This is a genomic window from Microbacterium terrae, from assembly GCF_017831975.1.
Taxonomy (GTDB): Bacteria; Actinomycetota; Actinomycetes; order Actinomycetales; family Microbacteriaceae; genus Microbacterium; species Microbacterium terrae.
The window spans coordinates 454913-510955 of record NZ_JAFDSS010000001.1; the positions used below are offsets into that span (position 1 = coordinate 454913).

Annotated in this window: 52 protein-coding genes, 1 tRNA gene and 1 pseudogene (2 of these 54 only partly in view); 33 read left to right on the forward strand and 21 right to left on the reverse strand. The window is 69.9% G+C overall.

Annotated features, from left to right (window positions below; all coding sequences use genetic code 11):
* Nucleotides 1-623, forward strand: partial view of an acyltransferase family protein gene (locus JOD63_RS02000; RefSeq protein ID WP_045277226.1) — the final stretch only. It extends 1324 nt beyond the left edge of the window; the window shows 623 of its 1947 coding nt (coding positions 1325-1947); its start codon lies off the left edge, out of view; the stop codon is at nt 621-623.
* A gap of 304 nt (nt 624-927) precedes the next feature.
* Here the strand turns inward: JOD63_RS02000 and JOD63_RS02005 are convergent, their stop codons facing one another.
* From JOD63_RS02005 to JOD63_RS02015, 3 genes and pseudogenes are all read right to left on the reverse strand, one after another.
* A complete protein-coding gene (locus JOD63_RS02005; RefSeq protein ID WP_045277227.1) occupies nt 928-1338 on the reverse strand; it encodes an arsenate reductase ArsC in 411 nt (136 codons plus the stop codon).
* Nucleotides 1339-1363: 25 nt separating this feature from the next.
* Nucleotides 1364-1855, reverse strand: a pseudogene (locus JOD63_RS02010) (N-acetyltransferase family protein); the annotation flags it as partial.
* Complete coding sequence (locus tag JOD63_RS02015; RefSeq protein ID WP_045277228.1) at nt 1852-3171, reverse strand: NAD(P)-binding domain-containing protein; 1320 nt, start codon at nt 3169-3171, stop codon at nt 1852-1854. The gene JOD63_RS02015 and the pseudogene JOD63_RS02010, both read right to left, overlap by 4 nt.
* An 89-nt stretch (nt 3172-3260) precedes the next feature.
* Here JOD63_RS02015 and JOD63_RS02020 point away from each other — a divergent pair, with 89 nt between their 5' ends.
* A complete protein-coding gene (locus JOD63_RS02020) occupies nt 3261-3617 on the forward strand; it encodes an ArsR/SmtB family transcription factor (protein ID WP_045277229.1) in 357 nt (118 codons plus the stop codon).
* Nucleotides 3618-3721: 104 nt separating this feature from the next.
* Here JOD63_RS02020 and JOD63_RS02025 read toward each other — a convergent pair whose 3' ends face one another.
* The gene (locus JOD63_RS02025) at nt 3722-4897 is read right to left on the reverse strand and encodes an FAD-dependent oxidoreductase (RefSeq protein ID WP_045277230.1); all 1176 of its coding nucleotides are present in this window, start codon (nt 4895-4897) and stop codon (nt 3722-3724) included.
* Between the two features lie 60 nt (nt 4898-4957).
* Here JOD63_RS02025 and JOD63_RS02030 point away from each other — a divergent pair, with 60 nt between their 5' ends.
* From JOD63_RS02030 to JOD63_RS02040, 3 genes are all read left to right on the forward strand, one after another.
* Complete coding sequence (locus JOD63_RS02030; protein ID WP_045277231.1) at nt 4958-5470, forward strand: MarR family winged helix-turn-helix transcriptional regulator; 513 nt, start codon at nt 4958-4960, stop codon at nt 5468-5470.
* Nucleotides 5471-5607: 137 nt separating this feature from the next.
* Nucleotides 5608-6366, forward strand: a complete 759-nt coding sequence (locus JOD63_RS02035; RefSeq protein WP_045277232.1) for a ThuA domain-containing protein — start codon at nt 5608-5610, stop codon at nt 6364-6366.
* The gene (locus JOD63_RS02040; RefSeq protein ID WP_157004074.1) at nt 6363-7436 is read left to right on the forward strand and encodes a Gfo/Idh/MocA family protein; all 1074 of its coding nucleotides are present in this window, start codon (nt 6363-6365) and stop codon (nt 7434-7436) included. Before JOD63_RS02035 ends, JOD63_RS02040 begins: the two co-directional genes overlap by 4 nt.
* 27 nt (nt 7437-7463) lie before the next feature.
* On the opposite strand, the gene JOD63_RS02045 is transcribed toward JOD63_RS02040, so the two are convergent.
* On the reverse strand, nt 7464-8561 hold the full coding sequence (locus JOD63_RS02045; RefSeq protein ID WP_045277234.1) for a substrate-binding domain-containing protein: 1098 nt from the start codon (nt 8559-8561) through the stop codon (nt 7464-7466).
* 152 nt (nt 8562-8713) lie between these two features.
* Here JOD63_RS02045 and JOD63_RS02050 point away from each other — a divergent pair, with 152 nt between their 5' ends.
* From JOD63_RS02050 to JOD63_RS02075, 6 genes are all read left to right on the forward strand, one after another.
* Nucleotides 8714-11770, forward strand: coding sequence for a LamG-like jellyroll fold domain-containing protein (locus JOD63_RS02050; protein WP_169748432.1), 3057 nt, complete (start codon nt 8714-8716; stop codon nt 11768-11770).
* 192 nt (nt 11771-11962) lie between these two features.
* Nucleotides 11963-12292, forward strand: a complete 330-nt coding sequence (locus JOD63_RS02055; protein ID WP_045277236.1) for a PadR family transcriptional regulator — start codon at nt 11963-11965, stop codon at nt 12290-12292.
* A 2-nt stretch (nt 12293-12294) separates the two neighbouring features.
* On the forward strand, nt 12295-12666 hold the full coding sequence (locus JOD63_RS02060) for a DUF1048 domain-containing protein (RefSeq protein WP_045277237.1): 372 nt from the start codon (nt 12295-12297) through the stop codon (nt 12664-12666).
* On the forward strand, nt 12663-13481 hold the full coding sequence (locus JOD63_RS02065) for an ABC transporter ATP-binding protein (RefSeq protein WP_045277238.1): 819 nt from the start codon (nt 12663-12665) through the stop codon (nt 13479-13481). The genes JOD63_RS02060 and JOD63_RS02065 overlap by 4 nt, the downstream gene beginning before the upstream one ends.
* Nucleotides 13478-14245: an ABC transporter permease gene (locus tag JOD63_RS02070; RefSeq protein ID WP_045277239.1), complete on the forward strand. Its 768-nt coding sequence runs from the start codon at nt 13478-13480 to the stop codon at nt 14243-14245. Before JOD63_RS02065 ends, JOD63_RS02070 begins: the two co-directional genes overlap by 4 nt.
* 158 nt (nt 14246-14403) lie before the next feature.
* Nucleotides 14404-16512: a heavy metal translocating P-type ATPase gene (locus JOD63_RS02075; RefSeq protein WP_045277240.1), complete on the forward strand. Its 2109-nt coding sequence runs from the start codon at nt 14404-14406 to the stop codon at nt 16510-16512.
* Between the two features lie 26 nt (nt 16513-16538).
* Here the strand turns inward: JOD63_RS02075 and JOD63_RS02080 are convergent, their stop codons facing one another.
* The 3 genes from JOD63_RS02080 to JOD63_RS02090 form a co-directional block, all read right to left on the reverse strand.
* Nucleotides 16539-17717 (reverse strand): ROK family transcriptional regulator, encoded by a 1179-nt coding sequence (locus JOD63_RS02080; RefSeq protein WP_045277241.1) that lies wholly within the window; start codon nt 17715-17717, stop codon nt 16539-16541.
* Nucleotides 17718-17841: 124 nt separating this feature from the next.
* Nucleotides 17842-18903 (reverse strand): ABC transporter permease, encoded by a 1062-nt coding sequence (locus tag JOD63_RS02085; protein WP_045277242.1) that lies wholly within the window; start codon nt 18901-18903, stop codon nt 17842-17844.
* Nucleotides 18900-20375 carry a sugar ABC transporter ATP-binding protein gene (locus JOD63_RS02090; RefSeq protein ID WP_045277243.1) on the reverse strand — a complete coding sequence of 492 codons (1476 nt, stop codon included), beginning with the start codon at nt 20373-20375 and terminating at the stop codon, nt 18900-18902. Before JOD63_RS02090 ends, JOD63_RS02085 begins: the two co-directional genes overlap by 4 nt.
* Nucleotides 20376-20687: 312 nt before the next feature.
* Here JOD63_RS02090 and JOD63_RS02095 point away from each other — a divergent pair, with 312 nt between their 5' ends.
* The 8 genes from JOD63_RS02095 to JOD63_RS02130 all read left to right on the forward strand — a co-directional run bounded on the left by JOD63_RS02095 (nt 20688) and on the right by JOD63_RS02130 (nt 27806).
* Entirely contained in the window at nt 20688-21734 is a 1047-nt protein-coding gene (locus tag JOD63_RS02095; RefSeq protein ID WP_045277244.1) for a substrate-binding domain-containing protein, read from the forward strand.
* Between the two features lie 144 nt (nt 21735-21878).
* Complete coding sequence (locus JOD63_RS02100; protein WP_045277419.1) at nt 21879-23018, forward strand: Gfo/Idh/MocA family protein; 1140 nt, start codon at nt 21879-21881, stop codon at nt 23016-23018.
* 40 nt (nt 23019-23058) lie between these two features.
* Entirely contained in the window at nt 23059-24060 is a 1002-nt protein-coding gene (locus JOD63_RS02105) for a sugar phosphate isomerase/epimerase family protein (RefSeq protein ID WP_045277245.1), read from the forward strand.
* An 82-nt stretch (nt 24061-24142) separates the two neighbouring features.
* Nucleotides 24143-24958 carry a DUF2510 domain-containing protein gene (locus JOD63_RS02110; protein WP_045277246.1) on the forward strand — a complete coding sequence of 272 codons (816 nt, stop codon included), beginning with the start codon at nt 24143-24145 and terminating at the stop codon, nt 24956-24958.
* Nucleotides 24955-25749: a sulfite exporter TauE/SafE family protein gene (locus tag JOD63_RS02115; protein ID WP_045277247.1), complete on the forward strand. Its 795-nt coding sequence runs from the start codon at nt 24955-24957 to the stop codon at nt 25747-25749. Before JOD63_RS02110 ends, JOD63_RS02115 begins: the two co-directional genes overlap by 4 nt.
* A 61-nt stretch (nt 25750-25810) precedes the next feature.
* The gene (locus tag JOD63_RS02120; RefSeq protein WP_045277248.1) at nt 25811-26257 is read left to right on the forward strand and encodes an FAS1-like dehydratase domain-containing protein; all 447 of its coding nucleotides are present in this window, start codon (nt 25811-25813) and stop codon (nt 26255-26257) included.
* Nucleotides 26254-26667, forward strand: a complete 414-nt coding sequence (locus JOD63_RS02125; protein WP_045277249.1) for a MaoC/PaaZ C-terminal domain-containing protein — start codon at nt 26254-26256, stop codon at nt 26665-26667. The genes JOD63_RS02120 and JOD63_RS02125 overlap by 4 nt, the downstream gene beginning before the upstream one ends.
* A gap of 2 nt (nt 26668-26669) precedes the next feature.
* The gene (locus tag JOD63_RS02130; RefSeq protein ID WP_045277250.1) at nt 26670-27806 is read left to right on the forward strand and encodes a UDP-N-acetylmuramate dehydrogenase; all 1137 of its coding nucleotides are present in this window, start codon (nt 26670-26672) and stop codon (nt 27804-27806) included.
* Here the strand turns inward: JOD63_RS02130 and JOD63_RS17990 are convergent.
* From JOD63_RS17990 to JOD63_RS02150, 5 genes are all read right to left on the reverse strand, one after another.
* Nucleotides 27803-27931: a hypothetical protein gene (locus JOD63_RS17990; protein WP_271180704.1), complete on the reverse strand. Its 129-nt coding sequence runs from the start codon at nt 27929-27931 to the stop codon at nt 27803-27805. The genes JOD63_RS02130 and JOD63_RS17990 overlap by 4 nt on opposite strands.
* 60 nt (nt 27932-27991) lie before the next feature.
* Nucleotides 27992-29260 carry an RNA polymerase sigma factor gene (locus JOD63_RS02135; protein ID WP_045277251.1) on the reverse strand — a complete coding sequence of 423 codons (1269 nt, stop codon included), beginning with the start codon at nt 29258-29260 and terminating at the stop codon, nt 27992-27994.
* Complete coding sequence (locus tag JOD63_RS02140; protein ID WP_084613777.1) at nt 29257-29679, reverse strand: YciI family protein; 423 nt, start codon at nt 29677-29679, stop codon at nt 29257-29259. The genes JOD63_RS02135 and JOD63_RS02140 overlap by 4 nt, the downstream gene beginning before the upstream one ends.
* 127 nt (nt 29680-29806) lie before the next feature.
* The gene (locus JOD63_RS02145; RefSeq protein WP_045277252.1) at nt 29807-31006 is read right to left on the reverse strand and encodes a pyridoxal phosphate-dependent aminotransferase; all 1200 of its coding nucleotides are present in this window, start codon (nt 31004-31006) and stop codon (nt 29807-29809) included.
* 79 nt (nt 31007-31085) lie between these two features.
* A complete protein-coding gene (locus tag JOD63_RS02150) occupies nt 31086-31415 on the reverse strand; it encodes a hypothetical protein (protein WP_157004075.1) in 330 nt (109 codons plus the stop codon).
* 103 nt (nt 31416-31518) lie between these two features.
* Here JOD63_RS02150 and JOD63_RS02155 point away from each other — a divergent pair, with 103 nt between their 5' ends.
* Nucleotides 31519-33243 (forward strand): acyl-CoA dehydrogenase, encoded by a 1725-nt coding sequence (locus JOD63_RS02155; protein WP_045277254.1) that lies wholly within the window; start codon nt 31519-31521, stop codon nt 33241-33243.
* Nucleotides 33244-33338: 95 nt separating this feature from the next.
* Here the strand turns inward: JOD63_RS02155 and JOD63_RS02160 are convergent, their stop codons facing one another.
* The 3 genes from JOD63_RS02160 to aceB form a co-directional block, all read right to left on the reverse strand.
* Complete coding sequence (locus JOD63_RS02160; protein ID WP_084613779.1) at nt 33339-34631, reverse strand: lipase family protein; 1293 nt, start codon at nt 34629-34631, stop codon at nt 33339-33341.
* A 253-nt stretch (nt 34632-34884) separates the two neighbouring features.
* Nucleotides 34885-36480 carry an isocitrate lyase gene (locus JOD63_RS02165; protein ID WP_045277256.1) on the reverse strand — a complete coding sequence of 532 codons (1596 nt, stop codon included), beginning with the start codon at nt 36478-36480 and terminating at the stop codon, nt 34885-34887.
* A 71-nt stretch (nt 36481-36551) separates the two neighbouring features.
* Nucleotides 36552-38216, reverse strand: a complete 1665-nt coding sequence (aceB, locus tag JOD63_RS02170) for a malate synthase A (protein WP_407664960.1) — start codon at nt 38214-38216, stop codon at nt 36552-36554.
* A gap of 209 nt (nt 38217-38425) precedes the next feature.
* Between aceB and JOD63_RS02175 the strand changes: the two genes are divergently transcribed.
* Nucleotides 38426-39904, forward strand: coding sequence for a helix-turn-helix transcriptional regulator (locus JOD63_RS02175; RefSeq protein WP_045277257.1), 1479 nt, complete (start codon nt 38426-38428; stop codon nt 39902-39904).
* 138 nt (nt 39905-40042) lie between these two features.
* On the opposite strand, the gene JOD63_RS02180 is transcribed toward JOD63_RS02175, so the two are convergent.
* Both JOD63_RS02180 and JOD63_RS02185 read right to left on the reverse strand, forming a co-directional pair.
* A complete protein-coding gene (locus JOD63_RS02180; RefSeq protein WP_211088029.1) occupies nt 40043-41422 on the reverse strand; it encodes an NAD(P)/FAD-dependent oxidoreductase in 1380 nt (459 codons plus the stop codon).
* Between the two features lie 304 nt (nt 41423-41726).
* Nucleotides 41727-43262 (reverse strand): PucR family transcriptional regulator, encoded by a 1536-nt coding sequence (locus JOD63_RS02185; protein WP_045277258.1) that lies wholly within the window; start codon nt 43260-43262, stop codon nt 41727-41729.
* A 103-nt stretch (nt 43263-43365) separates the two neighbouring features.
* Between JOD63_RS02185 and gabT the strand changes: the two genes are divergently transcribed.
* The 5 genes from gabT (at nt 43366) to JOD63_RS02210 (ending at nt 50054) form a co-directional block, all read left to right on the forward strand.
* Nucleotides 43366-44721, forward strand: a complete 1356-nt coding sequence (gene gabT, locus JOD63_RS02190; protein WP_045277259.1) for a 4-aminobutyrate--2-oxoglutarate transaminase — start codon at nt 43366-43368, stop codon at nt 44719-44721.
* Between the two features lie 100 nt (nt 44722-44821).
* Complete coding sequence (locus tag JOD63_RS02195; RefSeq protein ID WP_045277260.1) at nt 44822-46201, forward strand: flavin monoamine oxidase family protein; 1380 nt, start codon at nt 44822-44824, stop codon at nt 46199-46201.
* Nucleotides 46198-47091 (forward strand): universal stress protein, encoded by an 894-nt coding sequence (locus tag JOD63_RS02200; RefSeq protein ID WP_045277261.1) that lies wholly within the window; start codon nt 46198-46200, stop codon nt 47089-47091. Before JOD63_RS02195 ends, JOD63_RS02200 begins: the two co-directional genes overlap by 4 nt.
* Nucleotides 47088-48653: an APC family permease gene (locus tag JOD63_RS02205; RefSeq protein ID WP_045277262.1), complete on the forward strand. Its 1566-nt coding sequence runs from the start codon at nt 47088-47090 to the stop codon at nt 48651-48653. The genes JOD63_RS02200 and JOD63_RS02205 overlap by 4 nt, the downstream gene beginning before the upstream one ends.
* 39 nt (nt 48654-48692) lie before the next feature.
* Nucleotides 48693-50054, forward strand: a complete 1362-nt coding sequence (locus JOD63_RS02210) for an NAD-dependent succinate-semialdehyde dehydrogenase (protein ID WP_045277263.1) — start codon at nt 48693-48695, stop codon at nt 50052-50054.
* Between the two features lie 47 nt (nt 50055-50101).
* On the opposite strand, the gene JOD63_RS02215 is transcribed toward JOD63_RS02210, so the two are convergent.
* Entirely contained in the window at nt 50102-50725 is a 624-nt protein-coding gene (locus tag JOD63_RS02215; protein ID WP_045277264.1) for a hypothetical protein, read from the reverse strand.
* Nucleotides 50726-50913: 188 nt separating this feature from the next.
* Here JOD63_RS02215 and JOD63_RS02220 point away from each other — a divergent pair.
* The 6 genes from JOD63_RS02220 to JOD63_RS02245 all read left to right on the forward strand — a co-directional run bounded on the left by JOD63_RS02220 (nt 50914) and on the right by JOD63_RS02245 (nt 54794).
* Nucleotides 50914-50986 (forward strand) — tRNA-Trp (locus tag JOD63_RS02220).
* A 45-nt stretch (nt 50987-51031) separates the two neighbouring features.
* Entirely contained in the window at nt 51032-51304 is a 273-nt protein-coding gene (gene secE, locus JOD63_RS02225; protein ID WP_045277423.1) for a preprotein translocase subunit SecE, read from the forward strand.
* 64 nt (nt 51305-51368) lie between these two features.
* A complete protein-coding gene (nusG, locus tag JOD63_RS02230) occupies nt 51369-52379 on the forward strand; it encodes a transcription termination/antitermination protein NusG (RefSeq protein WP_045277265.1) in 1011 nt (336 codons plus the stop codon).
* 104 nt (nt 52380-52483) lie between these two features.
* A complete protein-coding gene (gene rplK / locus JOD63_RS02235; protein WP_045277266.1) occupies nt 52484-52915 on the forward strand; it encodes a 50S ribosomal protein L11 in 432 nt (143 codons plus the stop codon).
* A gap of 14 nt (nt 52916-52929) precedes the next feature.
* A complete protein-coding gene (rplA, locus tag JOD63_RS02240) occupies nt 52930-53622 on the forward strand; it encodes a 50S ribosomal protein L1 (protein ID WP_045277267.1) in 693 nt (230 codons plus the stop codon).
* Between the two features lie 125 nt (nt 53623-53747).
* Nucleotides 53748-54794: an NAD(P)H-dependent flavin oxidoreductase gene (locus tag JOD63_RS02245; protein WP_045277268.1), complete on the forward strand. Its 1047-nt coding sequence runs from the start codon at nt 53748-53750 to the stop codon at nt 54792-54794.
* Between the two features lie 9 nt (nt 54795-54803).
* Here the strand turns inward: JOD63_RS02245 and JOD63_RS02250 are convergent, their stop codons facing one another.
* A complete protein-coding gene (locus JOD63_RS02250) occupies nt 54804-55079 on the reverse strand; it encodes an acylphosphatase (protein ID WP_045277269.1) in 276 nt (91 codons plus the stop codon).
* A 59-nt stretch (nt 55080-55138) separates the two neighbouring features.
* On the opposite strand from JOD63_RS02250, the gene JOD63_RS02255 reads away from it, so the two are divergent.
* Nucleotides 55139-55492: an iron chaperone gene (locus JOD63_RS02255; protein ID WP_045277270.1), complete on the forward strand. Its 354-nt coding sequence runs from the start codon at nt 55139-55141 to the stop codon at nt 55490-55492.
* A 10-nt stretch (nt 55493-55502) separates the two neighbouring features.
* Here JOD63_RS02255 and JOD63_RS02260 read toward each other — a convergent pair whose 3' ends face one another.
* Nucleotides 55503-56043, reverse strand: the 3' portion of a protein-coding gene (locus tag JOD63_RS02260; RefSeq protein ID WP_084613825.1) for a LysE/ArgO family amino acid transporter. It continues 170 nt past the right edge of the window; the window shows 541 of its 711 coding nt (coding positions 171-711); its start codon lies off the right edge, out of view; its stop codon occupies nt 55503-55505.

A 56043-nucleotide genomic window follows, 5' to 3' on the forward strand; every position in this document is an offset into this window, starting at 1 on the left:
CGGCAGCGTCCCCGTCACCGGGGGTCGCGGCGCCGTCCGCGCCGACGGACACGCCGGCACCGATTCTCGCGCCATCCGGACCCGCCCCGTCGCCGTCCCCGGTCGCCTCGCCTTCTGCTCCCGTGGCGCCGGTCATCACCGGTGATCAGGTCACTGCGGTCGGCGACTCCGTCATGCTGGCCTCGGCGCAGGCGCTGCTCAACCGATACCCCGGCATCCTGATCGATGCGCAGGTCTCGCGATCCGGGCGATCGGCGGCCGACGTGCTGCAGCAGCTCGCGGTGACCGGCCAGCTGCGCTCGTGCGTCGTCGTCGCACTGGGCACCAACGACTACTTCGGCCGTGGCACGCTCGACCGGGTCGTCGAGATCGTCGGGCCGGAGCGTCATCTCATCCTCATCACGGCATTCGCGCCGAGATCCTGGATCGGCGGGGTCAACCACGACATCCGCGCCTTCGCCGCGGCGCATCCGGGCGTCGTGGTCGGCGCGTGGGACGAAGCGATCGCGACCCGGACCGAACTGCTGGCAGCCGACGGCATCCACCCGACCGCAGCGGGAGCCGAGGTGTTCGCCGATGTCATCGCCGACGCCCTCGCCCGGGCGGCCTCCGCTGGGCCGTGACGTTGCGACCGCCGAGCGTGCTCGGCGCCCGGCCTCGTCAGGCCATCACGAACGAACCTCTGCCGAGGCCATGAGCCGCCCCGCATCGGCAGTGGCGTCACCGCGATCGAACTCCAGGCTTGGCAGCGGTGGGTGTTTCTCGATCCATGTTCTGAACCACTGCAGCTCTTCGGGGGATATCGTCTCCGTCACTCCGACTCTCCTCGAATGGGCTGAACACGAACGGCGAGGAGACCGGTGCCGAGAAACTCGGCCAGCGCCCGCCGCCAGAGCGGCTGCCTCGTGAGGGCGGGTGTGCCGCCGGTCACGCGGTCGGGGCGAGTTCGGTGATGAGGGCTTCTACGCGGGCGCGGATCTCGTCGCGGATGCGGCGGACAGCCTCCGCGTTCTGCCCAGCGGGGTCGTCGAGCTGCCAGTCCTCGTAACGCTTGCCGGGGAAGATCGGGCAGGCGTCGCCACACCCCATCGTGATCACGACGTCGGATTCCTTCACTGCGTCGACGGTGAGCAGTTTCGGGGTGTTGTTCGCGATGTCGATGCCTTCTTCGGCCATGGCGTCGACGGCGATCGGGTTGATCTGGTCTTTGGGTTCGGAGCCGGCGGAGAGCACATCGACGCGGTCACCGGCGAGGGCTTGCAGATAGCCGGCGGCCATCTGGGATCGACCGGCATTGTGGACGCAGACGAACAGGACGGTCGGCTTGCTGTCGCTCATGCGGGAGGCTCGTTTCCGTTCGGGTGGAACGTCGTTCGACGACGATGGTGTCGCGCCAGATGCCGGCGTGCGGGCCGAGCTGGGAGCGGGCGATGCGTTCCCGCCGGCCGACGATGCGGAATCCGGCGCGTTCGTGCAGGCGCAGGCTGGTGGTGTTCTCGGGGAAGATGCTGGACTGGATGGTCCAGTACCCGGCTTCCTCGGCGGCGTCGATGAACGCCTCGAGCAGCAGCCGGCCGACGCCCTTCCCGTGGTGGGCTGGGTGGATGTAGACGGAGTGCTCGATCACACCCCGGTAGACCGCGCGGGTCGAAACGGGGGAGGCGGCCGCCCAGCCGACGACGGCGCCGGTGTCGGCGACGGCGACGAGTCGGGCGTCGGGGATCTTGCCGGCGTCGAATTGCTCCCAGCTGGGCGTGGTGGTCTCGAAGGTGGCTTCACCGCCCGCGATTCCGGCGGCGAAGATCGCCTCGATCTGCGGCCAGTCTGCCGCGGTCATCTCGCGGACCCGTGTCATGAGCAGCACGAGCTTTCACTGCCGGGGTCGGTGGAGCAGACCCCGGTGGCGGGCAGGGTGAGCTGCACGTCGACCGCGGCGCGCATGTCGCCGTCCAGCCAGGCGACCACGGAGCGCACCTGCTCGTAGCCGGTGGCCAGCAGGAAGGTCGGCGCCCGGCCGTACGACTTCATCCCGACCAGGAAGAATCCGGGCTCGGGGTGGCGGAGCTCGTCGAATCCGTGCGGGGCGACGGTGCCGCAGGAGTGCAGATTCGGGTCGATCAGCGGCGCCAACCGGATGGGTGCTTCGACGATGTCGTCCAGCTGCAGCCGGACCTCTCGCAACATGGTCAGGTCAGGGCGGAACCCGGTCGCGCCCACCACCAGGTCGGTGTCGTGGGCGACCGCCTCGCCGCGCCGCGACCCGGCCAGGCGAAGGCCGGGGCCGTCGCGGTGGACGGCAGAGATCTCGAAGGAGTCGATCTTCTCGATCACCCCAGCGGCGACGAGCTGGTCGACACGGGATCCCAGCCGTGCCCGGCCGGCGAGCTCGTCGTCTGCCGACGACGAGACCCGGGCAGCGGAGGCGTTGCGGATCAGCCACGTGGCCCGGGTACCCGGCTCGCCCTGTGCCAGTTCCGCCAACCCGATCACGGTGTTCGCGGCGGAGTGGCCAGCACCGACCACCGTGGTGTGTCGGCCCGCGAACCGCGCCCGGTCGGCGCCCAGCACGTCAGGCAGTGCATGGACCACCAGGTCGGCGACGTCCGCCGCTCCGACCGGGTCCAGCCCGGACGAGGTCAACGGGTTCGGGGTGCGGTAGGTGCCGGACGCGTCGATCACCGCGCGCCCGGTCAGCTCCTCGACCCGCCCGGTGCCGGTCGTCAGGCGGATCAGGAAGGGGGTGGTGTCGCGGCCAGCGGTGCGGGTGCGGTCCATGCCCTCACGGGTCACCGCGACCACTCTCGCGCCGTACCGGATCCGGGAGCGGAGCTGCTCGATCTCCGCCAGTGGCGCCAGATAGTCGTCGACGAGGTCCTGCCCGGTCGGGGCGCGACCCTCGTCGGCCGGCGCCGTCCAGCCCGCCGCCTCCAGCAGCCGCCGGGACGCGGGGTCGATCAGGTGCCGCCAGGGCGAGAACAGCCGAGTGTGCCCCCAGAGTCGGATGGCGGATGCCGGTCGGTCGCCGGCCTCCAGGACCGTGAAGTCGATACCGCGCTCGGCGAGGTTCGCCGCGGCCGCCAGCCCGACCGGGCCGGCGCCGATGATCAGCACCGGCAGCGTCGCCATCCGGTCGCTGGACGCAACGCGTGGTGTCAGGTCGATCAGAGTCACGGGAACCTCTCGCGAAAGATATCGATGAACGTCGATGCCCAGTATGAGCGGCTCTATCGATGGCTGTCAATATCGATTAATGTCGATGCATGGTCACGATGCTCGAGGTCACCGACATCACCGCTTCCGTCGGCGAAGTGTGCTGCGCTCCGCTGATGAAAGAGCCCATCGGGCAGCAGGAAGCCGAGCATCTCGCCATCACGCTGAAGGCGCTCGCCGACCCGGCGCGGCTGCGGCTGCTGTCGATCGTCGCGTCCTCCGAGGGTCAGGAAGCATGCGTCTGCGACCTCATCGAACCCGTCGGCCTGTCCCAGCCGACCGTGTCCCACCATCTCAAGGTGCTCACCGAAGCAGGGTTCCTCTCCCGCTCCAAGCGCGGCACCTGGGCCTACTACAAGCTCAAGCCCGAAGCGCTCACCGGGGTCGCGGGCTTCCTCACGATCTGAATCGCCCTGCCGTCGAGTTCGGCGCTGGCCTCGCCCTCGAGCAGCTCCGAGGAGACCGGAATCCGCCGACAGTACATGCGCGACGATGGCCCGGCATTCGTTCGCTAGAGGGCGACGCGGTAGTCGTAGGTCGCCGCCGTCGACTTCTCGGTGACGAGGTGACGGAAGACCCAGCGCAGCATCGCATCCTGGAACACCCGTGCCACGGGCCCGGCAGTCTTCGAGCTGCTCGAGCGTGCACCGTCTGCGACGATCCGTTCGACCCGCTTTCTGCGGGCGCTCTCGAAGGCCGCGAATCGATCGGTCGGCGTTCCGCGTCCGTCACGGAGGCAGGACGCCAGGACCACCGCGTCCTCGAGCGCCATCGATGCTCCCTGCCCGGAGCTGGGCGAGGGGGCGTGAAGCGCGTCGCCGATGATCGCGAGGTTTCCGCGGTGCCATTTGCGCACCCTCGGCAGGTCGTGGGTGGGATCGGCTGCGAGCTCGACGGTGCTGCTCGAGATCAACGCTGCGAACGGTCCGGCGTCGTCGCGCGCGAGTTCGGCCAGGTGGACCCGCCACTGGTCGTCGCTTGTCGCCGCTCGCTCGGCGGGAGAGATGACGGCGTGCGGTTCGTTCACGAACCAGACGACATCGCCCTGCGGGGTCGGCAGGGCACCGAAGAAGGCTTTGCGACCGAAGACGAAGGTCCATGCCTCGGGTTCGAATCCGGCCGAGGCTGCGGCTCCCGGTGCGATTCCCCCGAAGTTGAGCAGGCCGACGTAACGTCCGTGTGGTCCGTCGGGATCGATCGCGCTCCGCACCACCGAGCGTATGCCGTCCGCGCCGATGACGATATCCGCTTCGATGCGGCTGCCGTCGGCGAGTGTGACGCTCGCGCCCGCATCGGAGGTCTCCGCGCCGCGGACGGATGCCGTGTACCGCACGTCGATTCCCCGGGAGCGCGCCTCGCCCATCAACGCGGCAGACAGGTCGGGTCTGCGGAACGAGAGGGCCGGTGTGCCGTCGTCGAGGGGACGGCCCAACGACAGGCGCCCGAGCTCTCGCCCGGTGGCGCCGAGCATGATGTTCCGCGACGTCGGGACTCCGAGCGCGCGGACCGGGTCGAGCGCGTCGAGCGCGTCGAGCGCCGCCAGGCCGTTCGGTGCAATCGTGAACCACGATCCGGCAGCTCGATCTGCGCTCGAACGCTCGAGGATGACGGACTCGATGCCGACGGAGTGAAGAGCCATCGCCGTTGCCGGACCGGCGATTCCGCCGCCGACGATGATCGCCTGCATCGTATGCTCCCTGGTGTTGGTTCGAATCTCAGATGATTCGATATTCGAAAGGATACGAGAATGACGGCGTCGCGTCAAGAAGCCATGGACCATGCGGGCCGCATCTTGCAGCGGTATCAACGCAGCGTGCAGCGCTTCGACGACGCGGTCGGACGATCCTTGGGCCTGAACATGGCCGACATGCGCTGCCTCGACTGCCTCAGCGAGGGGCCCCACAGCGCCGGCGAGATCGCCGATGCGACGGGTCTGCGTCCAGCGGCGACCACGGCGCTGATCGATCGGCTGACCGTGCGAGGCCTGGTGCGACGCACCCCCTCGCCCGACGACAGGAGACGAGTGCTCGTCGAACTCACCGAGGAGGGGCAGACGCGGGTGTGGGAGGCGTACGGACCCATGGTCGAGGAGGGCGCCGTCGTCTTCGGCGACCTCAGCGCCGACGACATCATCGCGCTGTCGTCGGTGCTCGAGCGCATGACCGAGCTCACCGAGCGACACCGCGCCCGTGTCGAACACCCGGGAGGTCGCGCCGCGCGCTCCACACGGACTCCCGCAGGCGACGGGTCGCTCGAGTGATCACGCCGGCCCGGTATCGCCGGTCTCGGCGCTGACTCGGACGGAGGGCCCGACGCCCGTGCGGCAGAATCGACAGCAGTCGACGCAGCCACCGGAGGGCTTCGTCGGATGCAGCGGTGCTGAGCGGAAGGTGGACGATGGCGACACGGATCCTGGTGTGGGGCGAGAACCACCACGATGTGCACGATGCGCGCACGCGTGAGATCTACCCCGAGACGATGCACGGCACGATCGCCGGAGCGCTCGCCGCGCAGCTCGGCGCCGACGCTCGCGTCGACACGGCGACGCTCGACCAGCCCGAGCACGGGCTGACGGAGGAGCGGCTCGCCGACACCGACGTGCTGTACTGGTGGGGTCACGTGCAGCACCATGCCGTCGACGACGCGATCGTGGAGCGGGTGCATCGCCACGTGCTGTCGGGTATGGGGTTGGTCGTGCTCCACTCCGGCCACTTCTCGAAGATCTTCATCCGCCTCATGGGCACGACGTGCGCACTGCGCTGGCGCAGTGACCGTGACCGCGAGGTGGTGTGGACCGTCGACCCGGCGCATCCCCTCGCCCAAGGCGTGCCGCAGCCCTTCATCATCGACGAGCAGGAGATGTACGGCGAGTTCTTCGATGTGCCGCGGCCCGACGAGCTCGTCTTCGTGTCGGGCTTCTCGGGCGGCGAAGTCTTCCGCTCGGGCATGACCTACCGTCGAGGCCTCGGCAGGGTCTTCTACTTCTCGCCAGGTGATCAGGACTTTCCGGTGTACCACCACCCCGCGGTGCAGCGGGTGCTCGCGAACGCCGCGTCGTGGGCCGCCCCGGACCGGCCGCGCGAGCTGCCGCGGCTGGCGATGTATCTGCCGGGCGAGTTCGACGTTCCGCGCGAGTGGACGGGGGAGCCGCAGTGAGAGACGTCGTGATCGTCGGCGCCGGGGGAATGGGGCGCGCGTGGGCCGGGGCCATCCAGTCCCGCGATGACGCCCGCGTGGTCGGTGTCGTCGATATCGTCGACGGTGCAGCTGAGCGGATGATCGCCGACCGCGGGTTGAGCGCTGTCGCACATCGCAGCATCGACTCCGCTCTCGCGGCCCCGGTGGACCTGGTCGTCAACGCCACGATTCCGGAGGCGCACTACGACGTCAGCGCCGCTGCCCTGCGCGCCGGGGTGCCGGTGCTCTCCGAGAAGCCGGTGGTGCCCACCGTCGAAGAGGCGCTGCGGCTGGCGGCTCTGTCGGACCTCACCGGCACACCGCTCTCGACGAGTCAGTCGCGATCGTTCAGCGCCGGAATGTCGGCATTCGCCGCAGCGGTCGACGAGGTGGGCGGCACCCAGCAGCTGAGCGCCCAGTTCTTCGAAGGTCCGCGGTTCGGCGGATTCCGTGACGAGATGCCGCATCCGCTGCTGGTGGACATGGCCATCCACACGCTCGACGCCGCTCGCCTGCTGATCGGCTCGCGGCCTGAGTCGGTCTACTGCGAGGAGTTCAACCCCGACTGGAGCTGGTACGAGGGAGACGCCTCGGCGATCGCCGTGTTCTCGTTCGCCGGGGGAGCGCGATTCACCTACGACGGCAGTTGGTGCGCCGATGGGGCTCGCACGTCGTGGAACGGCCTGTGGCGGGCGGGTGGCCCGCACGGCGCCGTGTCGTGGGACGGCGAGACGGTCGTCGAGCGGCACGTACGCGATGAGGATGCCCGTCCCCTCGCGCTGCCCGAGGGTGAGCTCGAGGCGCTCGACGCGACGCTCGAGCAGTTCCTCCGCGAGGTCGACGGCGGCCCTGCCTCATGGGGTGGTGTGCGCACGAACGTGTGGACGCTCGCGATGGTCGAAGGGGCGGTGCTGTCGGCCGGGTCGGGGCGACGCGTCTCGATGGCCGAGGTCTTCCGCGCGGCGCACGCTGCAGCGCTCCGCGCGGCCGACCCCGACGTGCGTGAGGTGCTCGAGAGCTGGCCAGACCCCTGGCCGCCGGCGCGCTGATGCCTCAACGGTGCGTGCCGGGCGCGACTAGGTGATCCGCACCGTGGACTCGCGCAGATGCAGGGTCGGCAGCACGAGGGTGCGCTGAATCGGCCGTCGCGCGCCCTCGGTGAGTCGTCCCACGATGGTCTCGACGGCGAGTCGGCCGACGTGCTGCTTCGAGGGGCGCAGCGCGGTGATCGGCGGCTCGGCGTTCTCGGCCACCTCGTCGTCGTAGGCGAGGATCGCGAGATCGGCGGGGACCGACCACCCGGTGTCGCGGGCGTACTGCTGGATGCGAACCGCCTCCGGGTCGGAATGGACGAGCACCGCCGTCGTGCCGGTCGCGCGGCAACGCTCGAGCAGTCTGGCGATCTCGGCGTCACGCGAGGGTCCCTCCATGACCTCGAGCGGGATGTCGAGGTCGACCAGACACTCCAGGCCGAGCTCGGTGACCGCGCGATCCCAGCCCCGACGCAGCGGCAGAGACGTCGGGGAGCCGGCGGAGGTGACGATCCCGACGCGGCGGTGGCCGACGGATGCCAGGTGATCAGCGGCGAGCGACCCGCCGAAGACGTGGTCGGTCGTCACCCACTCGAGGCGGGTGAGGGCCAGCGCTGAGGGGGCGCGGCGCTCGACCAGCACCACGGGGATCGGCAGCGACTCGAGCCAGTGCAGGAGCGCTCGCCCATCGGCGCCCAGGGTCTCCGGTGCGACGAGCAGCCCGTGGAGGGTTCCGGAATCGACGAGCGAGCCGATCTGTCGTCGCTGGTCGGCCACGGAGTAACTGGCGCCGCGCAGCACGAGCTGAACGCCGAGTTCGGTCGCCGCCGCGCGGGCGCCCACGATGATGTGCGGCCAGTAGTAGGTGAGCGACGGGGTGACCATGCCGACGCGGAACCGGGTCGGGGCCGCCGTCGTCTCGAGGGGAACCGTCGTGTCGAGGCGGCTGCGCAGAGTGGCGCCGCCGTGTACGCGGGTGAGCAGGCCACGATCGGCCAGCTGACCGATGTCGCGACGAATCGTCAGCTCGGCGACGCCGAGCGTGCGCGCCAGGTCCGCCACGCGAACGGCTCCGGTGCGACGGAGCTCATCGAGGATGTGCTCACGGCGTGAGATTCCGAACGGCGACGATGCGGGGTCCATGCCCAGTCACTGTAGCGGGCTGGTTCGTATCTGTACGAGCAGGATCGAATATGTTCGAATCGCTTTTCGCCGGCGACGAACCCATTGCACAATCCACCTGCGCCCACGGTGTGGTGCGGCGCGAAGTTCCCAACGGGTCGAAGGAGAAACGGGTGGACGGGTCGAAGACGACGAGAAGAGGACTTCCGCGGATGCTGGCGGCCGTCGCCGGCGTCGCTGCGGTGATCGCGGCGACATTGGTGACGCCGACGGCTGCGGTTGCCACGCCCCCAGGCGCGATCGCGCACTATCCGCTGAACTCGACGACGAAGCTGGCCGATCTCGACGGTGCACATGCGTTCACGTCGAATGCGGTGGTGAACCCCACCTGGACGGCCGACTATCTCGATCTGACCGCATCCGGCAGCTATCTCGCCGACAACGCCTTCGCGGGCTTCACGCTCTCGGGCGAATCCGCGGCGACATTCGCAGTGGACGTCTTCCTGCCGGTGTCTGCCACCGGCACCGCGAACTCGACGCTCGTGACGTACGGCTCGAACCCCACGACTGCGAACATCTCGGTGCGCCCGTTCCACACGGCCGACACCGCCGCGGTCACCATCACGAGCGGCGGCACGACCTCGGTGGTCGCGACCTTCCCCGCGCTCCGGAAGGGCGTGTGGCAGAACATCGCGATCTCGTTCGCCTCGGGCTCGGAGGTCGCCGTCTTCGTCGACGGCGACGAGGTCGCACGCGCAGCGACCACGCGAACGCTCGCCGCGATCGGCAACGGCGTGTTCCGGCTCAACCGCAACGCGACCGTGTTCACCAACGTCGCGTCGCGGTACCGCGACCTGCTCGTCTACGACCGGGCGCTCACCCCGGCCGAAGCGACCGATCTCGCGGCGGCGAACGCCCAGTTCGCGGTGGATCAGGTGGCCGCCGGTCTCGCTGCCGACGGCGTCGTGTACGAGGACCTCGATCTGCCGGCGGTTCCCGGCATGACCTGGTCGACCAGCGACGCCGACGTCGTCACCGCTGATGGAATCGTCACCCGGCCCTCGACCGAGGCGGGCGACGCCCAGGTCACGCTCACCGTCAGCCACGACCGGGCGGGCTCCACCTGGAGTGCGTCGCGAGAGTTCACGGTTCCTGCCATCGAGGTATACGACGGCGTTCCCGTCGGCGAGACCTGGTACGACACCGCAGGCGATTCGATCCAGGCTCACGGAGGCGGCTTCCTCGAGCACGACGGCGTCTACTACTGGGCGGGCGAAGACAAGTCGCACGACAACGCGAGCTTCAACGGCGTGAACCTCTACCGCTCAGACGATCTGCTCAACTGGACCTTCGTCGACCAGATCCTCTCGCCCGACGCCGCAGGCCTCGACTGCGGGACGAAGGGCGACGCGACGTGCAAGGTCGAGCGGCCCAAGCTCATCTACAACGAATCGAACGACACGTTCGTGCTGTACGGGCACTGGGAGGTGCGCGAGTCGTACGGCCCGTCGCAGCTCGTCGCCGCAGTCAGCTCCACGGGCATCGACGGCGAGTACACGGTGCTGTGGCACGAGCGTCCGGGGACCACGGCGGCGAGCACGGCGAACACCGTGCTCGGAGCGAACGGCTATCTGTCGCGCGACTTCACCGCGTATGTCGCGCCCGACGGCACGGGGTACATCATCTCGGCGCAGGGCAGCGGCGACACCCGCATCTACCCGTTGTCCGCCGACTACACGAAGCTCGACATCGACGCGTCCTACCCGATCACGGGCCACCACCGCGAGGCGCCGGCGATCACGTACATCGACGGGTTCTACTACCTGTTCACCTCGGCGCAGTCCGGGTGGTACGCCAACCAGACCGTGTACGTCTACACCGACGATCTGACCCAGGACGTCTGGTCCGATCAGATCCCGGTCGGCAACAACACGAGCTTCAAGAGCCAGCCGACCAACATCATGTCGATCGGCGATGAATCGACCGGTCAGGGTTACGTCTACATGGGCGACCGGTGGACGCCCGAGAAGCTCGGAGGGTCGACGTACGTGTGGCTGCCGATCGACCTCGGCGACACGCGTGCGGACGGCTCGCGCGAGCTGGACTTCACCTACATGACGGACTGGTCGTTCGATGCGGCGAGCGGGGAGATCGTGCGGCCCGACGTCGTGAGCGTGTCCGCCGGAAAGACGGCGTCGTCGACCGGAGGCGGTTCGGCCTCGCCCGCGTACGGCACGGCGGCGCCCACCGTCGCGGCGAACGTCGCGAACGACGGCATCGCCTACAACCTGGCGACCCAGGGTTCGGACACGCACTTCTTCTCGCCGACGCTCAACGTCGCGCAGAGCGTCGCCGGCGGTGGCATCCTGTACGACTGGCAGGTCGATCTCGGCGGCGCATACGACCTCGACCGTGCCGACATCGCGTGGCGCAACTACAACGGCTCGGAACCGTACAGCCAGTACCTGCTGTACGGCAGCGTCGACGGCGCCGAGTGGACCGTGCTGAAGGACAACTCCGCCAACCGCACCGTCGGGTTCACCTCGGATGACGTCGACGGGCGTTACCGCCACGTGCGCCTCGAGGTGCTCCGGGTCTTCAACGCCCACAACGGCAACAGCGCGACGTGGGCATCGGGGCTCGTCGAAGTCGACATCGTCGCTCATCCCGACACGGCGAAGCCGGTCGCGACGCTCGTGACTCCGGCGACGGCGGGCCCGTTCCCGACGGTGCAGATCCAGGTGGATGCGACGGATGACGTGGGCCTCAAGCGCATCGTCGCCAACATCTACCAGGGGAAGACGCTCGTCAAGAGCACGCAGACGCCGATGGCCGGTGCGCTCGCCGGGTCGCACTCCGCCACGGTGACGCTGCCCGACGGGTCGTACACGGTGCGCTACAACGCGGAGGACCTCGCCGGTCACATCGCCGCGACCGGAAACGTCGCCGTCACCGTCGACGCGACCCGGCCCACCGCCACCGTGAAGGAGGGCGGATCGTTCACCGTCGGCGGCGACGGATCGTACGATCTGGTCAGCTTCAAGCTCTATGACGCCGGCAAGATCGACAAGGTCTCGATCAACGGCGTGGCGAAGGACCTGTCGGACAACGCGTGGTCGGACGTGAACTTCGTGAAGCCGGGTGTATTCGGCGCGGTCTCGGGAGAGAACACCCTGGTCGTGCACGACGTCGCCGGAAACACGCAGACGGTGGTCTTCACGCTGCGCTGACCGGCGCGCGCCTCGCGACGCGCGAACAACTGACACCGACCTCCCGGAGACGGGAGGTCGGTGTCCGTCGTCTGCGGCCATACGCCGATCCGACTCATCGGAAGATTTTCACTATTCAGTGTTGCCAAGTACCGGTACTCATGCTTACTATGTACCAGTAGTCATCAACACTGAGTAGTTAGGAGGTCTCAGATGGGCAAGCAGGAGACCGAGATGCTCAAGGGCGTTCTCGAGGGCATCGTGCTCGCGATCCTCGCCGGCCGTTCGGCATACGGCTACGAGATCACCGCGTGGCTGCGCGACCAGGGTTTCTCCGACATCGCCGAGGGCACCGTGTACGCGCTTCTCGTGCGCATCGAGCAGCGCGGGCTCGTCGACGTCGAGAAGGTCCCTTCGGAGAAGGGGCCGCCGCGAAAGGTGTATTCGCTCAACACGCAGGGCCGCGAACAGCTCACCGAGTTCTGGAGGACGTGGAGCTTCCTCGTAGAACGACTCGAACAGCTCCACCACGGAAAGGATTGATCATGGCAGCGAAGTGGATCGAGTTCCTCACGGGCTCGCTCGAGCAGAAGAAGCAGTACCGGCAGGCCAAGGCGCGCCTCGACGCGCTGCCTGAGCCGTATCGCACCGCCGCGGAGGCGGTCAGCCGGTACCTCATGTACAACGGCGGCATCGTCGACGGCGAGACCATGGTGCAGATGTACGTCGACCACGCCGACCTCTGGGAGCGCGCCGTCGCCGACGGGACCCCGGTGCGCGAGATCGTCGGGAACGACCCCGTCGACTTCGCCGACGCATTCGCGCAGGCGTACGGCGGCAAGCAGTGGATCGACAAGGAGCGCGCGCGCTTGAACAAGGCGATCGACGACGCAGAAGGACAGGAGGCGGGAGCATGACCACGCTCGAGGAGACAGCAATTCGCGTCACGGGCATCGAGAAGTCCTTCACGGACCTCCACGTGCTGCGCGGCGTCGATCTCGACGTCCAGCGGGGCAGCATCTTCGCCCTGCTCGGGTCGAACGGAGCAGGCAAGACCACCCTCGTGCGCATCCTCTCGACGCTCCTGCGCGCCGACGGCGGCGGTGCGACGGTGAACGGCTTCGACGTGTCGACGGCTGCGGCCGACGTGCGGCAGTCGATCAGCCTCACCGGCCAGTTCGCCGCCGTCGACGAGGTGCTCACCGGGCGCGAGAACCTCGTGCTGGTGGCGCGCCTGCGCCACCTCCGCAACCCCGGCGCGATCGCCGACGACCTGCTGCGCCGGTTCTCGCTGACGGATGCCGGTGGCCGCAAGTCCGCCGAGTACTCCGGAGGCATGCGGCGCCGGCTCGACATCGCGATGAGCCTCATCGGAGACCCGCCGGTGGTGTTCCTCGACGAGCCCACCACCGGGCTCGACCCCGAGGCGCGCATCGAGGTGTGGGGCGCCGTGAAGCAGCTCGCGGCCTCCGGCACCACCGTGCTGCTCACCACGCAGTACCTCGACGAGGCGGAGCAGCTCGCAGACCGCATCGCGATCCTGCACGAGGGCACGATCATCGCGAACGGCACCCTGGCGGAGCTGAAGGCCCTGCTGCCGCCGGCGAAGGTCGAGTACGTCGAGAAGCAGCCGACCCTCGAGGAGATCTTCCTCTCGCTGGTCGGCCGTCGGGCAGACCGTGCCGCCACGAGCGGCATCGACCGCGCCTCGGGCGCACAGGAGGAGTCATGACCACCCACGTCCTCGAGGACACCACCGTCCTCACCGGTCGGTCGCTGCGGCACATCATGCGCAGCCCCGACACGATCATCACCACGGCGGTCACGCCGGTGGCGCTCATGCTGCTGTTCGTCTTCGTCTTCGGCGGGGCGATCGACATCGGCGGCTACACCGGCTCGTACATCGACTACATGCTCCCGGGCATCCTGCTGATCACGATCGCGTCGGGCATCGCCTACACCGCGTACCGGCTGTTCCTCGATCTGCAGGGCGGCATCTTCGAGCGCTTCCAGTCCATGCCGATCGCTCGATCGAGCGTGCTCTGGGCGCATGTGCTCACCTCGCTCGTGGCGAACCTCGTGTCGCTCGCGATCGTCGTGGCGGTGGCTCTCCTGTTCGGGTTCCGCACCGGGGCAGGCATCGGAGCGTGGCTCGCGGTGATCGGCATCCTGGTGCTGTTCACCTTGGCGCTCACGTGGCTCGCGGTGATCGCCGGACTGTCGGCCAAGACGGTCGACGGAGCGAGCGCGTTCTCGTACCCGCTCATCTTCCTGCCGTTCCTGAGCTCGGCCTTCGTGCCGACCGAGAGCATGCCGGGCCCCGTGCGCTGGTTCGCCGAGAACCAGCCGGTCACGTCCATCGTCGACAGCATCCGGGCGCTGTTCGCAGGTCAGCCGGTCGGCTCCGAGCTGTGGATCGCGCTCGCCTGGTGCGTCGGCATCCTCGTCGTCGCGTTCGGCTTCGCCACGGCGATCTACAAGCGCCGCTTCAACTGAATGACGCGTCGCGATCGAACCGGCGGGGGCTTCGGCTCCCGCCGGTTCGTCGTTCGCGGGAATACCGCGACGGCTTCGAAAGGTTGCTGAATATACCCCTGAGGGGTATAACGAACAGGTCAGGATGCGCCGGCTGCCGGCGCTCGAGGAGGTACCCGATGTCCGGTCAGCACCCGCACCGTCCCGACCACGTCGATGTGGTCGCCGAGCACTCCGGTCATGGCAGCTACGCCGAGCACTCCGGTCATGCGGGACATGGCGGCCACGCCGGGCACTCCGGTCGTGCCGGGCATGGTGGCCACGTTGCGCAGTTCCGGCGCCTGTTCTGGGCGAACCTCGCGCTCGCCGTGCCGGTCGTCGGGTTCTCGGGCATGTTCGCGATGCTCCTGGGATATCCGCTGCCGGATGCCGCATTCGTCGCATGGATCTCGCCCGTGCTCGGCACGGTGATGTACGTGTGGGGCGGTCGGCCATTCCTCACCGGCGCGGTCGCAGAGCTGCGGGCGCGCACGCCTGGGATGATGCTCCTCGTCGCACTCGCGATCACGGTCGCCTTCCTCGCCTCGTGGGGTGCGACGATCGGCGTGCTGCACCATGAGCTCGAGTTCTGGTGGGAGCTCGCGCTCCTCATCGTCATCATGCTGCTCGGCCACTGGATCGAGATGCGCTCCCTCGCGCAGACCACCTCGGCGCTCGATTCGCTCGCCGCGCTGCTGCCCGATGAGGCGGAGCGGGTGATCGGCGGGCGCACCGAGGTCGTCGCGCCCGACGCGCTGCGCGTCGGCGATGTGGTGCTGGTGCGGCCCGGATCGAGCGTTGCCGCCGACGGGCGGATCGTCGACGGGCGAGCTGAGATGGACGAGTCGATGATCACCGGCGAATCGCGCTCCGTCTCGCGCGGCGTCGGCGAGACGGTCGTCGCGGGAACCGTCGCCACGGACTCCGCGCTGCGTGTCGAAGTGACCGCCACCGGCGACGACACGGCGCTCGCCGGCATCCGTCGCCTGGTCGAACAGGCGCAGACCTCGACCAGTCGCGCGCAGCGCCTGGCCGACCGCGCGGCCGGCTGGCTGTTCTGGTTCGCGCTGGGGGCCGCGGTCGTCACCGCCGTCGCCTGGACGCTCGTCGGCAGCCCCGACGACGCGGTCGTGCGTACGATCACCGTGCTCGCGATAGCCTGCCCGCACGCGCTCGGGCTCGCGATCCCCCTGGTCGTTTCGATCGCGACGGAGCGGGCCGCCCGTGCCGGGATCCTCGTCAAGGACCGCCTCGCCCTGGAGCGCATGCGCACCGTCGATGCCGTGCTCTTCGACAAGACCGGCACGCTCACCCGCGGGGAGCCGTCGGTGACCTCGGTGGTCGGTGCGGGCGCGATGTCCGGGCCCGACGCGCTCGCGCTCGCCGCGGCGGCGGAGGCCGACAGCGAGCATCCGCTCGCCCGAGCGATCGTGAGAGCGGCGCGGGAGCGTGCGCTCGCAGTCTCCGACGCGACCGGATTCACCTCGTCGCCGGCCGTGGGCGTGAGCGCGCGGGTCGACGGCGTCGAGGTCCGCGTAGGTGGACCGCGCATGCTCGCCGAGGCCGGACTCACCGAGATCGAGCATGCCGAGGCCTGGCACGATCGCGGTTCGATCGTGCTGCACGTCGTGCGCGACGGCGCGGTCGTCGGCGCGGTCGAACTGGCCGACGATGTGCGCGCCGAGTCGGGCGAGACTGTCGCCGCTCTGAGGGGGCGCGGCGTCGAAGTGGTGATGATCACGGGCGATGCCGCACCCGTCGCCCGGTCGGTCGCCGCGACGCTCGGCATCGAGCGCGTGTTCGCGGCGGTGCGTCCTGAGGACAAGGCGGCGAAGGTCGCCGAGCTGCAGGCCGAGGGGCGGACGGTCGCCATGGTGGGCGACGGAGTGAACGACGCCCCGGCGCTCGCCCAGGCCGATGTCGGCATCGCGATCGGAGCCGGCACCGACGTCGCGATCGCCTCGGCCGGGGTGGTGCTCGCCAGCTCCGACCCTCGATCGGTCGTGTCCGCGATCACGCTCTCGCAGGCCGGATACCGCAAGATGCAGCAGAACCTGTGGTGGGCTGCGGGCTACAACCTGCTGGCGGTGCCGCTCGCGGCGGGCGTCCTCGCGCCGATCGGCTTCGTGCTGCCGATGTCGGTCGGGGCGATCCTGATGTCGGTGTCGACGGTCGTGGTGGCGCTCAACGCTCAGCTGCTGCGCCGGCTCGACCTGCGCCCCGACGCGGTGGTGCCGCTGCGCGCGTAGGGGCGGGTGCGGGGGAGCCGTGAAGGTCAGGCCGAGACCAGAGCGGTGAGCGTCTCGGGGGAGAGGGCGTGCTCGATGGCGAGCATGCTCGCCCCGAGCACGGCGGCGTTCTGCGCGGCGGCCGACTGGACGATCGCGAGGTGCTCGGTGGCGAGCGGGATCGAGCGGGTGTAGACGACCTCGCGCACGCCGGCGATGAGATGCTCGCCGACGCGTGCCATCGATCCGCCGATGGCGATCACCGACGGGTTCACCAGGCTCACGCAGGTGGTGAGCACCTCGCCGATGTCTCGGCCCGCCTGGCGCACCGCCTGGATCGCGTCGATGTTGCCGCGCTTGACCAGATCGACGACGTCGTTGCCGCTCTCTGCGGGCACCCCCTGCGCGCGCAGCGCACGTGCGATCGCGGGACCGGATGCGAGCGCCTCGAGGCACCCCTTGTTCCCGCAGTGGCACGGCACGCCGGCGCCGCGCGCGACCTGCACGTGCCCGATGTCGCCCGCGATGCCCTGCGCGCCGCGCTGGAGCGAGCCGCCCGAGATCACGCCGGCGCCGATGCCGGTGGCGACCTTGACGAACATGAGGTGCTCGACACCCGGCCAGGCGACCGCGCGCTCGCCGAGCGCCATGATGTTCACGTCGTTGTCGACGAGCACCGGCACATCGAGGTGCTGGCGCACCCAGCCGGGCACGTCGAAACGGTCCCACCCGGGCATGATCGGCGGATTGACCGGCTGCCCGGTGGAGTGCTCGACCGGGCCCGGGATGCCCATGCCGATCGCCGCGAGATCGCTCGCGGGGCGCCCGAGTCGTTCGAGCAGTTCCGCAGCGTGCTCGAGGAGCCAGGTCAGCACCGGGACCGGGCCGAGCGAGATGTCGAGCGGCTCGCTGTGCTCGGCGATGACCGAGCCGGCGAGGTCGGTGACAGCGAGTGTGGCGTGGGAGGCGCCGAGGTCTGCGGCGAGCACGAGACGCGCGCTCGGATTGAGCGCGAACTGCGACGGCGGGCGGCCACCGGTCGAGACGGTCTCGGCGATCGGGGTGATGAGACCCAGACGCATGAGCTCGTCGACCCGCGCGGCGATCGTCGAGCGTGCGAGCCCGGTGGATTTCGCCAGCTCGGCGCGGGTGCGGGGGACCCCGTCGCGCAGGAGCTGGAACAGCTGACTCACACCCGACACGTTGATCGTCGGATCCATGCTCATAGATGCCACATTTCAGTCTAACTTCGGGGGGCGGGGCACCGAAGTGCCCCGACTTCTGCCGGAACTGCGTGACCCGGTCGCGAACGACCGTCATTAGTCGGTCGTGGCCGGGTCACGGCATCCGTCACGAAGATCGGCCGGTGGGCTTCGCGAAACGCTGCTGCAGCAGGACGGCGACCACGATGATGACGCCCTTGGCGACGGCCTGCACCGACGAGGTGAGGTTGTTCTGCACGAAGACGTTGGTGAGGGTGGCGAAGATGAGCACGCCGAAGACGGTGCCGGTGATCGTGCCGCGGCCGCCCACGAGCAGCGTGCCGCCGACGACGACCGCGGCGATGGCGTCGAGTTCGTAGAGCTGACCGTGCGTCGACGTGCCGGCGGTCGTGCGTCCGAGGATCATCACCGCGGCGATTCCCGCGCAGAGTCCGAGGATCGCGTAGAGCCACATGGTGTGGCGCTGCACGTTGATGCCGGCGAGGCGGGCGGCCTCGCGGTTGCCGCCGATCGCGACCGTGCGTCGGCCGAACGTGGTGCGGTTGAGGAGCACCCATCCGAGTGCGGCCACGATCGCGAAGATCCAGATGAGCATGTCGACGCCGATGATGTCGAGGTTCATGAACTCGATGAAGTCGCGGCTGCCCACCTGGAGGGTGCGGCGTTCGGCGAGGATCTCGGCGAGGCCGCGGGCCGCGACGAGCATTGCGAGCGTCGCCATGAACGCGACGACCTTGCCGTAGGCGATCACGACGCCGTTGATGAGTCCGGCCGCGAGGCCGACGAGGAGCGCCATCACGACCATCACGATCCAGTGCAGCTGGTCGGAGAGGTCCTGGATCGCCGCGAGGGTGGCGACGACCGAGGCGAGACCCATCACCGAGCCCACCGACAGGTCGATGCCGCCGGCGATGATGACCAGCGTCATGCCGATCGAGATCACGCCGATGATCGAGGCCTGTCGGAGGATCGTGAGGATGTTGCTGACGCTCAGGAACGTGTCGGGTGCGGTCAGCGCGCCGACGATCACGAGCACCAGCAGGGCGACGACGAGGCCGAGGTTTCGACCCACCGAGCCGGACAGCACGCGCTGGATGCCGCTCTTGCCGTCGGGACTTGTGCCCGACGGGGGCGGTGTCTCGGCTGCGGAGGGGACGACTGCGGCCCCGGGGGTGGTCTGCTCGCTCACGCGGCGGTTCCTTTCATGACGAGGTCGAGCACTCCGTGCTCGTCTATCTGTGATGCGGGGAGGGTGTCGAGCACGCGGCCGTCGGCGATCACCATGACGGTGTCGGCCAGGCCGAGCACCTCCTCGATCTCGCTGGAGACGATCACCACCGCGTTCCCGGCGGCGGAGAGGCGCCTGATGAGGGCGTAGATCTCGGCGCGCGCACCCACGTCGACGCCGCGGGTGGGCTCGTCGAGGAGCAGCACCTGGGTGCCGTGCACGAGCCAGCGGGCGAGGAGGATCTTCTGCTGGTTGCCGCCGGAGAGGGTGATCGCGGCGCGGTCGGGATCGGCGGGTCGCAGTTCGAGGGCTTCGATCTGCTCGCGTGCGACGCGCCGCTCCTCCTTCTCGCGGAGGAACCCGCCGCGCGCGAACCGGCCCATCGACGACAGGGTCACGTTGATGAAGATCGGCTCGTCGAGCACGAGGCCCTGGCTCTTGCGCTCTTCGGGCGAGAGGCCGATGCCGGCGTCGACGGCGGCGACGACCGAGCCGCGGCGGAGCTTCCTGCCGTTGACGCGCACGGCTCCGGCGGTGGCGCGGCGTGCACCGTACACGGTCTCGAGGATCTCGGAGCGGCCCGAGCCGACGAGTCCCGCGAGCCCGACGATCTCGCCGGCGCGCACCGAGAACGACACTCCCTCGAAGACCCCGTCGAGTGCCAGGTCCTCCACTTCGAGGACGACGGGTGCGTCAGCGGGCAGCGCGACCGGTGCGGGGAAGACGTTGGCGACCTCGCGGCCGGTCATGAGCCGGATGAGCTCGCTCGTCGGCGTCTCGGAGACCGGCAGGCCCACGGCGGTGGTGCGGCCGTCCTTGAGCACGGTGATGCGATCGCCGATCTGTCGGATCTCCTCGAGGCGGTGCGTGATGTACACGACGGCGATCCCGGCCGAGGTGAGTTCGCGCACGACGTGGAAGAGGTTCTTCACCTCTTCGCTGTCGAGCACGGCCGACGGCTCGTCCATGATGATGAGCTTGATGTCGTGCGAGAGGGCGCGCGCCATGCTGACGATCTGCTTGTTCGCCGCGCTCAGCTGGCCGACCTCGGTGTGCGGCGACAGGCCGGAGTGGCCGAGCCTGCGCAGCAGCTCGCGGGTCTGCCGTGCCGCCTCGGAGCGGCGGGTGAATCCGCCGCGGGCCAGCTCGTGGCCCAGGAAGATGTTCTCGGCGATGGTGAGCCCGTCGACGACGTCGAGTTCCTGGTACATCGTCGCGATCCCCAGCTCGATCGCCGACTCGGGGTTCGGGATCTCGACCGTTTCACCGACCCAGGTGATCTCGCCCTCGTCGGGGCGGTGGACGCCGGCGAGCGTCTTGATGAGGGTCGACTTGCCGGCGCCGTTCTGACCGAGCACGCAGTGCACCTCGCCCGGGAGGACCTCGAGGTCGACTCCGCGCAGTGCCTGGACGCCGGCGAAAGCCTTCTTCACGCCTCGTACGTGGAGTAATGCCGATTCATGGTCAACTTTGATCACTCTCTGAACATAACACGACTGGACCACGGTTGCCGAGTACTTGTTTTTGATCGACAGCGGAGGAGGCCGCCTCTGGTGTGCAGCACGTGGGCGTGTACTTCCGCCGGAATGCAGGGTTCCAGGGACTTCTGACGGTTAGAAAACAAAAGCTGACTTATTCGTGATCACTTCTGCTACGGTGGTCCCGTCAGCGTGGACACCTCGAGTGCGGGCAGCTCCCTCTCAAGCGTCACGCTGTGTAGCTGCATCACATTTCAAGGAGGAAGAATGCGCTCACACCTGAAGGCGCGCACCAGACTGGTCCTCACGGGCACGGCAGTCGTCGCAGCGATCGGCCTGCTCGCAGGCTGCACCGGCGGCGGGGCCGAGGAGGAGAACGTCACCGACCAGGGCACCACCACCGAGGAGAACGCGGAGTCGGGCGACACCGTCGTCATCGGGTTCTCGGGACCGGCCGCCGACCACGGCTGGCTCGGCGCCATCAACTCGGGGGCGCAGGCCGCTGCCGACAGCTTCGACGACGTCGACCTGCGGGTCGCGGAGGGCACGAACGACCCGATCGCGCAGATCGCGGCGGTCGAGACCTTCGTCAACGACGGCGTCGACGCGATCGTGCTGCTGCCGACCGACGGCGCAGCGCTCACCGAGGCCGCGATCGCGGCGATGGAGGCCGGTGTGCCGGTCATCAACGTCGACCGCGAGTTCTCGAGCCCGTTCGCGGCACGTGCCACGATCCTCGGTGACAACTACGGCATGGGTGTCTCCGCGGGCACGTACATCTGCGAGCAGCTCGGCGACAACCCCGACGCCATCGTCGCGGAGATCGCGGGCATCGACTCGCTGCCGCTCACCCAGGATCGCTCGGCGGGCTTCGCCGACGCGCTCGAGGACTGCGGTCTCGAGGTCTCGGCCCGTGTGGCCGCGGACTTCACCGTTGCGGGCGGTGAGGCTGCGGCCTCGCAGCTGCTCTCGGCGAACCCGCAGATCGACGCACTGTGGAACCACGACGACGACCAGGGCATCGGCGTCCTCGCGGCGATCGACTCCGCCGGCCGCGACGAGTTCTTCATGATGGGCGGCGCGGGCAGCAAGAGCGCGATGGAGGCCATCCAGGCCGACGACACCGTGCTGAAGGCGACCGTCATCTACCCGTCGACGCAGGCCGCCGACGGTGTGGCGCTGGCCCGCCTGATCGCTCAGGGCAAGACCATGAGCGACCTCATCACGCCCAGCGTGCCGAACCGCATCGTGCTCGACGCACCCGTCGTCACCAAGGACAACGTCGAGGAATACATCGACCTCGCCTTCGAGTAAACCGACGACACCGTGGGGCGCGCGCCGTCGCGGCGCGCGCCCCACGCCACACCTCCGAGAGAGGAGAGCGCGTTGACCGAGACGCTCCCCACCGTTCGACAGGCTCAGCAGCCGGGCGACGCGAAGCCGGGACTTCGCATCGCCATGATCGGCCACGGCTTCATGGGCGCCGCACATTCCCAGGGCTGGCGAGTCGCCCCCCGATTCTTCGACCTTCCGCTGCACCCCGAGATGGCGGTGCTGGTGGGGCGCACCGGCGCCGACGCCTCGGCGGCCGCGTGGGGCTGGGGCGAGGCAGCGACCGACTGGCGCGAGGTGATCGCGCGCGACGACATCGACGTCATCGACATCGTCACCCCCGGCGACACCCACGCAGAGATCGCCGTCGCGGCGCTCGCCGCGGGCAAGCACGTGCTCTGCGAGAAGCCGCTCGCGAACACCGTCGCCGAGGCTGAGGCGATGGATGCGGCGGCGACGGATGCCGCGGCACGCGGCGTGCGCTCGATGGTCGGGTTCACCTACCGACGAGTGCCGGCGACGACCTTCGCCCGCGACCTCGTGGCGCAGGGGCGCATCGGCGAGATCCGCCAGGTGCGTGCGGAGTATCTGCAGGACTGGCTGACGGACGCGGAGTCGCCGCTCACCTGGCGCCTCGACAAGGAGCTCGCCGGCTCCGGCGCCCTCGGCGACATCGGCGCACACGCCATCGACCTCACCGAGTACATCACCGGTCAGAAGGTCACCACTGTCTCCGGCATCATCGAGACCCTCGTCGCCGAGCGCCCCGTGCTCGGCGAGGGATCGGGGCTGTCGGGCACCGCGGGCACGACCCGCGGCCCCGTCACCGTCGATGACCTGGCGCTGTTCACCGGCCGCCTCGAGTCGGGCGCACTCGCCTCGTTCGAGGCCACCCGGTTCCGCACCGGGCGGAAGAATGCGCTGCGCATCGAGATCTCGGGGTCGAAGGGCGCGATCGCGTTCGACCTGGAACGCCTCAACGAGCTGGAGTTCTACGACGCGACCCTGCCCGAGACGCAGCTCGGCTTCCAGCGCATCCTCGTCACCGAGCACGACCACCCGTACCTCGCCCCCTGGTGGCCCACCGGTCATATGCTCGGCTACGAACACGGCTTCTCGCACCAGGTCGTCGACTTCGTCACCGCGATCGCCGACGGCACCCAGCCTCGCCCGTCGTTCGCAGACGGGCTCCATGTACAGCGCGTGCTCGACGCGGTCGAGCGCTCGTCGAACGCGGGAAGCGCCTGGACGCCGACCGGCTCATGAACGCAGCCGCCTCACTCCAGACCCGAAGGAAGGATCCGCAATGACGCGACCGATCACCCTGTTCACCGGCCAGTGGGCCGATCTGCCATTCGAGGAGGTGGCGCGTCTCGCGGGGGAGTGGGGCTTCGATGGTCTCGAGATCGCGTGCTGGGGCGACCACATCGACGTGTCGCGGTGGGATGACGCAGAATACGTGCAGTCTCGCCGAGACATCCTGGAGCGCAACGGGCTGCAGGTATGGACGATCGCGAACCACCTCGCGGGTCAGGCGGTGTGCGACGATCCGATCGATCAGCGCCATCGCGACATCCTCAGCGATCGGGTGTGGGGCGACGGCGACCCGGAGGGGGTTCGGCAGCGTGCCGCCGACGAGCTGAAGGACACCGCCCGGTTCGCGGCGAAGCTGGGCGTGAAGACGGTGACCGGCTTCACCGGCTCGTCGATCTGGAAGTACGTCGCGATGTTCCCGCCCGCGACCGATGAGATGGTCGCCGCCGGCTACCAGGACTTCACCGACCGGTGGAACCCGATCCTCGACGTGTTCGAAGAGGTCGGTGTGCGGTTCGCCCTCGAGGTGCACCCGTCCGAGATCGCATACGACTACTGGACCGCCCGGGCCGCCCTCGAGGCGATCGGCCGGCCCGGGGTGTTCGGGTTCAACTTCGACCCGTCGCACTTCATCTGGCAGCAGCTCGACCCGGTGGCGTTCGTGCTCGACTATGCCGACCACATCTTCCACGTGCACGTGAAGGAGTCGATCACCCATCTCGACGGGAGAAACGGCGTGCTCGGCTCGCACCTGCCGTGGGCCGACCCGCGGCGCGGGTGGACGTTCGTGTCCACGGGGCACGGGGCAGTGCAGTGGAACCCGCTGTTCCGGGCGCTCAACGCGATCGGCTACGACGGGCCCACGAGTGTGGAGTGGGAGGACGCCGGGATGGACCGCCTCGTCGGTGCGCCCGAGGCGCTCGCGTTCGTGCGCAAGCTCGCACAGATCACCCCGCCGCACGCGGCATTCGACGCAGCCTTCAGCAGCCGCTGACGGCCGCACGTTGCGGGATGCCGACCACCGGCATCCCGCAACGCGTCCGCATGCCGTGCACGCGCGGGGATAGGGTTTTCGCATGACGACTCCTCCGGGCTGGTACGACGACGGACACGGCGCGATGCGATGGTGGGACGGCGCGCAGTGGACGGAGCACGTCGCCACACCCGAGCCCGCCGCGGCTGAGGCGTCGGCCGACCCCGCCGATCCGGCCGCCGCGCTCGGGCTGCCTCCTGAGCTCCAGCCCGACCTCGACCCCGCGAACGCGCTCGCCGTCGGAACCCCGCCGCCCTCCGGCATCCCGAACTACCCGGGCTACGCCCCGACGGGGTATGCAGGCGAGGGTGCGTTCGTGGCCGCGACCGAGCCGAAGAAATCCAAGCTGTGGATCGTGTGGGTCGTCGTCGGCGTGGTGCTGCTGGGGATCGTCATCGCAGCGGCCGTGCTGATCCCGCTCCTCATCCTCGGCGCCACGACGTCGAGCAGCGGCGGCTCCGCCCCGCCGAGCGTCGAAGAGGTGAGCCCGGGTTCGGCGGAGGAGTCGGCTGCCGTCGATGCCGTCGACCTGTACGACGAAGCCTGGCAGAACGGCGACTGCGACCTGCTCGCCGAGGCCACCACCGATTCGTTCCTGGCCGCCAGCGGCTGGGAGGAGTGCACGACCTTCGAGTCGCAGGCGCAGACGTTCATGGGCGCGGTCGACGAGTACGAGGTGACGGTGACTGCGATCCTGGGCGGCGACACGTCGATCGACGTGACCACCAGCGAGACCTACGTCAGCCTGTACGACGAGGACGGGAACACCCTCGACTCGCCGCAGCCGTACGAGGAGGTATACACCTACACCGTCGTCGCCGACGAGGACGGCACCTGGGCGATCGACGAGATCCAGTGACCGAGGCTGTGGCACCCGCGCGCGGCGCGAAGTTCGTCCTCACCTGTCTTGCCGTCGGTCTCGCCGCGGGGCTCCTCTCGGGCCTGTTCGGCGTCGGCGGCGGCACCGTCATCGTGCCGCTGCTGGTGATGATCCTCCGGTTCGACCAGAGACTCGCAGCCGGCACCTCGCTCGCGGCGATCGTTCCGACAGCGACCGTCGGCGTCATCTCGTACGCCGTGCACGGCTCGGTCGCCTGGATCCCGGCGCTCCTCCTCGCGGCCGGCGCCGTCGTCGGGGCGCAGATCGGCACCTGGCTGCTCGCGCGGCTCTCGCAGAGCGCGCTGCGATGGGGGTTCGTCGCGTTCCTCGCCGCCGTCATCGTGAGCCTGTTCCTCGTGATCCCCTCACGCGAGGCGGAGCTGGTCCTGACTGTCTGGAGCGGGATCGCGCTCGTCGCGCTCGGCGTGGCGACGGGGACCGTCGCAGGCCTCGTCGGCGTCGGCGGCGGCATCATCGTCGTGCCGGCGCTCATGGTGCTCTTCGGCACGAGCGATCTGGTGGCCAAGGGCACGTCGCTGCTCATGATGATCCCGACCGCGGTCTCGGGCACGATCGGCAACATCCGCCGCGGCAACGTCGATCTGCTCGTCGCCGTCCTCGTCGGCGGCGCGGCGTGCACGACCACCGCCCTCGGTGCGTGGATCGCGACGCTCCTCGACCCGTTCGTGGCGAACATGCTCTTCGCCGCATTCCTCGTCGTCATCGCGGTGCAGATGGGCATGCGCGCCTACAAAGGACGCAAGCGCTGATCTCGGCGCTGCCGGCCCGGCGCATGGCCGGCCCGGAATGCCCCCTCGGTAGGATGGTCCGATGCCAGTGAACCCCGAGCTCGTCGGTCGCGCCTTCGCGCCGACGGCACCGTACCTCGTGGGTCGTGAGAAGGTGCGCGAGTTCGCGCGCGCCGTTCTCGCCGACGACCCGCAGCACCACGATCCCGCCGCAGCGCAGGCGCTCGGCTACAGCGACGTCGTCGCGCCGCCGACGTTCGCGATGGTCGTGCAGGACTTCACACTGCAGCAGCTGCTCGCCGCGCCCGACGCCGGCATCGTGCTCTCGCGCGTCATCCACGCTGAGCAGAAGTTCCGCTACTCGCGGCCGATCGTCGCAGGCGACGAGCTCACCGGCCAGCTCACCGTCGCCGGCATCCGCACCCTTGGCGGCAACGCCATGGTCACGTGCGACGCCGAAGTGACCGACGCGACGGGCGCGCATGTCGTGACGGCGACCTCGGTGCTCCTGGTCGGAGACGACGCATGATCGCCGTGGCAGAGCTCACCGTCGGCGAGGTCGTCGCCGAGCGCTCCGTGCACCTGACGCGTGAGTCGCTCGTGCGCTACGCGGGAGCATCCGGCGATTTCAACCCCATCCACTACCGCGACGACGTCGCATCGTCGGTGGGCCTCCCGGGCGTCCTCGCCCACGGCATGCTCACGATGGGGCTCGCGGTCGAGACGATCGTGCCGTGGCTCGGAGACGCAGGGCGGATTGTCGAGTACGGCGCCCGCTTCACCCGGCCTGTCGTGGTCGATCCCGAGACCGGCGCCGATGTCACCGTCGTCGCGAAGGTCGGGGCCGTCGACGAGGGTACCGCTCGCATCGATCTGACGGTCACGCACGCCGACACGACCGTGCTCGGCAAGGCGCAGGTGCGCATCCGGGTCGCCTAGCCATGCCCGAGGTCGTTCCTCTTCCCCTTGCCGAGCTCACCACCCTGCGCACCGGCGGTGCGCCCGAGCGGATGATCGACGCCGCCACCCGCGACGAGCTCGTCGACGCGCTCCGCGATGTCTGGCAGTCGGGCGATCCCTGGTTCGTCCTCGGCGGCGGGTCGAACCTGTTCGTCGGCGACGAGCCGTTCGACGGCACGGTGGTGCGCATCCTCACGAACGGGATCGAACGGATGCCGTCGCCGCGTCCTGGGCGCACGCTGCTGCGCGTCGAGGCCGGTCACGACTGGGACGCCCTGGTGGCGTACGCGGTGGAGCACGGACTCGCGGGCATCGAGGCGATGTCGGGGATCCCCGGAACCGTCGGCGCGGCGCCGGTGCAGAACATCGGCGCGTACGGTCAGGAGATCGTGCAGACCCTCGTCGAGGTCGACCTCGTCGACGAGTCGACCGGTGAGGTCGCGACGGTTCCGGCGGCGGAGCTGGGCCTCGGCTTCCGCACGTCGGTGCTCAAGCACCACTACGGCTCGGTTCCCGAGCGGCGCGCGGTGATCCTGTCGGTGACCCTCGAGCTGCTCGAGACCGGGGGAGAGCCGCGCCCGATCGGCGGCGACCAGCTGCGCGCCGCCCTCGGGCTGGCACCCGACGACGCGGTGACCGTCGCGTGGATCCGCGAGCACGTGCTCTCCACCCGCCGCAGCAAGGGCATGGTGCTCGACCCCGACGACCCCGACACCGCCAGCGCGGGGTCCTTCTTCCAGAACGCGGTCGTCTCGGCCGCTTTCGCCCGCACCCTTCCCGATGCGTGCCCCCGCTGGCCGGTGGCGCCCGATGTCGATCACCTGCTCGTGATCCCGCTCGAGTCGTTCGACGGCTATGTCGCGCCGACGCCCACGAGTGTTCCCGACGTGAAGGTGAGCGCCGCCTGGCTGATCGAGCACTCGGGGCTGCGCAAGGGCTTCCGCTTCCCGCGGTCGCGCGCCGGGCTGTCGACGAAGCACGCGCTCGCCCTGACGAACCGGGGGTCGGCCACGGCGGCCGAGCTCGCCGAGCTCGCCCGCTACATCCAGGGGCGCGTGCAGTCCGAGTTCGGCCTCATCCTGCAGCCCGAGCCGGTGCTCGTCGGCGTCGAGCTCTAGCAGCCTTCCTCGCCGGCATCCGCGTCGTTCGCGACGCCGGTGTGGTTCGCGAGTGTCTCGCGCTGGTCGGGCCGCAGGTTCGCGATGGAACCGGCCAGCTCGGTCAACAGGCTGTGCAGGGACATGTCGTCCTCCTTCGATCATCTGCACAGTCGACGAACGAGCGAGGGCGGAATCGACAGTTCTCAGCCGGATGCGCCGAGTTCGCGCAGCCGGCGGAGCAGGAAGCGCCGTTCCGGCGCGGTCGGAGCGAGGTCGAGCGCGGCGCGATAGCGCTCGGCAGCCGCCGTCTCGTCGCCGGAGCGACGCAGCAGATCGGCCTGCGCGGCGGGCAGCAGGTGGTGTCCGGCGAGCGACCCGTCGGCGTCGAGCCGGTCGAGCGCCGCGAGCCCCGCGGCGGTGCCGTCGCGGAAGCCGATCGCGATCGCCCGGCTCAGCTGCACCATCGGCGAGGCGGTGAACGTCGCGAGCTCGTCGTACAGCTCGACGATCCGGCCCCAGTCGGTCGCCGCCGCGGAGGGCGCGGTGGCGTGCTCGGCGGCGAGCAGCGCCTGCACGCGATAGGCCCCGTGCACGACGGCCGGCGCGCGCAGCAGCAGCACCGCCTCCTCGACCGCGCTCCGATCCCAGACCGCGCGATCCTGCTCCTCGAGGGGGATGAGGTCGCCCGACGCGTCGGTGCGCGCATCCCGCCGCGAATCCTGCAGCAGCATGAGTGCGAGCAGCGCACGGGCTTCGCCGGCGAAATCGCCCGGCACGATCTCGAGCACGAGCCTCGTGAGGCGGATCGCCTCGGCGGCGAGGTCGCGGCGGACGATGTCGTCGCCCGACGAGGCGGCGTAGCCCTCCGAGAAGACCAGATACAGCACCGACAGCACGCCGTCGAGCCGGCCTGGCAGCTCGTCGATCGCCGGCACCCGATAGGGGATGCCGGCGTGCGCGATCCTTCGCTTCGCGCGCACGATCCGCTGCGCCATCGTGGCCTCGGGCACGAGGAACGCGCGCGCGATCTCGGGTGTCGACAGCCCCGCCACCGTCCGGAGCGTGAGGGCGACCCGCGCGGGCATCTCCAGGGCCGGATGCGCGCACGTGAAGATCAGGCGGAGCCGGTCGTCGGCGTCCTCCTCCCAGGGGCGGAGAGCCAGTTCGGCGGCATCCGGGGCGAACGACTCGCCGTCCCGCTCGCGCATCACTCCCACCTCCGTGATCTTGCGGACCTCCGTCGCCCGGCGGCGCAGCCGGTCCATCGCCGCATTGCGGGCGACCGTGGTGAGCCATGCGCCCGGACTCGACGGCACGCCGTCGGACGGCCATCGCCCGGCCGCCTTCTCGAACGCGTCCTGAGCGCAGTCCTCGGCGAGGGTCCAGTCGCCGGTCACCCGGATGAGCGTCGCGACGATCCGCGCCCACTCCTCGCGGTGGGCGCGGATCAGCGCGTCGGAGACGGTGCTCAGCCGCGGCCGCTCTCGGGCTGCGGCGCCGCGTCACCGGACGGATGCGCCGGATCGGCGTCACCGTCGAGCGGACGCCCGGCGTCGTCGGTCTCGAGCGGCCAGAACGGGCGTAGCTCCAGCGTGCCGAACCTGGCCATCGGATGCTTCGAGGCGACCTCGATCGCCTCGTCGAGGTCGCGGCACTCGAGGATGTCGAACCCCGCGACCCACTCCTTCGCCTCGAGGTACGGGCCGTCGGTGACGAGCAGGTTTCCGCCGCGCACCCGCACGGTGGTGGCGTCGGTCGGCGGGCGAAGCCGGTCCCCGGCCACCGACACTCCTCGCTCGACCATCTCGTCGACCCAGTGGCCGATCGTGTCCTGCTCGTGGTCGTAGGGCTCCGCCGCCGGGTCGGACACGACGAACATCAGATAGCGCATGGCTGAATCCTTTCCTCGATCTTCAGCTTCTGCAATGCCGACGAACGGGGCGTGCCGCAATCGACAGCGCACGAGAAATCGCCCGGACGGAGGATTCCGGTCCGGGCGATCTCGCGACGATCGGGCGTCAGGAGAACAGTCGCTGCATCCGCTGCACGCCTTCGAGGAGCGCGTCGTCGCCGAGCGCGTACGACAGGCGCAGGTAGCCGCTCGGACCGAACGCCTCGCCGGGCACGACCGCGACCTCGGCCTTCTCGAGGATGAGGTCGGCGAGCTCCAGCGACGTGGTCGGCGTGACACCGTGCCACTCGCGGCCGAGGAGGCCGCGCACATCGGGGTACGCGTAGAACGCGCCGAGCGGGTTGGGCACCGCGACGCCGTCGATCTTCGACAGCTCGGCGACGATGAGCTTGCGACGACGGTCGAACGCCTGCCGCATGTCCTCGACCTCGACCTGGGGCCCCGTGAGCGCGGCGAGGGCCGCGCGCTGGGCGATGTTGTTCACGTTGGAGCTGAGGTGGGACTGCAGGTTGGCGGCGACCTTGATCGCATCCTTCGGGCCGACCATCCAGCCCACGCGCCAGCCGGTCATGGCATAGGTCTTGGCGACGCCGTTGACGAGGATCGTCTGCCCGGCGGCATCCGGAACCGCCTCGACGATCGAGGTGGCGCGCACGCCTTCGTAGACGAGGTTCTGGTAGATCTCGTCGGAGATGATCCAGATGCCGTGCTCGACCGCCCATTCGCCGATGGCCCGTGTCTCCTCGGCCGTGTACACGGCGCCGGTCGGGTTCGAGGGCGACACGAACACGAGTGCGGTGGTGCGCTCGGTGCGCGCGGCCTCGAGCTGCTCGACGGTGACCTTGTAGTCCTGGTCGGCGCCGGCGAACACCTCGATCGGGATGCCGTCGGCCAGGGCGATCGCCTCGGGGTAGGTCGTCCAGTACGGCGCCGGCAGGAGCACCTCGTCGCCGGGGTTCACCACGGCCTGGAACGCCTGGTAGACGGACTGCTTCCCACCGTTGGTGACGATCACCTGTGACGGGTCGACCTCGAGGCCGGAGTCGCGCAGAGTCTTCGCGGCGATCGCCTCACGCAGCACGGGCAGCCCCACGGCCGGGGTGTAGCGGAAGTTCGCAGGGTCGCGCAGCGCCTCGGCCGCGGCATCCACGATGTACTGGGGAGTGGCGAAGTCGGGCTCACCCGCGGCATATGAGATGACGGGGCGGCCGGCGGCCTGGAGGGCCTTGGCCTTCGCGTCGACCTTGAGGGTCGCGGACTCGGCGATGGCGGAGAGCTTGCGTGAGAGAGGGGCGCGTTCGGTCACGCCTTCGAGCGTAGTCGGCCGGGCGGTGAAGGTCAGTCCGGATTCCGCCGGGTGACCGACCGATCCGTCTCGCAGGTCGTCACTGCGCGATGGGCTGCGACGGCAGCGACGGCGGGGCGGCGGCCTGCGCGGCTTCGGCGCGGGCGAGGCGCTGTCCGCGGATGCCGCCCGCCAGCGCGAAGGCGAGGAGCCACACGCCCGCGACGCCGGTCAGGCCGGCCGACACGCGGAACGCGACGTCAGGATCGACCAGCAGTGCCAGCGCCAGCAGGGCGGCGACGCCGCCGAGGATGCCGCCCGCGGCGCCCGTGAGGGTCACGGCGCACCCCTTGGCGAGCCACCAGGTGATCCCGCCGGCGATCACGATCGCGATCGCCATGGTGATCGAGCCCCACATCCATCCGTCCACGGGCCCACGGTAGCGCTGCGGGCGGCGTTTGGGCAGTGCCACGCTGGTGTGGCACTGAGTGTCGCGTATGATGGACCGCAGTTTCAAACTTGGAGGTTCCGCCATGGTCGACGCGTCGACATACACCGCTCCCGTCGAGGACTACGCGTTCCTGTACCGCGAGGCCTTCGGCGCCGACATCGTCGCGCGCGCCACCGCCGACGCGATGACGGCAGACGACGCCATCGACGTGCTCACCGCCGCGGGCGAGTTCGCCGGCGAGGTGCTGGCTCCGCTCGACCAGGTGGGCGACCGGGTGGGCGCGACACTCGTCGACGGCCAGGCGCGTCTTCCCGAAGGCTTCGCCGAGGCGTACGCGGCGCTCGTGGAGGGCGGCTGGATCACGGCCGAGGCGCCTGAATCGGCCGGCGGCGACGGCCTCCCCACGCTCGTGCAGAACGGCCTCGGCGAGATCTGGAATGCGTCGAACATGGCGTTCGCGCTGTGCTGGATGCTGACGGCGGGCGCCATCCACGCGCTCGACGCGGTCGCATCTCCCGAGATCCGCCGCATCTACCTCGCCCCGATGGTCGAGGGTCGCTGGACCGGCACCATGAACCTCACCGAACCGCAGGCCGGAACCGACCTCGGTGCGATCCGCACCACGGCGACCCCGAACGAGGACGGCACCTGGTCGATCAGCGGTCAGAAGATCTTCATCACGTGGGGCGACCACGACGTCGCCGAGAACATCGTGCATCTGGTCCTCGCGCGCACGCCGGGTGCGCCGGACGGCGCGAAGGGGATCTCGCTCTTCGTGGTGCCGAAGTTCCTCGTGAACCCCGACGGCACGCCGGGGGAGCGCAACGGTGTGCAGACGGTCTCGCTCGAGCACAAGATCGGCATCCACGGCAGCCCGACCGCCGTCCTCGCCTACGAAGGCGCGACCGGCTACCTGGCGGGCGACCTGCACGGCGGACTCGCCGGCATGTTCGTGATGATGAACTCCGCCCGCGCGGGCATGGGCCTGCAGGCGACCGGCGTCTCCGACCGCGCGCTGCAGCGCGCCGCTGCCTACGCGGCCGACCGCCTCCAGGGCCCCGTGCTCGACCGTCCGGCCGGCGCGCCGATCGCCGAGCACCCCGACGTGCGGCGCCTGCTGCTGTCGATGTCGAGCGAGATCTTCGCGATGCGCGCGATGGGGGTGCGCCTGGGCGACCTGTTCGACCGGGCGGAGTCCGACGGCACGCTGGCGATGGCCGAGTTCTTCGTGCCGATCTTCAAGGGGTGGAGCACCGAGGAGGCGCTGCGCATCACATCGGAGGGCATCCAGGTGCACGGCGGCATGGGCTTCATCGAGGAGACGGGAATCGCGCAGCACTACCGCGATGCGCGCATCATGCCCATCTACGAGGGCACCACCGCGATCCAGTCGAACGACCTGGTCGGACGCAAGGTCATCCGCGACGGCGGGGCGACGGCATCCGCTCTCTTCGACGAGATCACGGCCACCGTCGCCGCCCTCCGCGCCGTCGACCACGCGGTCGCCACGCGCACCGCCGATCGGCTCGAGCGCGCGGTCGCCGCAGCGCGCCGCGCGACCGACGCCGTTCTCGGGTTCGCCTCGTCGCCCCGCGATGCCTACGCCGTGAGCGTGCCGTACCTGATGCTGCTCGGCTTCCTCGTCGGCGGATGGATGCACGCTCTCGCCGTCGTCGCCGTCGCAGGGCACGCGGATGCCGCGCCCGCCGACGCGCGGCGGCTGATCGAGGCCGACTTCTACGGGGTTCACCACCTGTCGCGCGTCGCATCGCTCGCCGAGACGGTCGAGGCCGGCGAGATCGCCTGACCCTGCGCCGGCGCATCCCGCTCCGCCGCTCCGCCGCCTCTCCCAGGTGCGTCTCCCGTCTCACCGCCTGCGTGTTGCGGGCGTGTGTGCGTGGGCTATGGGAGGACGCGCAAGGCCCAGCAGTTCGACGCCACGGGCTTGCCCTGCAGGCGATCGACCAGCCAGTCCTGGCTCGCAAGGCTCCGCGTGATCGCCGGGCCGAGGTGGTTGAGCGCCGTGCCTGCGGAGCCTACCGGCTGCACCACCGGAACGTACGTGACGTTCACGCCGCTGGCGCACCAGTCCTTCGCCAGCTGCTTGGCCTGGCCGTGGGCGACGATGTCGTCCTTCGTGCCGGTGAGCACCTGAACCGGCGCAGCGGGCGCCAGTGTGCCGATGCGCTGTGCGGCGATGGCCGCGCGCGCCTGCGGGAGCCGGGCCGTGAGCTGCGAGAAGGTCTCGCCCGTGGTCGTCCAGCTCGACGTCTTCGTGAAGGCCGTGCCTGTGGTCAGCAGCGCATCGCCGATGCACGCGTTCGCGAGGCGGGCGAGGGTGCTCCGGCCCGTGTCGTTCAGCAGGGTGCCGACCTCGGCGAGCCCCGGCTCGTACTGCGCGATGGCGTTGAACGAGAACCCGAGCACGCCGGTCAGCGAGGTTCCGTCGGCGGACTTCATCACCTCGAGCAGGTCTGCAGGCGGCGCGCCGGCGTACGTGCCCTTCACATTGAGCTCGGGCGCGTAGACCGGTGCGAGCTCCGCGGCCGACGCGACCGCGCCGCCGCCCTGCGAGTAGCCGTACAGGCCGATCGGGGAGGCATCCGTCACCGAAGCGCCCTCGAGCGCGAGAGCGGCGCGGGCCGCGTCGAGCACCGCGTGGCCCGAATCCAGGCGCACCACGTACGAGTGCACGCGGTCGGTCATCCCCAGTCCGATGTAGTCGGTGACCACGACGGCGATGCCACGGGCGAGGAAGCTGTAGATGTTGGGGATCTCGTACCCGATGGCGATCGCGTCGGACTCGACGACGAGGCCCGACTGGAGCGTCTTCGACGGAGCGCAGGCGTCGCCCTGACCCTGGGTGCCGGCGGCGAACGACACCAAGGGGCGATCGCCGCCGCCCCACCACCGCTTCGTCGGCTCGATGTACACGCCGGTCGCCGCGGCGGCGTTGCCGTCGGCGTCGGTCGTCCGATACATGATCTGCGTAGCGGTGCCCGGCAGCGGCGAGATGGCGCCGCCGAACGACACGGATGCCGCGAGCTTCATCGGCGCCGTGCGCACGAGGTCGCCGGCGGCTGCGGGGAGCGAGGGCGGCGGGTCGTAGAACGAGCCCGCCGCGTGTGCGGGAGTGGTGGACAGGGCTCCGAGCATGAGTGCTCCGAGCACGGCGATCGCGACGCTGCGACGCATGAAGGCCTCCAGTGGACTTCGTGTGGGGTGGGGAAACACTCCGGAATCTGCCGGGACCGACCGTGATGCCCGGTTAACTTGCACGTCAGGTACAACCGACGCGGCGGCCCGCCTCCCGTTTTTGTACCGAGTCTCACATTCGGTGCGACTGGGTGTCGCGGGTGGCGAGGTCGCCACCCGGCCCGGCAGACGACGGATGCCCCGACCCCCGCGCGCGGCGGGTCGGGGCATCCGTCTGTCTGACGACTCCGGCTCAGCTGAACTGGTTCATCGTGTTGTGCTGACCGCCGGCCTTGAGGGCCGCGTCTCCGGCGAAGTACTCCTTGTGGTTGTCGCCGATGTCGCTGCCCGCCATGTTCTGGTGCTTGACGGTCGCGATGCCCTCGCGGATCTCGCGGCGCTGCACGCCCTTCACGTACGCGAGCATCCCCTCGTCGCCGAAGTAGCCCTTCGCCAGGCTGTCGGTCGACAGCGCAGCCGTGTGGTAGGTCGGCAGGGTGATGAGGTGATGGAAGATCCCGGCGCGCGCGGCGCCGTCACGCTGGAACGTGCGGATCTTCTCGTCTGCCAGCCGGGCGAGCTCGGTCTCGTCGTAGTCGACGCTCATCAGGTCGGAACGGTCGTAGGCCGAGACATCCGCTCCCTGCTCGGCGAGCAGGTCGTAGGCCTGCTGGCGGAAGCTGAGCGTCCAGTTGAACGACGGGCTGTTGTTGTAGACGAGCTTCGCGTTCGGGATCTCCTCGCGGATCGCGTCGACCATGCCGGCGATCTGCTCGACGTGCGGCTTCTCGGTCTCGATCCAGAGCAGGTCGGCGCCGTTTCGCAGTGCCGTGATGCAGTCGAGCACCACGCGCTCCTCGCCGGTGCCGGGGCGGAACTGGTACAGGTTGCTCGCGAGGCGCTTGGGGCGCAGCAGCTTGCCGTCGCGCTTGATCACGACATCGCCGTTGCCGAGGTCGGACTCGGCGATCTCCTCGGCGTCGAGGAACGCGTTGTACCGGTCGCCGAGGTCGCCCGGCTGGTGGCTGACCGCGAGCTTCTGCGTCAGACTGGCGCCGAGCGAGTCGGTGCGGGCGACGATGATGCCGTTGTCGATGCCGAGCTCGAGGAACGCGTAGCGCACCGCATTGAGCTTGGCGATGAAGTCCTCGTGCGGAACCGTGACCTTGCCGTCCTGGTGGCCGCACTGCTTCTCGTCCGACACCTGGTTCTCGATCTGGATGGCGCACGCGCCCGCCTCGATCATCTTCTTGGCGAGGAGGTAGGTGGCCTCGGGGTTGCCGAAGCCGGCGTCGATGTCGGCGATGATCGGCACGACGTGCGTCTCGTACGTGTCGATCTGCGAGCGGATGAACTCGACCGCGGTGTCGTCGCCGGCGGCGCGGGCGTCGTCGAGCTTCGTGAAGAGCAGGTCGAGCTCGCGGGCGTCGGCCTGACGCAGGAAGGTGTAGAGCTCCTCGATGAGCGCCGGCACCGACGTCTTCTCGTGCATCGACTGGTCGGGCAGCGGTCCGAACTCCGAGCGGAGCGCGGCGACCATCCAACCCGACAGGTAGAGGTAGCGCTTGTTCGTCGTCTTCAGGTGCTTCTTGATCGAGATGAGCTTCTGCTGCCCGATGAAGCCGTGCCACACGCCCAGCGACTGGGTGTACACCGACGAGTCGGCGTCGTACTCGGCCATGTCGCGGCGCATGATGTCGGCGGTGTACTGCGCGATCTCGAGTCCGGTGCGGAAGCGGTTCTGCGCGCGCATGCGGGCGGCGGATTCGGGGTCGATGGCGCTCCAGGGGGAGCCGTGCTGCTCGGTGAGTGCGCGGATGGCCGCGAGGTCGTCCTGGTAGGTGGTCATGTCTCGTCCTTCGTCGAAGTGGTGGTCCGGTGCGCGCGAGCGTGCGGCTCGCGCGCACCGGAGAGGGGATGTCAGTCGGTCTCGACCAGGAAGCGCGAGTACGCCGGCAGCGTCAGGAACGCCGGGAACTCCTGACCGAGTGCGACGTCGCGGAAGATCTCGGCGGCATCGTCGAACCGGTCTCCGTCGCCGCGGTCGGCCGTGGCGAGCACCTCGTCGATCAGCCCCTCGATGTACTCGCGGGTGATCCGGGTGCCCTCGGCGGTCGAGCGGTCCTGGTGGATCCACTGCCACACCTGCGAGCGCGAGATCTCGGCCGTCGCGGCATCCTCCATCAGGTTGTCGATCGCGACGGCGCCGAGGCCCCGCAGCCACGCCTCGATGTAGCGGATCGCCACCGACACGTTGCCGTGCACGCCCTGCTCGGTCACCGGGCGACCGATGTGCACGTCGATGAGATCGGATGCCGCGACCTCCACCTCGGGGCGCTGCCGGTCGAGCTGGTTGGGCCGCTCGCCCAGGACCGCGTCGAACTCGGCGCGCGCGACGGGGATCAGGTCGGGGTGGGCCACCCACGTGCCGTCGAAGCCGTCGCCGGCCTCGCGCTTCTTGTCGGCGGCGACCTTCTCGAACGCGCGCTCGGTCACCTCGGGATCGCGGCGGTTCGGGATGAACGCGCTCATGCCGCCGATCGCGAAGGCGCCGCGCTTGTGGCACGTCTTCACCAGCAGCTCGGTGTAAGCCCGCATGAACGGAACCGTCATGGTGACTTCGCTCCGGTCGGGGAGCACGAAGCGCGCACCGCGGCCGCGGTAGTTCTTGATGATCGAGAAGATGTAGTCCCAGCGACCGGCGTTCAGCCCTGCGATGTGGTCGCGCAGCTCGAACAGGATCTCCTCCATCTCGAACGCCGCCGGCAGAGTCTCGATCAGCACCGTCGCGCGGATCGTGCCGTGCGGGATGCCGATGTACTCCTCGCTGAACGAGAAGATGTCGTCCCACAGCTTCGCCTCTTCGCTCGACTCGAGCTTGGCGATGTAGAAGTAGGGGCCGCGGCCGTTCTCGATGAGCTGCTTCGCGTTGTGGAAGAAGTAGAGCCCGTAGTCGACCAGCGAGCCCGACGCGTTCATCGTGCGACCGGTGCGGTCGGTGAAGCGGAGGTGGTTCTCGGTCAGGTGCCAGCCGCGCGGGCGCATCACGATGGTGGGCGTCTGCTCGGCGGTGACCTCGTAGCGCTTGCCCTCGGGGCTGGTGAAGCTCAGCTCGCCGCGGATCGCGTCGCGCAGCGACAGCTGACCCTCGATGACGTTCTTCCAGGTGGGGCTGGTGGCGTCCTCCTGGTCGGCGAGCCACACCTTGGCACCCGAGTTGAGCGCGTTGATCGTCATCTTCGGATCGGTGGGGCCGGTGATCTCCACACGGCGGTCCTCGAGTCCGGGGCCCGCGCCGGCGACCTGCCACTCCGCGTCCTCCCGGATGTGGGCGGTGTCGCTGCGGAACTGCGGGTCGTGGCCGTTGCCGACCTCGAACCGGCGGCGCATGCGGTCGGCGAGGCGGTCGTGGCGGCGCGAACCGAACCGCTGGTGCAGCTCCGTGAGGAACGCGATCGCATCGGGGGTGAGGATCTCGTCGTAGCGGTCGCGGATCGGCCCGGCGATCTCGATCGTGGGCTGGTGGGTCTGCGTGGGGATGGGTCCGGTGCGAGTGCGCATCGGGGTGGCGGTGGCGGGAGTCATGACTCTGCCTTCCTGTGAGCGGGAGCGGTGAAAATCGTCGGGATGCCCCGATCCGGCGTGTGCGCCGGCTCCGGGTCTCCCGTGATCCGCGTTTCCGGATCGTTGGGTGGTGGGCCGTGAGACCACTCTGCGGTGAAGTTCAGGTGCCGACCCGACGAAATCCGGTGTGAAGTTTTCGCTAATTTCTGCATTCGTGACAGAATCGCCCCATGACGACGACGTTCACCCGCGACGCGCGCAGCGAAGATCACGACGATGAAGTGGTGGATGCACTCACCATCGGCCGGCGGATCCGGCAGCTGCGAACCGACCGCGGAATGACCCTGGAAGAGCTCGCGACCGCCGTCGAGCGCGCACCGAGCCAGCTGTCGATGATCGAGAACGGCCGCCGCGAGCCGCGGCTCACCCTCCTGCAGTCGATCGCGCGGGCGCTGGGCACGACGCTCGACGCCCTGCTCGAATCGGAGCCCCTCGACGAGCGGTCCACCCTCGAGATCCAGCTCGAGCGTGCGATGCGCGGCCAGACCTACCAGGCGCTCGGCATCGCGCCGTTCCGCATCGGCAAGACCGTCCCGACCGAGGCGCTGCGGGCGATGCTGGCGCTGCAGGGCGAGATCGAGCGGCTCCGCGACGAGCGGGCGGCGACCCCCGAAGAGGCCCGGCGGGCGAACGTGGCGCTGCGGCGACTCATGCGCACGCAGAACAACTACTTCGCCGACCTCGAGGGCCACGCCCGGCGCATCCTCGACGCTGTCGACCACCCCGGAGGCCCGCTCACCCAGCGGACGGCATCCGACATCGCCGCGCATCTCGGCTTCACGCTCCACTACGTGGCAGACCTGCCGCAGACGACGCGGTCGGTGGCTGACATCAAGAACGGCCGGCTGTACCTGTCGAGCAGGCTCGCGTCGAAGGGCGACCCCCGCACGGCCGTGCTGCAGGCGCTGTCGAGCCGCATCCTCGGGCACACCGAGCCCACCTCGTACGCCGAGTTCCTGCGCCAGCGCGTGGAGACGAACTACCTCACCGGCGCGCTCCTCATCCCCGAGGCGCACGTCGTCCCGTTCCTCCAGGATGCCAAGAGCGATCGCGCGATCTCGATCGAAGACCTGCGCGACGCCTACTCGGTGTCGTACGAGACCGCGGCGCACCGCTTCACCAACCTCGCGACCATGCACCTCGGCATCCCGGTGCACTTCCTGAAGGTGCACGAGTCGGGCACCATCACGAAGGCGTACGAGAACGACGACGTCAACTTCCCCACCGACCGCCTCGGCTCGATTGAGGGTCAGATGTGCTGCCGCAAGTGGACCTCGCGCGTCGTCTTCGACGAAGACGACCACTTCAACCCGTACTACCAGTACACCGACACCGGCAACGGCACGTACTGGTGCACCGCACGCGTCGAGCTGTCGAGCGAGGGTGCGCACTCGGTGTCGGTCGGGGTGCGGTTCGACGACACGAAGTGGTTCCTCGGGCGCGACACCCAGAACCGCGGAGTGTCGAAGCACTCGGTCGAGGCCTGCTGCCGCCGGGCGCCCGCCGACCTCGAGGCATCCTGGCGCGAGAACTCGTGGCCGAACGTCCGCACCCCGCGCACGCTGCTGGCGACCCTCCCCACCGGCGCCTTCCCCGGCGTCGACACCACCGACGTGTACGAGTTCCTCGAGGCCCACGCCCCGCGCTGACGCACGCGAACCCGATCAGAACGTCTGGCGCAAGCGCCAGCCTGCGCGAATCGTCGCCCGGCAGATGTCCTGATCTGGCGGAAGCGGCAGCGCGGCGTGAGGCCGGGCGCGCAGGCCGGGCGCGCGCGCAGGGCCGGGTCAGTGCCGGCCGGCGACGACGTCGACGACGGATGCCGGCCACGCGGTGCGATCCGACGAGCCCGAGGCCTCGATGCGGTCGGCCCAGTGGTACGCGGTGTAGATCGCGTTGACGGCCGTCCAGCGCAGCGGCTCGACCTCCCAGCGCTTCGCGCGATGGCCGACCCACGGAAGACGCACGAGGTCGGTGTCGCGGCCGAGCACCAGGTCGGCGAGCGTGCGGCCGGCGAGGTTCGTGGCGGTGACGCCGGTGCCGACGTAGCCTCCCGCCCACCCGAGCCCCGTGGCGCGGTCGTGGCCGACGGTGGCGGCCCAGTCGCGCGGCACGCCGAGCACCCCGGCCCAGGCGTGAGCGATCGGCACGCCCGCGGCATCCGGGAAGAACTCACGGAGCAGCCGCGTGAGCGAGGCGATCGTGCGCTCCTGGGTGCGCCCGTCCGAGTCCACGCGCGAGCCGAAGCGGTACGGCACGCCGCGCCCGCCGAAGGCGATGCGGTCGTCGGCCGTGCGCTGGGCGTACATGTAGACGTGCGCGTAGTCGCCGAGGGTCTCGCGGCCGCTCCAGCCGACGGCATCCCAGAACGACGCGGGCAGGGGATCGGTCACGATCATCGACGAGTTCATCGGCAGCCAGGTGCGGTGCTCCCCGGCGAGGTCGGGCGTGAACCCCTCGGTCGCGCGGATGACGTGCGTCGCGCGCACGGTGCCGTGGTCGGTGATCGCCCGCCCCGGCTCGATCCGGCTCACGCGGGTCTGCTCGTGGATGCGCACACCGAGCCGCTCGACGGTCTCGGCGAGACCGCGGGCGAGTCTGGCGGGGTGGATGCGGGCACAGTGCGGGTGCCACGTGCCGCCCAGCGTCCCCGAGACGCCGATGCGGGAAGCCGCGTCCGCGGCGTCGAGCAGCTGCAGGTCGGTGTGGGGCTGAGTCTGCTCCGAGGCGGCGTGGGCGCGCAGCCGGGTGAGCTGGGACGGCGTCCTCGCCACCTCGAACTCGCCGCCTTTGACGATGTCGGCGTCGATGCCCTCGCGTGCGGCGACGGCGATGACCTCGTCGACCGACTCGTTGAGGGCGCGCTGCTGCGCGGCGCCGCGCTCGCGCCCGTAGCGGGCTCGGCCGCCGGTCACCGAGTTGGTGAGCCAGCCGCCGTTGCGGCCGGATGCTCCGAACCCGGCGAAGCGCTGCTCGAGCACCGTGACGCGGAGGTCGGGCTGGAGCGTCTTGAGGTAGTACGCGGTCCACAGGCCCGTGTATCCGCCGCCGACGATCGCGACGTCGGTCTCGAGATCGCCGGTGAGAGATGCCCGCGGGGTCGGCGCGCCGCCGAGATCGCGCCACCACCACGAGATGTCGCCGTTGGGCACTGCGGTCGGGTCCATCCGTCCATCTTCACGGGGAGTGCGCGGGCGATGCATCCGGAGTCGGGCTCTGTGCCGGGCGATCCGTCCGCGTTTCGTCTCGCTGCGCTCGCTCAACGACCGGGAGGTGGGCTGCAGCTCGCTCAACGACCGGGAGGTGGGCTGCGCTCGCTCAACGACCGGGAGGTGGGCTGCAGCTCGCTCAACGGCCGGGAGGTGGGCTGCGCTCGCTCAACGACCGGGAGGTGGGCCGCAGCTCGCTCAGCGACCGGGAGGTGGGCTGCAGCTCGCTCAGCGACCGGGAGGCAGCGTCACGCGGGTCCGATCAGCGGGAGGGCGCGTCGAGCGCGCGCAGCGCCGCCCACAGCTCGGCGCGCGTCGCGAAAGAGGCCAGGTCTCGCCCGAGCACACGGTCGACGGCTGCGAGCCGCGTGCGCACGGTGTGCCGGTGCACGCCGAGGGCCGTCGCTGTCGCCTCGTGCGAGCAGTCGTGGTCGAGCCAGCTCCGCAGCGTCTCGACGAGTCGCGCGCCCTGCGCCGCGTCGTGCTCGACGAGCGGAGCGAGCTCGGCGCGGGCGAGGGTGCGCGCCTCGTCGGAGAGCGCCGAGAGCACCCCCGAGCGCGCCACCTCGGCGAACGCCGTGATCGCGGCCGTTCCGCGGTCGCGCGCCGTGCGCGCCTGGCCGAGGGCATCAGCGAACGACTCGTACGCGGCGGGATCCGACAGCCCCGCGCGCACGGCGAACCGGTCGACGACCTCCTCGACCGCGGCGAGGTCGCCCGCCGACCCGACGATCACGAGCCCGTCGTCGATGCGTCCGAAGAACACCGCACCGCGTCGTTCGTCGGCGCGCAGCTCGAGGAGCTCGAGGATGCCGTCGACCCGCGCGGCCGCCGCGTCGGTGAGGGCGACGACCACGGGCGCCGCCGGGAGCGGTCCCCACAGGTCGCGCGAGATGCGGCGCGCGAGGGCGGGGTCGCCCGAGGCGAGGGAGTGCACGAGACCGGTCCGCAGCGACGTGCGCGCGCGCGACAGGCCCTGCTGCTGCTCGAGCGCGAGCCCCGCCATCGCGATCACCGACGTCACGACCCCGCGGCCCTCCTGGTCGAGGTCACCCGCCCCGATGGCGATGACACCGCGCAGGTGACCGCCGCGGCCGAGCGTCTGCAGGGAGAAGGGCGTCTCGCCCAGCCGCAGCGACGATCCGGCGCGGGCGCCGCGACGCAGCACCCCGTCGACCTCGTCGTGCAGCGCCGCCGCGGTGGCGGCATCCAGCCCCCCGATCGGATGCTCGCGCATCAGCTCGCCGGCGGCGTCGAACATGCCGACCCACGCATCGAGCTGCTTGGCGAGCTCGGCGACCGTCGCTCCGAACCCGTCGGGGCGCAGCGCGGCAAGGGCGATCGCGCGCTGCGCGGCGAGCGCCCAGCTGCGTCGGGAGTAGGCCTGCGCGGCGATCGCCTCGGCGTTCGCGCGGGCCACCGCGATGAACGGCGTCTCGTACGGGACCTCGAACAGCGGCATCCCGGCGGCGACGCACGCGTCGGCGAGGGTCTGGGGCACTCCCTCGCGCACCACCTCGGTGCCGAAGCCGAGGCCGACCACACCGCGGCCTGCGAGGCGCTCGACGTACTCGGCGTACTGCGCGTCGGGTCGCCCCTCGAACTGCGTGCCCGTCGTGAGCAGCACCAGCCCCTCCGACAGGAAGGGCGTCGGGTCGGCGAGGTCGGTGCTGTGCACCCAGCGCACCTCGCGGTCGAGGGCCTCCGTCGGCACCTGAGCGGTCTCCACGAGCCGCAGCCGCAGCGCCGGCCGCGACAGCAGGGCGCGCAGCGTGGGGGTCTCCGACGGCGATTCCACAGCGACTCCCGGGGGTAGAGGTGTACGAGGCGTACATGACGATACCGAGAATGTACGCGGAGGCGGGTGCGGGGGCGCCGATGCCCCGCCTACGCTCGCGAGCATGACCGCAGCCGACACCCTCACCACCACGCCCCTCGGCGGGCCGAGCCTTCCCCAGGAGCGGCGTCTCGTCACCAGCATCCCGGGTCCGCGCTCGCAGCAGCTGCTGGAGCGCAAGGCGGCCGCCGTCGCGGCGGGCGTCGGCCACACCGCACCGATCGAGGCCGTCGCCGCGGGCGGCGGCGTCGTCGTCGACGCCGACGGCAACTCGCTCATCGACCTCGGCTCGGGCATCGCCGTCACGAGCGTCGGCAACGCGCACCCGAAGGTCGTCGAGGCCGTGCAGGCGCAGGTCGCGCAGTTCACCCACACCTGCTTCATGGTCTCGCCGTACGAGTCGTACGTCGCCGTCGCCGAGGCGCTCAATCGCATCACGCCCGGCGACCACGCCAAGAAGAGCGCACTGTTCAACTCCGGCGCCGAGGCAGTCGAGAACGCGATCAAGATCGCCCGCAAGTTCACGAAGAAGCCGGCCGTCGTGGCGTTCGACCACGGCTACCACGGCCGCACCAACCTCACCATGGCGCTCACAGCCAAGGCGATGCCGTACAAGAGCGGGTTCGGCCCGTTCGCCTCCGAGATCTATCGCGCCCCGCTCTCGTACCCCTACCGCGACGGGCTGAGCGGAGCGGATGCCGCGGCCAAGGCCATCTCGATCATCGAGAAGCAGGTCGGTGCAGACAACCTCGCCGCCGTGATCATCGAGCCCATCCAGGGCGAGGGCGGCTTCATCGTGCCCGCCGACGGCTTCCTGCCCGCGATCGTCGACTGGTGCCGCGCGAACGACGTGGTCTTCATCGCCGACGAGATCCAGACCGGCTTCGCCCGCACCGGCGCGATGTTCGCCAGCGAGATCTTCGGCATCGTCCCCGACCTCATCACGACGGCCAAGGGCATCGCGGGCGGCTTGCCGCTCGCGGCGGTGACCGGCCGCGCCGAGATCATGGATGCCTCGCACGCGGGCGGCCTCGGCGGCACATACGGCGGCAACCCCGTCGCCTGTGCGGCGGCGCTCGCCTCGATCGAGGCGTTCGAGACCGAGGGCCTCATCGAGCGGGCGCGCGAGATCGGCGCGATCCTCACCGAGCGACTCACGCAGATCCAGGCGGGCGACCCCCGCGTGGGCGACGTGCGCGGGCACGGCGCGATGATCGCCGCCGAGTTCGTCACGGCCGACGGGTCGCCTGACGCAGCCCTCACCGCTGCGGTCGCCAAGGCCTGCATCGCGGAGGGCGTCATCGTGCTCACCTGCGGCACTTACGGGAACGTGATCCGCTTCCTCCCGCCGCTGGCCATCACCGACGACCTGCTCCACGAGGGCATCGACGTCGTCGCCGCAGCGCTCGCCGCATCCTGACGGGCGTTTCGTCTCCTCGCTGAGCTCGTCGCTCGACGGCCGGGTGGCTCTGCCGCCGAGACAGACATCCATCCACTTCTCATCTGACGAAGGAGTCCCCATGACCGAGATCACGCGTGATGTCGTCATCGTCGGTGCCGGCGCAGCCGGACTGACAGCGGCCAACGAACTGAAGAAGGCCGGGCTCTCGGTCGTGGTGCTCGAGGCGCGCGACCGCGTCGGCGGGCGCCTGTGGACCGATGTGGTCGACGGGGCGATGCTCGAGATCGGCGGCCAGTGGGTGTCGCCCGATCAGGATGCCCTCAAGGAGACCCTCGCAGAGCTGGGGCTCGAGACGTACAGCCGCTATCGCGAGGGCGACTCGGTCTACATCGGGCCGAACGGTGAGCTGACGCGCTTCACGGGGGAGATCTTCCCGGTGGCGCCCGAGACCGAGAAGGAGATCGTGCGCCTCATCGAGGTGCTCGACGACCTCGTCGCCCAGGTCGATCCCGATCGGCCCTGGGAGCATCCGGATGCCGAGGCGCTCGACCGCATCTCGTTCGAGGCCTGGCTCGAGGAGCAGACCGAAGACCAGGAGGCGCGCGACAACATCGCCCTCTTCATCGCCGGTGCGATGCTCACCAAGCCCGCCTACGCCTTCTCGGCGCTGCAGGCGCTGCTCATGGCCGCCAGCGCCGGCAGCTTCAGCCACCTGGTCGACGCCGACTTCATCCTCGACGAGCGCGTGATCGGCGGTCTCCAGCAGGTTCCGCTGCTGCTCGCCGAGCGCCTCGGCGACGACGTGATGCTCGACCAGCCCGTCACCGAGGTGCACTGGTCCGACCCCTCGACAGGCTCGGGCGACGGCGTGCGGATCGTCACCGACAACGGCCTCGAGGTGCGCGCGCGGTACGCGATCCTCGCCCACGCGCCGATCCTCTACCCCTGGATCGAGTTCGTCCCCGCACTTCCGCGCCTCAAGCAGCAGATGCACCAGCACATCTCGATGGGGTTCGTGATCAAGGTCCACGCCGTCTACGACCGCCCGTTCTGGCGCGAGCAGGGGCTGTCGGGCACGGCGTTCAGTCCCTATGAGATCTCGCACGAGGCGTACGACAACACCAACCACGGCGACGAGCGCGGAACCCTGGTCGGCTTCGTGTCGGACCGCAACGCCGACGACCTGTTCCGGGTGTCGGCGGAGGAGCGCAAGGAGCGCATCCTCGAGTCGCTGTCGCACTACTACGGCCCGGAGGCGAAGAACCCGGTGGTGTACTTCGAGAGCGACTGGGGAGCAGAGGAGTGGACCCGCGGCGCCTACGCCGCGAGCTTCGACCTCGGCGGGCTCGCACGCTACGGCGCAGACCTGCGCACCCCCGTCGGTCCGATCCACTTCGCCTGCAGCGACATGGCGGGCGCCGGCTACCAGCACGTCGACGGGGCGGTGCGCATGGGGCGCCTCGTCGCGTCGAACATCGTGGAAGCTGCGCGGCGATGAGCCCGCACATCGTCGTCGGGTACACGGCGACGGATGCCGGAGCCGACGCCGTCTCCGTCGGCGCGCGCCTCGCGCAGGCGATGGGCGCCGTCGTCGACCTGATCGTCGTGCTGCCGGGGGAGGAGCGCAGCGTCATCACGCCGCCCGACGCCGGCTATGACCGGTACCTGTTCGCCCAGGCCGAGGCGTGGCTCGCCGAAGCGGCGGCGGGGATCCCGGATGCCGTCACCCGGCGTACTCACGTGCGCTACGCGGAGTCGTTCGCCGAGGGCCTCGTGGCCGCGGCCGGCGAGCTCGGCGCCTCGCACATCGTGGTGGGCGCGGCCAACGGCGGCATCCGCGGGCGGCACCGCCTCGGCACCGTGGCATCCGAACTCCTCCACTCCAGCGACGTGCCGGTCGTGCTGGCTCCCGAGGGCTCGCGCCGGATCGATCCCGGCACCGGAGTGACCCGCATCACCACGGCCATCGGCACGCGTCCCGGCGCGGACGCGCTCATGGACGAGAGCGTCGCGCTGGCGACCGCGACGGGCTCCGAGCTGCGTCTGCTGTCGCTCGTCTCGGTCGACCTCCCCGCGACGGTCGACACAGGGGTGATCCGGCTCGCCGGAGCCGCCCACGCAGACGACGTGCTCGGCACGGCGCTCGACGCGCTGCCCGACGGCATCGAGGCCGATGTCGTCATCGCCCGCGGCGAGAGCATCGAAGACGCGGTCGCGAACCTCGGGTGGGAGCCCGGAGAGCTCGCGGTCGTCGGCTCGAGCCGGCTGGCCCAGCCACGCAGGCTCTTCCTCGGCTCGACTGCGGCGAAGATGCTGCACGAACTGCCGGTTCCCATGATCGTCGTGCCGCGCACCCGCGGTGCACAGCAGGAAGGGGCGCAGCGATGACCGCTTCCCCCGGCGCGGGAGCGCCTCTCGCACCCGCCGGAGAACAGCCCACCGGAGGGCTCTCCAGCAAGGGCCTCTCCGCAGGCACGGTCGGGCTCATCGGCGCGGTCGTCATCGGCATCTCGTGCATCGCCCCGGCGTACACCCTCACCGCGGCGCTCGGTCCGACGGTGTCGGAGGTCGGCTTCCAGGTGCCCGCGATCATCCTGCTCGGGTTCATCCCGATGCTGCTCGTCGCCTTCGGCTACCGCGAGCTCAACCGCACGATGCCCGACTCGGGCACCTCGTTCACCTGGGCCGCGCGCGCGTTCGGCCCGTGGGTGGGCTGGATGGCCGGCTGGGGCCTCATCGCCGCGACCATCCTGGTGCTCTCGAACCTCGCCGGCATCGCGGTGGAGTTCCTGTTCCTGCTGATCGACCAGATCGCCGGCAGCCCCGGCACGATCGCCGAGCTCGCATTCAACCCGTTCATCAATGTGGCGGTGTGCCTGCTCTTCATGCTCGCCGCGACGTACATCTCGTACCGCGACATGCAGACGACGCAGAAGCTGCAGTACTTCCTGGTGAGCTTCCAGGTGCTGGTGCTGATCGTCTTCTCGATCGCGGCGTTCGTGCACGTCGCGAACGGCACCGCGTTCGATGCGAGCCCGGTGGAGGCATCCTGGTTCAACCCGTTCGTGGTGACCCCGACCATCGCCGTCGTCGCCGGTCTCTCGCTCTCGATCTTCATCTTCTGGGGGTGGGACGTCACCCTCACCATGAACGAGGAGACGAAGGACCCCGAGCGCACGCCCGGGCGGGCAGCGACCGTCACCGTGATCACGATCGTGACGCTGTACCTGCTGATCTCGGTCGCGCTGCTCTCGTTCGCCGGCACCGGCGAGTCGGGGCTCGGCCTCGGCAACCCCGACATCCAGGCCAACGTCTTCTTCTACCTGTCGGGGCCGATCCTGGGGCCCCTCGCCTTCCTCGTGTCGCTCGCCGTGCTGACGAGTTCCGCATCGTCGCTGCAGTCCACCTTCGTGGGTCCGGCGCGGACGCTCCTGGCGATGGGGCACTACGGCGCGCTCCCGCCGGCGTTCGCCCGCGTCTCGCCGCGGTTCTTCACGCCGGGCTACGCCACGATCGTCTCTGCCATCGTCGCGTCGGTGTTCTACGCCGTCATGCGATTCCTCAACGAGAACGTGCTGTGGGACACGATCACCACCCTCGGCATGATGATCTGCTTCTACTACGGCATCACCGCCTTCGCGTGCGTCTGGTACTTCCGCAAGCAGTGGATGGACTCGGTGCGCACGTTCTTCTTCACGCTGCTGTTCCCGCTCGTGGGCGGCATCATCCTCGCGGCGCTGTTCGTGATCACGCTCGTCGAGAGCCTCGACCCCGACTACGGCAGCGGAACCGAGTGGTTCGGCGTCGGAAGCGTCTTCGTGCTCGGCGTCGGGATCATCGGCATCGGGCTCATCGTGATGATCTGGCAGGCGATCAAGCGTCCGGCATTCTTCCGTGGCGAGACACTTGCTTTGGATGCTCCCGAGAGCCTTCGCCGCACCCGCCGCTGACGGCAGACTGTACCCACACCCGATCGGAGAGAGAGCACAATGAGCGACTACGCCGTCGTCAACCCGGCTACCGGTGAGACCCTGGCCACGTACCCGACGATCACCGACGAGGCGCTGGAGGCCGCGATCGCGCAGGCCGACACCGCCTACCGCGCCTGGCGCGACACGTCGGTGGCCGAGCGCGCCGCGAAGATCCGGCGCGTCGCCGAGCTCCACCGCGAGCGCCGCGACGAGCTCGCGGCGATCATCGTGCGCGAGGTGGGCAAGACCCTCGCCGCGGCCGAGGGTGAGGTCGACTTCGCCGCCGACATCACCGAGTTCTACGCCGACAACGCCGAGAAGATCACGGCCGACCAGCCGCTCGAGATCCTCGCCGAGGGCACGGCGGTCATCCGCCGCTCGCCGCTCGGGGTGCTGCTCGGGATCATGCCGTGGAACTTCCCGTACTACCAGGTGGCGCGCTTCGCGGCCCCGAACATCGTCGTCGGCAACACGATCATCCTCAAGCACGCACCGCAGTGCCCCGAGTCTTCGGCTGCGATCGAGCAGATGTACCGCGATGCAGGGCTCGAGGGCGTGTACATCAACGTGTACGCCACCAACGATCAGGCGGCGACGATCATCGCCGACAAGCGCGTGCAGGGCGTCTCGGTGACGGGGTCCGAGCGCGCCGGCGCCGCAGTTGCCTCGCTCGCGGGCCAGAACCTCAAGAAGGTCGCCCTCGAGCTCGGCGGGTCCGACCCGTTCATCGTGCTGTCGACCGACGACCTCGACGGCACCGTCGCGGCGGCCGTCGAGGCGCGCATGGACAACAACGGCCAGTCCTGCAACGCGCCCAAGCGCTTCATCGTGGGGGAGGACCTCTACGACGCCTTCCTCGAGAAGTTCGCGGCGGCCATGGCAGAGCAGAAGCTCGGCGACCCGTTCGCCGAAGACACCCTGCTCGGACCGCTCTCGTCGCTGGCCGCGGCCGAGCGACTGCAGGAGCAGGTCGACCGCGCGGTCTCGCAGGGCGCGACGCTCGTCATCGGCGGAGGCCGCGACGGCGCGTTCTACGAGCCCACGGTGCTCACCGGAGTCACCAGCGACATGGACGTCTACCGCGAAGAGCTCTTCGGCCCCGCGGGCGTCGTCTACAAGGTGTCGGGCGAAGACGAGGCGGTCGCGGTCGCCAACGACACGTCGTACGGCCTCGGGTCGTACGTGTACACGACGGATGCCGCGCAGGCCGAGCGCGTCGCCGAGAAGATCGACGCGGGCATGGTCTACGTCAACCTCGTGCTCGCCGACTCGCCCGAGCTGCCGTTCGGCGGCGTGAAGCGCTCCGGCACCTCGCGCGAGATGGGCCTGCTCGCAGCCGACGAGTTCGTCAACAAGAAGCTGATCCGCGTCGCTCCGTGACGCGGTCCGTCTCGTCGCGTCGAGCAGGCGCGGCGAGACGGAGCGTGTCAGTCGGTCTCGGCGGCCGCACGCGCCTCGGCGAGGGCCTCATCGGCCCACTGCACCTGCTGCGGTGTCCCCCAGCGCACGGCCGCGTCGCGAGCGGCCTCGAACGCGCTGATCGCCTCCTGCGGGCGCCCGGCGTCGAGGTGACCCCAGCCGGCGTTGCTGTGCAGCGAGACGCGCCAGCGCAGCGTGCGCGGGTCGTCGACGCCGTCGAGCGCGTCGAGGGCCTGCTGCGTCCATGTCTCGGCCTGGTCGGGCTCGGCGATCGCCAGCATGTGCAGGGCGTCGACCTGCAGGAACACCAGACCGTCGACGGATGCCGCGTCCACCGCGGCGAGGAAGTACGACGCCGCCGTCTGCGGGGCGCCCGCCGAATTGCGCACGCGCCCGCGCTCGAGAGCGGCGCGGGCGGCGACCGCCGGCGTCGTCACCTCGACGGCGTCGAGCACCGCGTCGGCGTCGTCGAAGCGCCCCTGCAGGCCCCGGGCGCGCGCGACCTGCGTCAGGAGCTCGCTGCGCTGGTCGGCATCCGTCGCCGCGTCCGCCGCCGCCTGCAGACGGACCTCCGACGCCGCCGGGTCGGAGTAGTCCCACAGGTCGTCGAGGGTGCGCTGCGCGAGGGTCACGTCGGCATCGTAGCCCCGCCGCCGACGCGCCCGCGGGGCGGCCCCGGTTCGCGACCCCTCGGGGCATGCCGTATGCTTGTAGATGCAGTAGAAGTCTGCATTCTTTCGCCGTGCCCGCCTGTCGGGTGGGTCTTCCTCTCAGGAGATCGTGGTGAGATGGTGCGGGCGACCCGGATCCGACGGATCTTAGGGCGGTAGCTCAATTGGCAGAGCAGCGGTCTCCAAAACCGCAGGTTGCAGGTTCGATTCCTGTCCGCCCTGCGCGTCAGCGTGAGCTGGCACATGGAAGGTAATCAGGTGGCATCGATGGTCCAGGACGAGCCTCAGGGCGAGATCGTCGCGGCGAACGGCAGTGCACCCCGCGAGAAGAAGCCCAACGTCTTCTCCCGGATCGCGCTGTTCGTCCGACAGGTCTTCGCGGAGCTTCGCAAGGTCGTCACCCCGACACGCCAGGAACTGCTGAAGTACACCGGCGTCGTGCTCGGGTTCGTCGTCGTGATGATGGCGATCGTCTACGGCCTCGACGTCCTGTTCGTGTGGGTCATGCAGTACGTGTTCGGGGCCCCCGGCGCCGCCTGAGCCCACTGAGCTCGGGACGCGGTCGGGCAGCGCCCGCCGCGGACGGAACGGAAGAGAACGCAAAGTGTCTGAAAGATATGTCGACGACGCCGACTGGGCGACGGCAGCAGAGCAGAGCTCGGAAGACGATGAGGCCCAGGAGGGCAACATCCTCGCCGAGGAAGACGCCGCCAACACCGCGGCCGAGCACGTCGCCATCCACGTGGTGGACGACGAAGACGCTGACGGCGACGACGAAGACCTGGACGACATCGACGACCCGGAGGCTGACGCCATCGTGAACGACGCTCTGAACCTCGACGAGACCGCAGAGTCCGAGGCGGCTGCCGAGGTGCTCAACGACTCGATCGCCGAAGAGGTGGAAGAGCTCGAGGCGCAGGCCGCATCCGAGGTCACCCCCTACGACGGTCCCGACGTGAACGGCGACGAAGACGAGGCGCCGTCCGACGAGGACGAGGACCCGTACGAGGCGTTCCGCACCGAGCTGCGCCTCCTCCCGGGCAAGTGGTACGTCATCCACTCCTACGCCGGTTTCGAGCGCAAGGTGAAGGCCAACATCGAGCAGCGCAAGTCGACGCTCGAGGTCGAGGAGGACATCTACCAGATCGAGGTCCCCATGGAGGACGTCGTCGAGATCAAGAACGGTCAGCGCAAGATGGTCACGCGCGTCCGGATCCCCGGCTACGTGCTCGTGCGCATGGAGCTCAACGAAGACACCTGGTCGGTCGTGCGCCACACCCCCGGCGTCACCGGCTTCGTGGGCAACGCCCACAACCCGACCCCCCTCCGTTTCGAGGAGGCCTTCAACATGCTGAAGAGCCTCGTCGAGATCAAGGAGGTCGCGCCGGCCAAGGGCGCCGCAGCCAAGGGCTCGGCGACGCAGGCCCGCAGCGTGGTCACCGAGGTCGACTTCGAGATCGGCGAGACGATCACCATCAAGGAAGGCTCGTTCGCCGGTCTCCCCGGTTCGATCAGCGAGATCAAGCCCGAGAGCGGCAAGCTCACCGTGCTCGTCTCCCTCTTCGAGCGCGAGACCCCCGTCGAGCTGTCGTTCGACCAGGTCACCAAGCAGTAATCGCAGACTTCCCGGGTTCCGCCCGGGGGAACCGCTGTCCGGAGATGCCGGACGTGCGGGAGAAGGGATGCCGCCAGGCATCCGTTCGATGAAAGGAAGAAAGAATGGCACCGAAGAAGAAGGTGACCGGCCTGATCAAGCTTCAGATCAACGCCGGTGCAGCCAACCCGGCGCCGCCGATCGGCCCCGCGCTCGGTCAGCATGGCGTCAACATCATGGAGTTCTGCAAGGCGTACAACGCCGCGACCGAGTCGCAGCGCGGCAACGTCATCCCCGTGGAGATCACCGTCTACGAGGACCGCAGCTTCACGTTCATCCTGAAGACTCCGCCGGCAGCTGAGCTCATCAAGAAGGCCGCCGGCGTGCCCAAGGGTTCGTCGACGCCGCACACGGTCAAGGTCGCCAAGCTCACCAAGGAGCAGGTGCGACAGATCGCCGAGACGAAGATGCCCGACCTGAACGCCAACGACATCGAGGCCGCCTCGCTGATCATCGCCGGCACCGCCCGTTCCATGGGCATCACGGTCGAGGACTGAGGGGAACAACAACCATGGCTACCAAGTCCAAGGCCTTCCAGGCCGCTGCCGCCAAGATCGAGGCGGACAAGTTCTACACTCCCACCGAGGCAGTGACCCTCGCCAAGGAGACCGGTTCGGCGAAGTTCGACTCGACCGTCGAGGTCGCGCTCAAGCTCTCGGTCGACCCGCGCAAGGCTGACCAGATGGTGCGCGGCACCGTCATCCTCCCGCACGGCACCGGCAAGACCGCCCGCGTCATCGTGTTCGCGACGGGTCCGGCCGCTGAGGCCGCGATCGCCGCGGGTGCTGACGAGGTCGGCGGCGCCGAGCTCATCGAGAAGGTGGCCGGCGGCTGGACCGCGTTCGACGCCGCCGTCTCGACCCCCGAGCTCATGGGCCAGGTCGGTCGCCTGGGCAAGGTGCTCGGCCCCCGTGGCCTCATGCCCAACCCGAAGACCGGCACCGTGACCCCCAACCCGGCCAAGGCCGTCGAGGAGATCAAGGGCGGCAAGATCGAGTTCCGCGTCGACAAGCACGCCAACGTGCACTTCGTCGTCGGCAAGGCCTCGTTCTCGGCCGAGCAGCTCGACGAGAACCTCCAGGCCGCGCTCGAGGAGATCGTGCGCCTGAAGCCCTCGAGCTCGAAGGGCCGCTACATCCAGAAGGGCGCTGTGTCGACCACGTTCGGCCCCGGCATCCCGCTGGACGTCAACGCCATCGTCTGAGTCTTCAGCGACTGAACGAACGGGGCTCCACCTTCGGGTGGGGTCCCGTTCGTCGTTCCCGCATCGAGTCGGGCGGGCACGTCACGGGCGGCCGCGCGACGAGGCCGAGGAGTAGCGTCGGGGTCATGGCCGGACCGCTCGAAGACCTGCTCGCAATCACCCACCCGATCGTGCTCGGGCCGTTCGGCGGGCTCTCGTCGGTCGAGCTCACCGCCACCGTCAGCGCGCTCGGCGGGCTCGGGTCGTATGGGCTGTACGGTTACGACGCCGACCGCATCAGCGACACGATCGCAGCGCTCCACACGGCGACGCACCGCCCGTTCGCCGTGAACCTCTGGCTGCCGACCGGAGACGAGGTCGCACCGGGCGATCTCGACCTCGGCCCCGCACGCGACGCCATCGCACCACTGTTCGCGGAGCTGGGCCTCGCACCGCCCGCGCCGCCGACGGAGTTCCTGCCCGACATCGAGGCGCAGCTCACGGCGGTCCTGGATGCCGCGCCGGCAGCACTGAGCGTCGTCTACGGAGCGCCGTCGCGGCTCATCGTGGATGCCGCCCACAACCGCGGAATCCGCGTCATCGGCACCGCCACGACCGTCGCCGAGGCGCTCGCGCTCGAAGCCGCCGGCGTCGACGTGATCGTGGCCAGCGGGGCGGAGGCCGCGGGCCACCGCGTGTCGTTCCTCGCGCCACCGGAGGACTCCCTCGTCGGAACCTTCGCCCTCGTGCCGCAGGTGGTCGACGCCGTCTCGGTGCCCGTCGTCGCCGCCGGCGGGATCGCCGATCGCCGGGGCGTCGCGGCAGCACTGGCGCTCGGCGCGGCCGGCGTGGTGGTCGGCACGGCGTTCCTCGGCACGCGGCAGTCCGCTGCGACCCCGGCCCACCGCGCGGCGATCGTCGCGTCGAGCGACACCGGCACCGTGCTCACGCGGGCGATGAGCGGGCGCCTGGCCCGTGGCATCCCGAATCACGCGATGCGCACGATCGAGGCCTCCGGCGTGATCGCGCCGTTCCCCGCTCAGAACTGGCTCACCGGACTCTTCCGCGCCGAGGCCGGCCGCCGCGGCGAGGGGGACCTGGTGTCGCTGTGGGCAGGGCAGGCGGCGGCGCTGGCGACCAGCGACGACGCCGCCGAGGTGTTCGCCGACCTGGTGGCCGGTCTCCCCGGCTGACCTCCCGGGTCACGCCGTCGGGAGAACCTCGAACGAGGACTGCTCCTGGAGTGGAGCATCCGTCACCGTCGCCGCGTCCACGCGCGACCCGGGCGGGCCCCCGGCCATCCACGCGAGCACCTCGTCGACCTCGGCGGCGCCGCCCTGAACCTCTGCCTCGACACTCCCGTCGTGCCGGTTGCGCACCCAGCCGCTCACTCCTGCTTCGCGCGCGATGATGCGCATCGTGTAGCGATAGCCGACGCCCTGGACGTCGCCGCGGACGATGACATGCACGCGCTTCATGTCTCCATCGTGCCGCGGTGGGGCTGCGCAGCGCGAGGGAGACCTGGCAGGATGCCCGCATGGGCACCGTCGACGACTACCTGCAGGGGCTGGATGCTGCCGACCGCGCCGCGATCGCGCGCGTGTACGAGATCGCACGCGAGGTGGTGCCCGAGGCCGAGCAGGGTCTCGGCTACGGCATGCCTGCTCTCGTGCACCGCGGAAAGCCGCTGATCTCGGTCAAGCGCACGCAGAAGCACATCGGCGTCTACCCGTTCAGCCCCGAAGCGGTGAGCGCCGTCGCGGATGCCGTCGGCCGGGTCCCTGCGACGGGTCTCGACAAGGGCACGGTGCGCTTCCAGCCGGAGCATCCGCTGCCGGCCGACGTGGTGCGTGCGCTCGTCACCGCCCGCCGGAGCCAGATCGAAGGGTGACGCCGCGCGCTCAGTGCGGCAGCACGAGGCTGACGCCGAGCGCGATCATCACCACGGCGATCACCGCGTCGAGGATGCGCCACGAGCGCGGCGAGCCCAGCCAGCGGCCGAGCCACCGAGCTCCCAGCGCGAGCCCGAAGAACCACACGATGCTCGCGGTCACCGCGCCGATCGCGAACACCCAGCGCTCGTCGCCGTGCGTGTTCGCGACGGTTCCGAGCAGGAACACGGTGTCGAGGTACACGTGCGGGTTCAGCCAGGTGAGCGCGAGGCACGTCAGCACGAGCGTCGACACCCGCGAGCGCGACGCCGTGGCCAGAGCGGGTGCGGGGGGAGCGGAGGCGACGGATGCCGTCGGCGACGCAGCGGGGCCACTCGCCGCACGGGCACCCGGTGCACCCGCCGGGGCATCGGCGGCGACGGTCAGTGCGCCGGCCGCGGGGCGCCATGCCCGCCGGGCGGCGAGCAGCCCGTAGCCGACGAGGAACGCGGCGCCTGCCCAGCGCACCGCGTCGACCAGCCAGGGGACGGCGTGAAGGACCAACCCCACA

What these genes read in the sequence shown, in the direction of transcription:
- JOD63_RS02160 (WP_084613779.1), bottom strand. Translation starts at nt 34,631, where the DNA reads ATGCGTCGCAGCGTCGCGATCGCCGTGCTCGGAGCACTCATGCTCGGA.
- JOD63_RS02105 (WP_045277245.1), top strand. Translation starts at nt 23,059, where the DNA reads ATGACGCGACCGATCACCCTGTTCACCGGCCAGTGGGCCGATCTGCCA.
- JOD63_RS02165 (WP_045277256.1), bottom strand. Translation starts at nt 36,480, where the DNA reads ATGACCACCTACCAGGACGACCTCGCGGCCATCCGCGCACTCACCGAG.
- JOD63_RS02020 (WP_045277229.1), top strand. Translation starts at nt 3,261, where the DNA reads ATGGTCACGATGCTCGAGGTCACCGACATCACCGCTTCCGTCGGCGAA.
- JOD63_RS02055 (WP_045277236.1), top strand. Translation starts at nt 11,963, where the DNA reads ATGGGCAAGCAGGAGACCGAGATGCTCAAGGGCGTTCTCGAGGGCATC.
- gabT (WP_045277259.1), top strand. Translation starts at nt 43,366, where the DNA reads ATGACCGCAGCCGACACCCTCACCACCACGCCCCTCGGCGGGCCGAGC.
- JOD63_RS02200 (WP_045277261.1), top strand. Translation starts at nt 46,198, where the DNA reads ATGAGCCCGCACATCGTCGTCGGGTACACGGCGACGGATGCCGGAGCC.
- secE (WP_045277423.1), top strand. Translation starts at nt 51,032, where the DNA reads ATGGTCCAGGACGAGCCTCAGGGCGAGATCGTCGCGGCGAACGGCAGT.
- JOD63_RS02075 (WP_045277240.1), top strand. Translation starts at nt 14,404, where the DNA reads ATGTCCGGTCAGCACCCGCACCGTCCCGACCACGTCGATGTGGTCGCC.
- rplA (WP_045277267.1), top strand. Translation starts at nt 52,930, where the DNA reads ATGGCTACCAAGTCCAAGGCCTTCCAGGCCGCTGCCGCCAAGATCGAG.
- JOD63_RS02070 (WP_045277239.1), top strand. Translation starts at nt 13,478, where the DNA reads ATGACCACCCACGTCCTCGAGGACACCACCGTCCTCACCGGTCGGTCG.
- JOD63_RS02175 (WP_045277257.1), top strand. Translation starts at nt 38,426, where the DNA reads ATGACGACGACGTTCACCCGCGACGCGCGCAGCGAAGATCACGACGAT.
- JOD63_RS02250 (WP_045277269.1), bottom strand. Translation starts at nt 55,079, where the DNA reads ATGAAGCGCGTGCATGTCATCGTCCGCGGCGACGTCCAGGGCGTCGGC.
- JOD63_RS02060 (WP_045277237.1), top strand. Translation starts at nt 12,295, where the DNA reads ATGGCAGCGAAGTGGATCGAGTTCCTCACGGGCTCGCTCGAGCAGAAG.
- JOD63_RS02120 (WP_045277248.1), top strand. Translation starts at nt 25,811, where the DNA reads ATGCCAGTGAACCCCGAGCTCGTCGGTCGCGCCTTCGCGCCGACGGCA.
- JOD63_RS02255 (WP_045277270.1), top strand. Translation starts at nt 55,139, where the DNA reads ATGGGCACCGTCGACGACTACCTGCAGGGGCTGGATGCTGCCGACCGC.
- aceB (WP_407664960.1), bottom strand. Translation starts at nt 38,216, where the DNA reads ATGACTCCCGCCACCGCCACCCCGATGCGCACTCGCACCGGACCCATC.
- JOD63_RS02155 (WP_045277254.1), top strand. Translation starts at nt 31,519, where the DNA reads ATGGTCGACGCGTCGACATACACCGCTCCCGTCGAGGACTACGCGTTC.
- JOD63_RS02195 (WP_045277260.1), top strand. Translation starts at nt 44,822, where the DNA reads ATGACCGAGATCACGCGTGATGTCGTCATCGTCGGTGCCGGCGCAGCC.
- JOD63_RS02025 (WP_045277230.1), bottom strand. Translation starts at nt 4,897, where the DNA reads ATGCAGGCGATCATCGTCGGCGGCGGAATCGCCGGTCCGGCAACGGCG.
- JOD63_RS02205 (WP_045277262.1), top strand. Translation starts at nt 47,088, where the DNA reads ATGACCGCTTCCCCCGGCGCGGGAGCGCCTCTCGCACCCGCCGGAGAA.
- JOD63_RS02030 (WP_045277231.1), top strand. Translation starts at nt 4,958, where the DNA reads ATGACGGCGTCGCGTCAAGAAGCCATGGACCATGCGGGCCGCATCTTG.
- JOD63_RS02245 (WP_045277268.1), top strand. Translation starts at nt 53,748, where the DNA reads ATGGCCGGACCGCTCGAAGACCTGCTCGCAATCACCCACCCGATCGTG.
- JOD63_RS02210 (WP_045277263.1), top strand. Translation starts at nt 48,693, where the DNA reads ATGAGCGACTACGCCGTCGTCAACCCGGCTACCGGTGAGACCCTGGCC.
- JOD63_RS17990 (WP_271180704.1), bottom strand. Translation starts at nt 27,931, where the DNA reads ATGTCCCTGCACAGCCTGTTGACCGAGCTGGCCGGTTCCATCGCGAAC.
- JOD63_RS02140 (WP_084613777.1), bottom strand. Translation starts at nt 29,679, where the DNA reads ATGCGCTATCTGATGTTCGTCGTGTCCGACCCGGCGGCGGAGCCCTAC.
- rplK (WP_045277266.1), top strand. Translation starts at nt 52,484, where the DNA reads ATGGCACCGAAGAAGAAGGTGACCGGCCTGATCAAGCTTCAGATCAAC.
- JOD63_RS02130 (WP_045277250.1), top strand. Translation starts at nt 26,670, where the DNA reads ATGCCCGAGGTCGTTCCTCTTCCCCTTGCCGAGCTCACCACCCTGCGC.
- JOD63_RS02065 (WP_045277238.1), top strand. Translation starts at nt 12,663, where the DNA reads ATGACCACGCTCGAGGAGACAGCAATTCGCGTCACGGGCATCGAGAAG.
- JOD63_RS02095 (WP_045277244.1), top strand. Translation starts at nt 20,688, where the DNA reads ATGCGCTCACACCTGAAGGCGCGCACCAGACTGGTCCTCACGGGCACG.
- JOD63_RS02180 (WP_211088029.1), bottom strand. Translation starts at nt 41,422, where the DNA reads ATGGACCCGACCGCAGTGCCCAACGGCGACATCTCGTGGTGGTGGCGC.
- JOD63_RS02110 (WP_045277246.1), top strand. Translation starts at nt 24,143, where the DNA reads ATGACGACTCCTCCGGGCTGGTACGACGACGGACACGGCGCGATGCGA.
- JOD63_RS02045 (WP_045277234.1), bottom strand. Translation starts at nt 8,561, where the DNA reads ATGGACCCCGCATCGTCGCCGTTCGGAATCTCACGCCGTGAGCACATC.
- JOD63_RS02005 (WP_045277227.1), bottom strand. Translation starts at nt 1,338, where the DNA reads ATGAGCGACAGCAAGCCGACCGTCCTGTTCGTCTGCGTCCACAATGCC.
- JOD63_RS02080 (WP_045277241.1), bottom strand. Translation starts at nt 17,717, where the DNA reads ATGAGCATGGATCCGACGATCAACGTGTCGGGTGTGAGTCAGCTGTTC.
- JOD63_RS02035 (WP_045277232.1), top strand. Translation starts at nt 5,608, where the DNA reads ATGGCGACACGGATCCTGGTGTGGGGCGAGAACCACCACGATGTGCAC.
- JOD63_RS02125 (WP_045277249.1), top strand. Translation starts at nt 26,254, where the DNA reads ATGATCGCCGTGGCAGAGCTCACCGTCGGCGAGGTCGTCGCCGAGCGC.
- JOD63_RS02100 (WP_045277419.1), top strand. Translation starts at nt 21,879, where the DNA reads ATGATCGGCCACGGCTTCATGGGCGCCGCACATTCCCAGGGCTGGCGA.